Below are 57,671 nucleotides of genomic sequence, written 5' to 3' on the forward strand. Positions count from 1 at the left end.
GCTGCGCCAGTCGCCGCTCGTCGCGGATGCCGTGATGGTCAACGGCGGCGAACAGGTCGCCGATCCGCAGATGATGCTCGGCGAGTGGAACGTGCCGCTGCTGTCGATGGACGAAGCGCTCGAGCGCTGCGACGTGCTGATCGAGATGAGCGCGCAATTCGGCGCGGACTACCTGCGCGCGTTCCGCGAGCGCGGCGGCAAGGTCGTCACGATGCGGGTCGGCAACGACTACGTGATCGACATCGAACGCGCGATGTTCGACAAGCCGTCGGGCTTCCTGTTCTCGGGCGCGCCGTACGACGCGGTGTGGACGATTCCCGAATTCGAGCGCTCGTGCCTGCACTATTACCAGACGGGCTTGCGCGCACCGGTCACGATCGTCCCGCACATCTGGCATCCGATGCTGTTCGACAAGGCGCGCGCGACGCTCGGCGCCGGTTTGTCGTTCGGCTATCAGCCCGGCAAGCCCCGGTGGCGCGTGACGATGTTCGAGCCGAACATCTGCATGGTGAAGACCAGCATCATCCCGATGCTGATCACGGAGGAAGCCTACCGCGCGAATCCGGCGTTCCTCGAATTCGTGCGCGTGTGTAACACGATCCACCTGAAGGAACACCCGACTTTCGTGCACTTCGCGAAGAGCCTCGACATCGTGAACCACGGCATCACGACGTTCGAAAGCCGCTACGCGGTGTACGAGTTCATGGCCGCGTACGGCGACGCGGTGGTGTCGCACACGTGGGAGAACGCGCAGAACTACCTGTATTACGAGCTGCTGTACGGCGACTATCCGCTGATCCACAACTCGCCGTTCCTCGGCAAGGCCGGGTATTTCTATCCGGACTTCGACTGCCAGGCGGGCGGCCGCGCGCTGCTGCAGGCGTTCGCCGAGCACGACGCGAATCTCGACGCGTACCGCGAGCAGTCGAGGCACGTGCTCGACTCGGTCAGCATCTACAACCCCGAGAACGTCGCGGCCTATACGGACGCGATCGCCACGCTCTATCGCGACGCGTGACCCGTCCCCGCCCCACGGAGCCGATCCGATGAAACTCAATGTCGCGATAACGATGAACGTGCAGCGCGACGCGACGCAGTCGATCTGGTACAACGGCGCGAACCAGCACTGCGTGTACCTGTACATGCTGCTGAAGCAGTCGCCGCTGATCGGCGAGGTCTGGCTCGCGCACGACGACGGCATCGCCGAGTATCCGCAGGCGCTGATGATGGACGCGTTCGGCGACGCGCTGCGGCCGCTGTCGGCCGTCGTTCACGAGACCGACCTGCTGATCGAGATGAACGCGTTCGTCGACCCGTCGCACACCGACGTCGTGCGCCGGCGCGGCGGCAAGTGCGTGTCGTACCGCTTCGGCAACGACTACGTGATCGCGGTCGAGACGATCAACTTCGAGAAGAACGACTGGCGACCGAACCCGCACCGCGTGCAGTTCGACGAGATCTGGACCAATCTGCAGCACATGCATACGTGCGCCGCGTATTTCCAGGCCGTGTACCGCGCGCCGGTGATCGAGCTGCCGCATATCTGGTCGCCGTACTTCATCGAACGCAGCCTCGACGCCGATCCTGAACTAAAGGCGCGCTTCGGCTATCGCAACCACGGCCCGGCCAAGCGCATCGCGTTCTTCGAGCCGAACCTGAATGTCGTGAAGAGCGCGATCGTGCCGATGCTCGCCGCGAACGCGTGCTACGTCGACCATCCGGAGCTCGTCGAGCACGTGTACATGACCAACACGTTCGACAAGAAGGAGAACGTCGCCTTCAAGCATCTCGCGCTCGGGCTCGAGATGGTGCGCGACGGCAAGGCCACCGCCGACGTGCGCGCACCGTTCGTCGCGTGGGCCGCGCATCACACCGACATCGTCGTGTCGCACCACTGGGAAAACGGCCTGAACTACCTGCTGTACGACGCGCTGTACGGCAACTACCCGCTCGTGCACAATTCGCCGTTCCTGCGCGACGTCGGCTACTACTATCCGGACTTCGAGATCTTCGATGCGGCGCGCGCGATCGCGACCGCCGCGCAGACGCACGACGCACGGCTCATCGACTACGCGGCCGCCGCCCGACGCTGCCTGCACCGGGTCGACGCGCTCGCCGAGCACAACGTGCGTGCCTATTCCACGCAGATCCAACACCTGTTCGCCGATCGCCCGCTCGGCTGATTGCGATCGCACGCGCCCGTCGCGTTACACGCGTACCCGATCGCCGCTTTGCGCGGCGAACGCGCGGCCGTGCCGCCGTCCGATGCGCGCGAGCACCGCGAAACAACGGGCTGCCGACCGGCCCGCGCGGCCCGATTGCCTGACGAGGCTGTCGCATACGCCGCGCGCGATCGCCGACTCGTCACCGCACGCGCCGGCAATGACGCCCGCGTAATAGTGCCGCGCCGCCAGCTCGCGGCCGCCCGCGTCGAGCGGGTTCATCCGCTGAATGCGGCGCGCGACGGTCGTCAGGCCGTCGAGATAGGGCGCGACATCGATCGGGGCATCGGGCGACTCGGCGCCCAGTTGCCCCAGCATGTCGGCCAGTTCGGCGAGGGCGATCAGGCCGCGCACATCGGTTGCCTGCGTGCCCGTTCCGCCTCCGGCTTTCGTCTCCGCCATCTCCACGCCCCTTTTTGCGATTCGTCCCGCCCCCGACGCGCATCCCGCGCGCCGCCCTGCCCGTTCCCGCGATCACGCGGCGGCCGGCGACCGCCACGAAAAGCGGATGCCCTGCGCCCACGCGACGCCGGCATCCACGATGATCTGCCGGTCCATCTCGCTTTCCACGCCCTCGACGACGACGTGCCGCGCACCTTCATGCGCAAACGCGATCAACCGGCGAAACCGGTATCGCCCGATCGCGTTGCGCTTGATCATCGACAGAATCGAGCGGTCGAGCTTCACGATGTCGGGATTGCCGACCACCAGATTGTTCAATGCACTGAAACCGACACCGAAATCGTCGATCGCGATCCGGCACCCGGCGCGCCGGAGGCGGTCCACGAACGACCGGCCCGCGACAGGGTTCAGCGGCCCCGTCTCCGTGATTTCGACCACCAGCCGCGCCGCCACCGACGGCTCGCACTCGAGCCGCCTGAAGATCGCGAGCCACGCGTCATCCACGACCGCACTGGCCGCCGCGATGTTGCACCCGTACACGGCACCGGGATCGGCGCGCAGCGCGTCGATCATCCGGCCGACCACCAACCGGTCGAACCAGCGCATCAGCCCGAGCGCTTCGAGGCGCGGCAGGAAGGCGAGCGGCGGCAGCGCGTCGCGCTCGCCCCATCGCAGCCGCGCCAGGCATTCCTGGTACAGCACGCCGCCCGACAGGTCGGCGCGGCACACGGGCTCGCGCGCGAATCCGAGCCGGCTTTCGACGAAACTGCGTACCGACGCGAGGTCGGGATGATCGTCGCGCGCGCCGAACACGCGGTCGATTTCGTCGCGATTCGCTTTCCGATTCGCCTCCTGGCGAGCTTCGACCGCATTCATCCGGCGCTCCGGCAAATGGCGAGCCGCCGATCGCGGCTCGACCTCAACACATCAGCGGAACGAGCCGACCTCGACGCGCTCCGCCGCCCTACCCGGCCCATCCTGTCATGTCGATTTTTCCGGGGAGCGGATTGTTCGCTGCGGCGCCGTCAAATTCGATATTTTTTACGATATTCGGTTACCTGAAATACATCACGCACGCGCGATGCCGACAGTGCGACAGGTTACACAACCCGAATTACAAGGAACCCGAAGCTCGAGTCGTTTATCTTTTTCGTCGAAACAGTTTTATCTGAATCGTCTCTTCACGAATTCCCCGTCTCGAGAATCAGGGCACCGTCAATTGATCTGACCAATACCGTGCCGTGAAGTACCGATCACGCGCGACAGGCCGCGGTGAAACACCGTTCCCCATACACGACCCGCCCCGCGAGAAACCCGTTTCCGCCCGCCATTCGATCATCACGGCATTCAATTTTCACGTTTCAAACGATATTATTAAAATTCCATGCGGAATCAATCTTCATTTAATCAATAATACCAACCTCAATTATATGAAGATTATGGATTGAAACATGTTTAACAATCTTTCCAACTTGTTAACCTATAAACTTGTTTTTGACGGACTTCCCTCGGAGCCGTCAATTTCGTGCCTTCGAAAACCGTCGAACCGATCGCGTTCGGCGGTTTCTTTTTTAACGGCATGATTTCGTCAGACATGAGGGCGGGACAAACCCGGCGGTGGCAGACGGCGCGCGGGCCGCAACGAACCGGTACCGCGGAAAATCGGCTTCAGGCAGCCGTCGCGCCGATCAGGTTCGCGAGCAGCGCGTCGTACTCGGCGACGAGCGCCGGATTCGACGACGTGTAACGGCCGAGGATCTCGCGCTGGCGCCGCGTGTACGCCTGCCAGTCGTGGTCGTGCGTATGCAGCGCGCGCAGCAGCGCATCGGCGCCTTGCTGCACGTCGTTGTCCGGATAGTAGTAGCCGAGATCGGGCGCGAGGCTCGCGTTGTGCACCAGCGGATAGCCCTGCCAGCACACGTCGAAATAGAAATAGTTGAGCGGGTTCGACCACTGGTGCGACACGACGATATCGGTCAGGTCGGCCAGGAACAGCGGCGTATCGAAACGCCCGACGAAGCTCGCCTTGCCCGCGCGCACGATGTCGAGATAGTTCATCAGCATCACGAACTCCGGGCTGTCGTGTGCGAGGCGATCGGCGTTCGTCACGTGCGTGAAGCAGATCGCGTCCGGGTCGCGGCGATACGCTTCATCGATGATCAGCATCGGATACACGCAGAACTTCACGACGTTGTGGTTCGGCTCCATCACCGTGAGCCGCTTGCCGGGCTCGCTGCGCGGCCGGTATTCGCCGTGCTCGGGCAGCGATTGCGCGCGTTCGGTCAGGAACATCGGATCCCACACGAACGGCACGACGCGCCCCGGGCAGCGGCGCAGCGACTGCAGGAACGGCAGCGACGACGGCGCGATCTGCGGAATTGCCCATACCTCGTCGTAGCCGCGGTTGATGAACAGCGAATCCCACAGCCGGCGGCCGAACAGCATCGACTCCATCGCGTTGATGTACTCGACGCCGCAGCAATAGCTGACGAGCTTCACGCCGCGCGCTTTCAGGTAGGCCGTCTGCTCGCCGTCGATTTGCCCGCCAAGCTCGATCATCACGTCGAGCGCGTCCTTCATGTCGGCGAACGCGCGCGTGTCGTACATGCCGCGATCCCACGGCAAGGCGTCGGTCAGCGGCACGTCGGTCGTGTTGACCAGCGTCACGCGGTAGCCGTGCGGCGACGCCATCAGCAGCTTCGCGAGGAACAGCGCGTTCTGCTTGATGCCGTTGATCCACAGGCTTTCGTCGGGGGCACGCAATCCGATCGTGATGCCGATGCGCAGGCCGGTCAGGACAGGAGACGTCATCGTCGGCAGGATGGAAAGTTGAACGGGGATGGCATGGCGCAGTGTAGCGCGCGAAGCGCCGCCTGCGTCAAGCGGCGGCAATCCGGCATTCTAGCGGAGCGCCGGCCGCACACTGTCAGGGATGGTCAGCGGCCGGTCCGGAGCGCTTTTCAATGGAAGAAGAGCCCGTTGTGCGCCAGACATGGCCGAGTTAACTCTCACCATCAGGGATTCCGTCGCCGACGATCAAGCTCCCGAAACCGCACCTCGTTCATGGAACCAGCTCCATCCGATTGCCCGTCACGACCAGCTTGACGGGATCGGATTTCTTCCATTGCGATTTCGGGATCAGCAGTTGCCATTCGGCACCGGCTTGGTTACGGAAGAATCCCGCGACACCGACAACTTGCGCATCATCCGCCATGGGCGCCGACAGCTTCACCGTGGCGCCAGGCCCGAGCGTGGTTTCCATACTGCCGAGCAGATCGGCCCTCAGTAACGCTCTATCGTCATCGAGCAACTGGGCGTAACGCGCTTTTTCGAAGACCTTCGCGTCTTTCAGCTGGTAAACGCGCACCACAACCGGTAATGATTGACCCTGCTCATTTTCGTTGAGCGCGGAACGACTTTCGATCACCAGATTCATCTGCTTGACCTTCGCGACGAATACCGCGCGCGTCGTATCGACCGCCGTATCCATCACCGACTGCCACATGCCGCAGCCGGACATCGCCGCGACAGTCAGCGCACCGACCGCTACCAGTCGAATGCTTCGCATCCTCCGATGGGTTCTCGGTATCACAACCAGTCTCCCGTCTTGCTCACGCACGGATAGCGCCGAATCGGCCCCCCGACGCCTTCGTACAGAACGAGTCGCACTGCAAAGTGGCAACACGCGTAGCGGCCTACGAAACGGCTGAGTACGTCGCCGAATAGCGCGACGTCGCCCGGCCCGGCGAAACCCGACGGCTCGATACCTACGTTCACATTCACGATGCGATCGACGCGCATACCGAACCGTTCCGTTTCCTCGTCGAGCCACACGTAATGGATCGCCTCGATACGTCGCCGGTTATCGTCCTGTCGCGTCCAGTCGTACAACGACAGCGCGCCGCGCAGCACGTTCGCGTCCATCATGTTCAGCTCGGTTGTGCCTGCCGCGTTGAAGTGAGAAATCACCCGCCAGTCATAGTCGCGTCCGCGCGGCGGATACAGCGGCATCGTCGTGGCCGTCAGGTTGCATACGCGCTCGACACCGTTAAAGGTCGAAGCAGGCGTGGCAATCGTCGATTCACGCAGGGCCATGCGCGGCAATCGGCCATTGTTTGCCAATACCCGGACCGTCACGTGCGCGTCCGGCAAGCTGCCCGGCTCATCCCATGGATGCCCGCCCAACGTCACGACCATCTCGCGCTGGCCGGTCACGCCTTGCCGAATCGACGCGTGGTAGTAGCGATCCGGCGATTCGTGCCGCATCATCCCGCCGCGGTGACGGAATTCCTTGATCGACCGATACGCGTATTGATTGGCGGTGCGCGGATCGGTCGCCACGACCGACAGCGCATCGTAGGGCTCGACGTGCTCGCCCGCCGACCTGGGAGGGAGCACCGGATAGTCGCGATCGTGTCCGTTGGGCCGGATTGCCTGCGCGTCCAGCTCGAACAGGTTGATCACCGGCGTGCAGAACAACCGGATATTGTCCGCGCCGAACGTGGCGTCACCGGGTATCCGATCCCGGATCACGATTTCGAATTCAAGACGCGTTTCGCCCGGTGGCACACTCGCCGCGTCGAAACCGCACAAGTCGACGAAGTGGAACTTCTCGGGGAACGCGAAATATTCGAGCATCGTCTGCTCGCGATCGAGAGCGGCGTCGCGTGCGTCGTGATCGACCGGCCACAGTCGCTCCCGTGCGCCAAAGCCGGCCGCCTCGAACTTCATCGCCGGACGCGGCTGTAGCTGGCCGTCGAGCAGGCGCGGCATGCGCACGCCGATCGACTCGACCTGGCGCGTGAACACTGCGTACAGCGCGGATGCGGTCGGCCGGTCGCCATGCAGGTAAAGCCGGATACGTGACAGGTCATCCAGCAACCGCTGCTCGCGGTGCAGCAGGTCGAACGCGAGCCGAATCACCGTGTGACCGTCCTCGCGCATACGCGCACCCGCCTCGCGCACGCCGAGCGGCAACAGGCTTACCGCCTGAGTGGTCCGATAAACGCATATCGTCCCGTCCTGGCCGACCGGTGTCGAATGAACCTGTAGCCCCGGCGGCAACGTATCGAGAATCCGCGCCTCGCCGGTGCGGGGCATGCACGCAAGGATCGCCAGCGACGGAATGGTGCGACCCGCATGCGGCCAAAGGTGGTCGATCAGCGGATCGGTGATTTCCGAATAGACGTCGTCGAGCTTCATGCGCAGCCGGCTCGCGAGGAAAGCGAAGCCCGCGTAAGTCTGCTCGACACTGTCGTGGAGTGCGCCGGGCATCATCGTCATTCCCACACGGCGGGCACCTTGCGGCTGTTCCTTCGCAAATTCCCGCGCCGCTTCGCGCAGGTAGCGCATCTCGGCATCGAAGTAGCGCAGGTACGGATCGTCCTCCGCGCCGAAGCCGACGCCTTCGGGCATCACCGGTTTGTTTTTGCCTTCACTCATGGCTGGAGATCCTGTGGCAGCGGCGGCAGGAGCGGCATGGTAGACACGACACCGGCGTTGCCGACGATGAAAATGCGATCGGGCATTCGGAATCCGCGCAGTTTCAGCAGGCCAATCGGCCCGGCGCCGACCTGTGTGCGCAGCACATACGAAAGCGGCTCGCTGCTCCCGGTGTTCCACGTGAGCCGATAGCGCGTGCTATCAAGCTGCTTGACGTCCGCCTTGCTCAGCAGACGCAGGAACGCCCAATCGCCGGTCGAATCAAACGCCTGCCGCAGGCCCGCGTCGAGCGTCTGCCACGTGAGCCCCGCGTGTCCGTTCAGGCCATTGCCTGGCCACGCCAGCGGCGTCCAGCGTTCCTGCTGATTGAAATAGACGATCTGCTTGCCGTCGATCGACAGTTCCGAGCGCGTTACCTCTGGCGTCGGCAGGGCCATCATTTCGAATTTCTGTCCCGCGTCGCCCTGCAAGTAGAGCTGCGCGCCCACCGTCGACAACTGCCGGACGGCGCTCAGGAATTTCGGATCGAACTGCAGCGCCTGCGGCGCAAACTCGTTCGGCACCCAGTGATCGCCCTCCAGCTTCATCACGCCGGCCAGTTGTGTAGTGATGAAACGCGAAATCAATCCGGTGTCGGGCCGCACATAGCGGCCAAGCTCAGCGAAGGATGCATCGGCCTGCGTATCGAAGAACGGATAGCGGCCGCTCATCGCCGCGTTGAAGGGCGCGGCAACGCTGGCTCGCCATGCGTCGTTCAGGCTCGCTGCGGCCGGTTGCAGGATCGTCTGCCATGCGGCCTCGAGCGGCTGCGCAAACACCGCATCGCCAAAACCCGCCCATGCCGCGCCCAGACTTGCGGCCGTCAGCGCCGCGTCATCGCGTGCTTGGGACAGCTCCGACAACTTCCCCTGGAACACCGCCTGCGCGAGCGAACGCGCCATCGCCTGCGCATCCGGACTGCCGGAAATCTGCTGCAACTTCAGCCGCATCGTCGTGACTGCCGTCAGGTAGCGCGACAGGCTCACACCGGTCAGCGCGATACCGGCCGGCAGAGCGCTCTTCGCGTTTGCAGCGGCCGGCGACGCGCCCGTGTCGCTCATCAGCATGAGCAGCGGACCGAACGGCTTGTCGAGCGGGCTGACGACGGCCGCCCCTGCCTGCTCGTCCGTGCCGATCAGGTCTTGCGCCTTGCGCACCAGCGTGTCAACCAGCGCCTGCGACGGGCGGCCCGCCTGGGCCTGATACTGCACGGATTTCATCAGCGCGATCAACGGCGAGGTCTGTGCATCCGCGAGCCGCGAAAGCTGTGCCACCGCACCGCCGAGATTGGATGCCGGCTGCCATTGCACGCTGTTGAGCATGCGCTGCCACGCAGCCGTGTACTCGCCAAAATAACGCGCCGTCAGCCGCTGCTTCAGTTCCTCGGCCGCGCGCTTCTCGTCGACGATCGGCTTGGCTTGGACCATGCCCTGTGCGAGCGTATTGCCAATCGGCTGCGGCGCCTGCGAACCGGTCAACACCCAGTCACCGCTCACCCGGCGTTCGCGGGATGCCTTGTCGATCGCCGCAGCGATCATCCCGTCCCATGCCGCGCGCGTATAGATTCCCGGTACAGTCTGCGACGCCGTGAACATCCCGTAGGCATCGGAACCGTTCAACAGGGTTTCGAGCGACGCGTCGGCGTATTTGTTCGTAACGTCGTCGAGAATACTTTGGTACACCGTGTCGTCGGCCGATGCGAGTCCCATTTGCGTGATCAACATGTTCCGGGTCGCGGTCACAACACCGTCGTCCATCGCGATCCGCCATTCGGGATGCGCTTTGAGGTGATCGGCGTAAAACGCCGCGAGCCGCCGGCCGGTATCGTCGCGCTCGCCTAGCGACATCTCGACGGGTCTCGGCCACAAGGCGACCAGCAGGCGCCTTAGAAACGCCGGATCGGCTCGCGACGGATCGCCAAGCATCAGGTAAGTCTTGAGCGCATTGTAGGTACTGCTGCGTATGTCCTGCGATTGAAGGCTGTCGGCGCGCGCCTGGTCCGCGGCTTTCAGCAGCCCGTCGATCGTTTGCACGACGGGTATCTGCAAGTTACGGGTCGCCGTGATTCGGTATGGTTGCCAGAGGCCGCTCAGGATTTCGTCATTGCGCGACAAGCCCGCGCGCAGGTACCACGGTGCGCCATGCTGCTGCCGGTATTCAAGCTTTTCCATCAACTGCTGTAGCGCGAGTTGCGTGCGCCAGGCAACTGCAGTCTGTGGCCGGGCGCCGATGGCAGCATTCGCCGTCGCCTGCGCCTCGCGCATGAGTTGCTGGTTGCCAATGAACGACGTGGTCATCCATACGCACCATGCAATCGTGGCAAGGGTCACACACATCGCCAGCGCGTTCGACCAGCAGAACCCCACGCGCCGACCATTGCCTCGTCGATTGGCAATTTCCAGCCACGTCGGCAACAACGCGGCGGGTTGCCTCGCGAACTCAACCGTTCCGTTCGGAACAGTTGCAGCGTTTGGCGCCGCGCCCCTGTCCCCACCCTCGGCGACCGGGGCAGGCGTCGGCATGGTCACCGTCGTTGCGAATACGGGTGCGAACATCACGCCCGCCAGCGGCGCTCGCAAACAGTGCGAAGCAAGTAGCGCTTGCCAGCTCGCGACGATGTGTTCGTGCTGTTTACCGATGTATCGCGAGATCTCGGCGAGACAGGTGATGTGCGAGGCTTCCGTACAAAGCCGCACGCCTGCGTCCGCCGTATCACGTTCGATAGCGGCAAGCTGATCGCGCAAGGTGGCCACCGCCGCGGGTGCCCCGTTGTATGCCAGTTGCGAAAATGCGCCAATCGCGTCGAACGTCTCGGGGCTCCCTCCCCGCACGGGCACCGCACGCAGGAAGATAACGGGCGCGGCCCAGCCGAGATCGTTCGCGAGCGCGGCAAGCACACGCGGCAGCTCGGTATCGCGCTCATCCGCGTCCGTAACCTGCACCACGCTATCGACCGGCCGGCGACGACGCAGCATCCGGATTTGGCGGCGCCACTCACCCGCCTCGATACCGTCGGGTTCGGCGTGCACGAGGATCGCGTTGCCGACGGACATCGCACCCGCGCGCTTGAGGCCGGGCGCGACTTTGTCGATCAACACGTTCGTCCCGTTCACCAGCAGCCATGGTGACCGGTATCGCCAGCGCCAGCCTTGCGAGACACGTAGCTCATCGACCATACGTTGCAGACGGGCATCGCGTTTCAGCGGCTTCCGCGCCTTCGTCGTGTCGCCGGTCTCCTTGCGAAACATCTGTCCGGCGACGGCATACGCGCCGATGAAAAACAAGCTGAGGTGAATAGCGATGAAGAGAATCAGGGCGATGACGATGACGATCACGACCTGCATACGCGCCATGCCGGGCGAGAGATCGAACAGATCGCCGCGGCCCCACACGAGGCCAATCGCGCACGCGGCGGCGATCAGCGCAGCAGCGATCACGCCCCAGAGCGCGACGCGTCCAGAAGGCGCAGATTCGACAGTATGGGCCGAGTCAAGCGGTCGCAAGGTCAGTTTCGGATCGATCATGCTGAGTGTGTTCAGGCAACAAAGTTTCCTTCCCATGCGTACCGGGAAGGACGTGAACAATGGCGGACTGCACGCCATCGACGATCAGTTGCGGCGTGCCCGCCGCACCCCATTCGCTTGCGGCTGCGACGGACAGCCAGCCGCTGGCGTTACCGAAATCGCCCACGATGTAGGCGAGGTCGCATTGGGCGTCGCCACTCGCAAGCGCATCCAGGTTCGCGATACGCAGCCCCTGATTGCAACGCTTGACGGCACGCGTGACCCACGCACGCGTCACGGCAGCGAAATCCGCCCTGCCCCATATCACCGCATTCGCGAAGCCGTACTCGATCTCGTCGGCCTTGCCCTCGACGGGTCGATGCAGGGCTGCCACCACGGGCACATCTTCCGGTAGAGCGTAGAAGCCGGCATCGAGCAGTATCGCGACACATCCCTCCGTGCTGCCAGTCGGAGGCTGTTCTTCGTGCCATGCCGTTGCAATCACAAGCAGCGGGCATGCCTCGCGAGCGTCGAGCCATGCGTCGGCCACCAGCAACCCGTGCGAAGCAGGTACGGCCAACACGGTGAGCGATGGCAGGCCCGCCAATTGGAGCGCGTCGCGCACCTCCTGTTCGCGCAAAGCTTCCTCGCCGGGTTCGGCCAGCACACGCACATTTGGCCAGTAAGCCGATTCATACTGCGTGAGCGCGTGCAGGCTCGGGGTGAGCGGTTCAAGCGCTTCGGCGATCTTGAGTGCAAGCTCGGTAACAGGTCGCGTTGGAGCCGCATCGGCCCCGCTTTCCTCCGCCGGATCGGCCACGTCGGGTTCAGCGAATGTTTCCGGAGGATCATCAAAGCGGCAATGCTCGACGACACCTGCGCCAAAACGGGGCTGCTGCTGTCGCGGCAGACGCGCGCCAACATGAATCACCTGGGCAAGCGTCTGATCGTTCAAGGGCAAGCAGTAGCCGATGCCAAGCACCCGTAGCGGCTGCTGCGCGAAACGAATGCGCTCCGCCAGCCATCGGTCGCGATGGAGGTTGCGGTGATACGCGCGATACCACACGGCCTCATAGCGCGCTCGCTCGATCGCAAAGAGAAAGCCGAAAAAACCGTTCGGGATACCGGCGACGCAGAACCAGAACCATGGGCTGCCCGCGCGTTCACCCTTCGGCCATATCAGCAGGACAACGGCCGCTCCGGACACCGCGCAGGTCAGCCAAATGCAGAACCACCACGGCCAGAACCGTGGGCGGCGCGGATAAGCGCTCGGGTGCCCCGCTCGAGAGAGGTCGACGGGCATTATTCGAAGTGGACGTTCGGCAGCGACGAGATCAACCGACAGCCACATGCGCAGCGATGGCCTTCCAGCGCGAATGGCTTGTGGTCGCGATCGGGAAACTTGTCGGCGCCCTCGTCAATGACGGTCCGGCCGTGCAGTTCGCAGATCGCCTCGTCGCCTTTACGAGCAAGCGGGCTGCCCATGAATGTCGTCCAGGGCGAGCCGCTGGCGACTTCGCCGCCGTGCTCGAGTTTGTCGGCTTTGCGGATGGGAGATTTCATAACAGCCTCAAAATCAGTTGTTAATCTTTGCATTTCTGCATTGAAAACTGTGGCTCCGACCCTGGATCAGAAGACTTGATTTTCATATCTTTTATATCTATGACATCAAATCCAAAACGGCTAGAAATTAACATCGACCTCCGATCAGAACCAATCGCAACATCATATATCCCGCCGCCGTATGTTCTTTTTAAAATCATGCCCAACTTAGGTTTTAATATATAAATTGAAAGAAATGTTGCTTGAGGACTGCGAAGATCTATCTTGTTTGGCAACCCATAAACAACGAAGCTCTTTTCATCCAAAGAAAAAACACCCCCATCAATACTGTGATCAATTTTAACTACCCCTATTTCCTTCCCGTCTCGCTTAACGAGCATTTCGGCCTGACCAGTAGCCTGCGCTGAATATCTTCCGTCACAAGATGTAACAACTTGCGCACGCGCATTCGACAGTAAAATTGTCAACAAAAAAATTAGGATAAACTTCTTCATGCCTTGTCTCCCAATATTCGTTGCGCCTTTTGTCCGTCCGTCCGGCGTATTGTCCGCCTCGCAGAACAATCATTTCTTGTCGCGCACGAAATTTTTCCATACATTGACCACAAAAACCGCCAACGCGCATCAATAATCATCTTCGAAAATTGAATAATCTTTCGCACGTTTTGCTGTCAATTTCGACCAATCTTCCCGCTCGTATTTCAATGATTTCAAATTTTGCGTCTATCCCACATTGATGTCGATCCAACGATATATACTTTCCATCAAGTGATATAACAGGATTCATATCTGAAGATGCCTCCTCTTCCAATTTGGAATTACTTACAGTGGTTCGATAGAATCCTGGAATTTCAACCAAACTCCTGTCACTACCGATCCTCCCAACAATCGCCACAAAACCCAAGGGAGAAACAGCTACCGGCACCATTGATGCATAAATTCCCGCTTTGACGTTTACGTCCGACAGGAAGCCCACATGCGGGGCTGCGCACCTCACATGAACCGGCCTGCCGGCCTTGCAATGATTTAATTCATTGACAAGAACGTAGTCAGTACCGGACACGATAACCGCCTCACCGTCGGAACTCAGCGTAGTGTCTATTGGTTCTTTGTCGATTAAGCAGTGAACGTCCCCAGTCATAGTTCGCACGGTCAAATCGAAAGATTTTACTGTGGTCGCAACACTAGTAGTCCGGCAGCAACCTTGAGCCGAGGCAGCCAGCAGACCAATAAGTACGAACATTTTTACTTTCAAAGGAGAACCTCCCTGACCACGCAAATATATTAAATTCTCTTATCAAACCCACTCAATCATCGCTGACAATAATTTGTGCAATTACCCCCCTCACAACAATCATTTATTTTTCGGCAGCGAATTTGAATATTTTTTCTCTAGTACCTTTCGAATCGATTCAGCATCCTTATAACGGGCATGCGTTGAGCGCCCATCGCGGAAACCACATTCACATTGGTTCAAGAAAGGTGCGCTGGCATCACTTTGCAGTCCGGCAAAGACAGCTCCCGCTTGAGGATCGCCAGTCAACTTGTAGACATAGCCATCGTAATACTCCCCACCGTAGTCGTAATGATTCAGTGGCGTTCGCACCAAAACAACGACCTCCTTACTCTTTCGATCATGATCTGCATTCGCAAAAAACACAGTATAAATTTCAGGAACCCCATCATCCTTCACATAACGATCGAATAATACATCGCGCCAAATATGACTCTTATCATAAAATATTAGATGCGCATCAAGCACGTAAGGCCCATCACCTTTAGCATAATCACGAAAACTAGATGTATTCGCGACAAAATAAATATACACCCCTTGTATTGCGGGTGCCGCATCGATGATCGGCGGCTGCAATTTATGAACTTCTCCAATACGGGCCTTTATTTCCGCCTGAATAGTGGCTGGAACATCGGCCGCATAGACTCGATGCACTGAGAACAGACCAAATAACACCAGTGAGACACCGAATACAAATCCGTGTCGACCACCCATAATAGCCAACCCTCAAAAAAATCAACCCTAAAAATTCCCAATCGATAAGTACGCACCGCCCCTCAAAAGCACACGTTATTTATAATTTATCTCGAGTTTTCATCTTTTTTATCGACGATCCATTATTCTCATTGCCGCTAAATTAAGCCATTTATCACCTCTCAACCGACAACCTAGCAATACACCTTTTAGGAACATTTCTACTCCAATAAGTGCTAACCAAATAACGCCTCTTTTCACCCATCCTAAGGTTAGCAAATTCATCCCCGCATGAAGGAAACCTCTCCACAAACTCATTAGACGATGGGGAAGACGTGAAAACCCTATCGACTTCATACGTCCCCATTCCATCGTCCGCATGCGACACCCAAAAGCCGAGCCGCCCGCTAAAATCATAATTACCGATTTTTATACTAAGTGGCTTTTCTGAATCGATAAATATTTCCCCCTGCTTAACCCCGCTCTTTCCAGATAAGCTCCAAAACAAATTTTGCCCCTTAATTCTCACTACGGCCATGATCCCCGGAGATGGAGCAAAGGTCCTTAAAACATCATCAGCCCACGCGAAAAATGATGTCGAGAACATCACTACAGCCAGCAAAGTCCTGATAATCTTCATTGATCACTCCGGCTTAAGCATGTTTACCAACACCGCTTTTTGAGGCGAGGCGGATTAGCTAACACCACCCCATCAACATCAACTCCATCGCCCAAGACGCGCGTTCTAAATACTGAGTACGGCTGCCTCTCGCCGCATCCACTTTCACCACCATTAACAAGCCGATTCATAAAATCTACGTTCTAAGCTGAAACATCTTCAATATCCACTCAAAAAAACTTGCACTCACTTTCGACTCGCACGAGATGTCAAAAAAATCGAAATGATGAGAATAGATAATTGAAAGCGCGCGCCCTCTCCCTACCGACCTTCAACGTCCGGTCTCCGTAGTACAAACGAAAAACAGTCGAACGTGCACCATTACCAGCAATGAAAACCCATTGTTGCTTTTGATATTCAACAATGGCTCCCGTCGGTTTTATTGCCGAGTAGCTTATGATATAGAGGTCACCACCTGACAACTGAACATGTTCCTTCGAGACCGCCCTAAATAGGCCGTTTTGAGCCGCTCCGTCTACCGACTCAACTTGCGCCAGACGATCCCCCACCGGAATCGCCTCGACAGTCAGGGCAAAATCTGTCAAAGCGCGCCAGTCGTCGGGCATGTGCGGCATAGGCCCAGTTCGTTTAAGCCGAAGCTTCCCCGTATATAGAAACGGTATGTAGCACTCATCTTTCCCTAATGCGATGGTGTGCCCAACGTCGACATACTCAAGGCCATTGGGGATCGCAAACGACAAATGACAATCATCCCTCAAGACCCTCTCCGGTTCCTTGCCACTCGCCGAACACACAAAGACCATAAAGCACAAAATACTCACCCCCCGCAAAATGAATCGCCTCATGATTCCTCACATTACCGGCTTGTAGCCTGCATTCGGCACCACCTCCCAACCACCCACCTACCTACCCAAGCAAATTAATTTTTCTCACATTTTTGCATTTCAAATCCTGGAACATACGTCACATCAAACGAATGTGTCCTCTCTTTCTCGACATCCATCACCCCAACTCCAAATCGAATATTAATAACGATAAATTTTCGATCGTCACTAAATTCGGCATCATATACTCCGCCCCCCCATAAATCCCTCCCCTACAGCACGAACACCCCTCCCAATCAAATATATAGAAGGGTATAAAACTTAGGAAATCGACGATCCATCTCAAACGGAAGCCCAAATATAATCAACACGTAATCGTCGAGACTAAATACTCCGCCATCGATAGAGTGATCGATTTTCATCGCCCCAACGTGCCTCCCACCCCTCAAAACAGCCATTTCTTGGGGCCGCTGATTTTCGCCACATAACTTTTCCATCGCAAGACGTTTCTATTCCGGCCTTCGCACCACCATGGAAAATAACCAAAACCAAGTGAAGTGCAATTTTTCTCACAAGCCGCCTCGAAATTCGCATCCATTGTTATTTATCGATTTTTATGGATTTAATGATCTCATTAATCACCCTCACCTTACCCATTGCCTTTTCACTAAGCCTCCCGCCCGGAGCGGGTGGCTTCTCAATGATGACAGAGACGAAAATTACCGGAGGTGTATTGGATTTCTTAGATGAAATCAATGCTGCTTCGTAACAAATCGCGGGACGCTTTTCTGCAGTGTCAGAAATATCGCAGAGCGTGTTGTCAGCCTCATAAACGATAAAATCTCCAATTTCTTCCTTTCTTGTTTCATAGAAACCACCGTAGCTCCCTTCTACATATACAAGAGCATCATCAGGCAATGAGGAAATTCGATTTTTACCTTCCGAAGGAAGTTCTCCGTATTTAATGAATCCATTGTCTTGGAAAATTTTGTCGGACGTTTTGTCGTATAGACATATGGTAGCTATCGTTTCCAGCCGATTAACATCTACGCATACGGAACCGGAACCATCCGGATTGGCTCGCTTGTTTTCGTATGCAGGCAAATGAATTTTTGTTTCGTTATCAAATGTAAAATTTTTCGCATATAAAGGCGACGCGAATCCAAGCAAGCCAGTTGCGATGAGAGACATGACGAAATTTCTCATACCAGATCCATTAATATTCTTGAAATGCGTTGAGTGTGATTGATACGATCTTCCAGCCCGTTTGGCTTGCTCGTCTTTTTGTTTATCCCGTTGATAGCGCGAGACACGACGAAAATCGATTGAGCAGAGACATCCATCTCCTGGATCGATGAATTAATCGTAATGAACTTATTGCTTGCGGCACCTGCCGTCCAATACCACCCGCCTGCATCAATACAGTTAAATGGATCGATGCTAATTTGTTGGGGAGCGGCAATAATTGGCCGGATGCGTGTTTTGTCTACCAACCATTTTATGTCGAAGGACGATGAATCTAGCCAGCCGCGGTACACCCAGTAGCTGGCATAGTTCACTCGCCCGGTAAGTTGCTTCATACCCCGTCCACGGAATTTGATCCCATCACCAGCGTCGATATTTCCAAGATCAGCTCGCCCTTCAAGATAGTCGAAATAGCGATCATCTTTATTTTTGTAAAAATCACTTGCTTCAGGTTGCAGACTCGCCGAAAAATTGGTGCTGGACGCCTCCATCATGCGAGCCAGCATGAACGACTCCACTGCCCCTTGACCAAGAAAATGCGTCATCCTCGTTGGCGTATTTACCAAATACTTTCGCATTCCATGATTGAGCGGTACCCGATACTGTTCTCTCTTAGCGTATGGGTCCGGTGTTTCTCGACGGTTGTAGAGCTTATCTGGGTAGATACATGACAGTTCGTATGACGATAGCCAATGACACCGCCTAAAATGCCGAATAAACGCAAGCGGATGAAAAAACCATAGCTTCTGCCCTGCCGGAAGCCCCGTCTCGTTCCAAAACTGAACTTCCTTCAGATACTTCATGAAATCGTTGTAGCCCTGGTCGTTACCATGGTAGTAGCCGCCTTCGTCGAGCAATCTCGCATAGCGTTCTTCGTTGTTTGTACTATCCCATTCACTCGGCGCGTTGCTGACAAGGCCACGCAACTGCTGCCGTACCCACGCGTTACCTTTTACATAGGCCGAGAGCGCTCTAGTTTTATGAGCTTCCGGCGTTTCCCCTTCCACCATTGGTACTTCGTGCGGGGCAGCATCGTTCAGTACTTTCTTCAGCGCGTCCACATCGCACAGTCCGTCGCTGTCGAACGGCGTATTGCCCTCACTGATTTTCTGCCAGCCCATATAGGACAGGAAATCCGCGTCGGAGAACTTATGGATATTCGAGTTATTGATATCAATGTAGCCCGCCTTGTCTGTCGTCCAGTTGACCGGCATCCACGTCACGCATGCATCGGCAGCCAACGTTTTGTCCGTGGACAGGATGCGGCCAAAGCGAAGCAGCTCGTAACCGTCGCTCGGGCATGACGAATAAAGCGCCGCAGCACGCTTGTACAGATCGTATTCGTAGTCCTTTTCCTCGACGGGCTGCGGCGTAAGCAGCGTGCGGGTGCCGTCTGGCGCAATACTCCACACGTTGGTGTATTTCGAGCCGAGGCTGAAGTACGTCTCGACAAGCAACGGCAAGGTATTCGAGCCGTCGTGACCCGGCTTGAACTCGATGCCATGTAATTTGTTGCGGGCATCGACCTTCGCTGGCAGACGGCGAAACTCGCTGCCTGCCGGAATGACGAAATACGCATGCCCCCACCAGTCCGTTTCGGCAGGAGCGGGAGGAGTAGGCGTGCTGTTACCCAGTTGCGTGCACCCAAAATAGGTGTCGAAGTCCTCAGGCAACATGAAAATCTCAAAGTGCAGATGGGGCATCCCCTCATACTTCCCGCGCCATCCCAATATGTCCTTGCGTTTGACTCTCAGACTCACTTTCGGATCTTCTTTCCCGGATTTCGCCGGCGTCACCTGCCCCTTGCTCACCGGCCCAGTCGGCATGCGCAGGAACTCGGGCATCTTTTTAGCGTTCGCGCTGTGCTGTCCGTATTCCGCCAGCGGCATCAGATGCATGTAGAGCGAATAGAAAGTCAGCGTGCGGCCTTCACCGGTTTCGGTCGTATGCTTGAGCAGCACAAAGCCCGTATGGCTCTTACCGTCGTCAACCGCATGCTGACAGACCCGGTAGGCAACGACTTCGCCGTCTGCAATCGCGTACACCTCGCCCTTGGTATCGGGCTGAAGATGCACGCCGCAATGCCAGCGTCGGTCAAAGGCGATCGGATAAATGCCATGAGCACATTCGAACTTGTCTACCGCATCCATCATCGGATCGGGGTTCGTCCCAGTTGGGGCCGCGAGACCTGCGTCGGGCAAAAACGGCGGGCTGATAATCATGATCGTTACCGTGTGTGGCTGTATTTGGCGCCGGGCTGGTAGTCGCTCACCGGCAGTTGCGGCAGATTGACGGACGTATTGCCGGGCCCCTCGAACGTGAATGAAGCCGCTCTGATGCGGAATTCGCCAGGGCAGTTGAAAACAACGCTGCCGTTCTCGATGGTCATTGACGCGCCGCCGCTGGCCACCATCGCCCTTGTCTTGGCACTCGTGAGCACGTTCGCGCCGGCGCTCGACACATGCAATTGCCGGTCGGAAAAGAGATCCATGGGCGCGCCTTGTGCCTGCAACTCGATTTTCCCTTTCGAGAAGATCTTGATGCCAAACTTGTGCGCGCACAGCGAGATCAGGTCCCCCGCCACCATGCGCAGTCGCTTGACGATGCTCACGTCCATATCCCGGCCTGCGGTGACGATTACGTTCTCGCCCGCCGAGTGCTGCGTCGATTTCGCTGTCACGAACGCCATGCCGCCAGGTGCACTCGCAAGCAGCCCCGCGTCGCGAAGCTGATTCAGGCCGTCGAGCAGCGCCGCCTGCGCCGCACGGTCAGCAGGGTCGGCCTTGGCCTGCGTCGTCGCTGCCGCAAGGTCCGTTACGCGCTGCAATGCTGCCTTCAGCTGCGCAATCGCGGCAGGCATATCGAGATGCGGCGTCTCGGAGCCGGCTGCCGCGTCCGCCGACAAAAACAACCCCTTCGGCGCGCGCACCGCGCCCCAGTGCTGCGTGGTCAGTTCGAAGCCCTCGCCGCGCTTGTGCTTCTCCGTGTCGACCAGATAGCCCATGTTGAGCGACGACTTCCCGAACACCGTCGCCAACCGAACGCCCTCGTGATTTTTCAGGTCTTCGAAGCGCAGCTTGTTGCCAAGCAACGGTGAACGGAACACCGCACGGCTATACCAGCCCTCCTTGCCATGCACCAGATCCCGCCGGGCGTAGTCATGAACCGCCCCGGCAATCAGCAACCGATCGCAATTGCCTTGCGTCGGGACAATGCGCACCTCCGTTCTTGGCAATAAGGGGATGTGCAAGCCACCCTGATACGACGCGGACGCGCGCAGCAGGCGCAACGGCATGCTGTTCGTGCCGCGCTTGCCGCTGTGCCGGGTGAACAGGAGCCTGACGCGATAGCGGCCATATTCGTCCATCCATGCGTACGGTTCGTCATCGACGGACTCGACCACACCGATCAGCATCCCGGTGATCCATCGCCAATGCCTTTCAGGAACGTATTCGGGCCGATAGGTCTGATGCGCCGGGATTGCTTCGAAGGTATTGATCGCCGACTGGCTGCGGCTACCGGTCGTAACGAGCTTCGTGATCACGATCCCGTGCGGCGCCTCGGGCACTACGTCATTGGTGATCCGCACCACCATGCCAGGCGTCATACCGATCACGTTACTCGTGCCCGCGAGCCGCATCTGCCGCGTGCGCAGTTCGTCACGCCGCGCATCAGCCAGCGCCTGCCCCTCTTCGATCGAATGGAAATGCTCGATGCCGCGGTTCACGCTCCCATAGACCGATCGATCGTCGTCGGCCACGACCGATTCGACCTGCAGCGGATCGTCGGGGATGCGATAGTTGTGGTCCCATTCGCGTACCGTCTGTGGCACCAGCGCGCGCGTGGCTTCCAACGTCAGAATCGCCTCGTGCCAACTCGTCAGGCCGGAGTGCGGCAGCAACGGCACTTCGAGCGCCCGCACATAGCCTCGCGCCGTATTGCCGAACACCAACGTGTCGCGTTGGGGGCCGTCCTCTTTCTTCGCCTGTTTGAAGTAGTAGTAGACGCCCGCGCGGCGGCAATGCCGATCGATAAAGTTCGCGACCGTCTCTTCGTACATCACGGTTTGTTCGAACTTCCCGTCAAGCCCTTCCAGCTCGAACTCGACGTCGAAGGACTGGAACAGACTGCGATCGACGATCACGTCGGTGAGCAACTCGCGCAAGGATCGGTCGAGAAACACGGCCGAGTCGTGCACCGATTCGAGCAGCGCGAACCGCGGCTTCAAATGAAGCTGATAGGTTGCCTCGTCACGCGTGGTCTTGATTCGCGTCCACTGCGTGACGACGCCGTGCACTGTGCGAGCGGTGTGGCGCACGGGGTCGATCAATCCCGGCAGGGACGGCACCGATGCATGCTCGTCGATCGTGAAGATCGCCGGCCGCCCGACGGTGGCCGCGCCGTCGATATGCTTGTCTGGAGACGTGACCGTGATGTCGGCCAGAAACGGCGTGTTCATCGCCTCAGTGAGCGTGAATTCGAACACGGAGAGCGCGGAAGCAAGCGTCGCGATCTCGAGATGAAGAGACTGGGTAACGATCGCGCTCGGGTGTTGGAGCACGTCCTGAATGGTTCGCATGGCCACCGTTGCATGACGGGTTGCATACATCGGCACGCCCCATTCGCTACGAACTCAGGGATACGATGCCGTCGAATTTTCCCGAGTTAAGCAAATTTTCATAATGAAATCCATGAGACAAATACGAAATTTCAAAATCAAATCAACGACAAGGAAATTAGGTTTGCGAATCGTTAAAATCTCGCAATTTTCCGTCAAGAATGCAATATCAGAATATTCCGAGAGATATCCATGCGATGATTTTTATTTCAATGGAATTACTGGAAAATTAACGAACACCGAAAGTTGGTGGCTGGTACCTGCTGCAAAGCAACACGACACACATCACGCAGCACCGGTTCGTACAATCCGTCGCCCCTAATCGCTCTGCCGGTATGTCGTCGAGCGGCTGCTCGAAGGATCTGACTGGCTGCTCGCGCAAGATATCGGCCGGCGGGCGTTCAACTCGGGCGTGATCGCGTTCTGGCGCACCGAACGTAACGATGCGATGCCGCGCGACATGATGACCACGATCGCCGCACGGCAGGACAGGTCGAGCGTCTATGCCAGCGATGGCAACCCGCTGCATTCATGCGCGCGATGGAGCGCGACGGGCGGTTGCACGGCGAAGGCGTGGCCGATCTCGTCAGCCTCGACACGCCCAGGCTGTTTCGCCGTGCGGACCGCTACATCGAGCATGACCAACGGATGTGGCCCGCCACGCGCGCGGACGATGGCGCACGACGGCGAACCGCCGCACTGAAGCCGCCGCTTCGGAATCGGAACCGCAAACTCCCGCGCCGGGTGGATTCAACCAGCCGGCGCGCGTCGGTTACCGTCAGATCGCCGCGATCGTCGGCGCCACGGCGGCCGGGTCGGTGATGCTCGGCTTACCGGTCTCGACGTGCCCCGCGATGCGGCGCACCCAGCCGGCATTGCCCGCCACCGCGAACTGCAGATCGTACCAGTGGCTGCTGCACGACAGGTCCCAGTGCGCTTCGACGCGCTGCCCGGCCGGAATCGTCAGCGTGCGCGCCGCGCCGCCGTACGCGACATCGGTCGCCGTGACCGTGAGCGGGCTGGCGCCCGCATTGGCGATCGTCACGTAAACGTCGCCGTTCGCGGTGTCATAGCACGGCGTGATTTCAGGCTTGGCAGCGGCATCCGCGGCAGCCGAACCCGCGAAACGCCGGAAATAGCCGTTCGGCCCCCACACGCTCACCAGGTAGTTGCCGTTCGCATCGAGCGCCCACGTATCGGTCAGCTGCTTGCCCGCTTCGACCGTATAGCGGCGCGGCATCGCGGACAGGTCGCCCGTGTAGACCCAGAAGTGCGCGCCCTGCGTGCCGGTATTCGCGAACGTCAGCGCGTAGCCTTGCGGCTGCAACTGGCCGGTGACATGCAATTCGTACGGCAGCGCGCGCGCCGGCCGCGTGCCCGGTTCCTGCGCGGTCACGACCTGCTGCGCGGTGCTGGCCGGCGCGGTCTGCGACGACGCGCGCGAGCATTGCAGATCCGCCTGCGCGACATACGCCTGCGTGTTCGGCAGGGCCGGCACCGTCGCATCCGATTTCGAGAAGTCGAGCGCCGACGTCAGGTCGCCGCAGATCGCGCGGCGCCACGGCGAGATGTTCGTTTCCATCACGCCGAAGCGCTTCTCGATGAATTGCAGCACCGACGTGTGATCGAACACCTGCGAGCAGACGAAGCCGCCCTTCGACCACGGCGACACGACGAACATCGGCACGCGCGGGCCGAGGCCGTACGGCAGGTTGTCGGCCGTATAGGTGCCGGCTTGCGTGGCGGTCACGACGTCGTGCCGCTCGAGCGACACGTCCACCGTGCTCATGCCCGAGCCCGGCAGCGTCGGCGCAGACGGCGGCACGACATGATCGAAGAAGCCGTCGTTCTCGTCGTACATGACGAGCAGGACCGTCTTGCTCCACACGTCCGGGTTGGACGTCAGCGCATCGAGGATCGTCGACAGATAGTACGCGCCGTACAGCGGCGTGAACTTCGGATGCTCGGAATACGCGGCGGGCGGCAGCAGCCACGACACCTGCGGCAGCGCATTCGCCTGCACGTCGGCCTTCAGTTGCGTGATCGGACGCGTGCTCATCCCGCGCGTCTGCAGCGACGAACCGGCCGGCGCGTTCACGAAGTTGCTGAAGCACGCGAGCATGTTCGTGCCGTAGTTGCCGGTGAAATTGTCGAACCCGGTGCCCTGCTGGTAGATCTGCCACGAGATGCCGGCTTTTTCGAGCCGTTCCGGGTAGGTCGTCCAGTTGAAGGGCGGCAGCTGAACCTTGTCGAACTGATTGTCGATATAGTCGGTGTTGTCGAGCAGCGGGCCGCCGCCCGTGCCGAGCGGATCGACCATGCCCGTCATCAGGTACATGCGGTTCGGGTGCGTGTTGCCGGGAATCGAGCAGAAGTAGTTGTCGCACACCGTGAACGCATCCGCGAGCGCGTAATGGAACGGGATGTCGTCGCGAACGTGATAGCCCATCGTCATGTTCGACTTCTGCACGGCCCACTGGTCCGCGCGGCCGTTGTCGATCGCACCGTGCGTCGTCGCCCACGTATGCGGGAGGCCGCCGATACATTGCGCGTTGACGCCCGGGTTGGTCGTGTCGTAGCGAAACGGCGCGATCACGCTCGACTTGTCTTCCTGACGCGGCTGGAACCACACCGGCTTGCCGTTCGGCAGCGTGACCGGGAAGCGGTCGTTGTAGCCGCGCACGCCGCTCAGGTGACCGAGGTAGTGGTCGAACGAGCGGTTCTCCTGCATGAACACGACGATGTGCTGCACATCCTGGATCGTGCCCGTCACGGTGTTCGGCTCGATCGCCAGCGCCTTGCGGATCGATTCCGGCAGCAGTGCGGTGGCGGCGGTCGCGCCGGCGAGGCCGGCCGAGAACTTCAGAAAGTCGCGTCGTGAATGAGTGGCCATGCTGATTGCTCTTGATGGGATTTCTGGTGGAAACGGCCGGTATCAGGAAGCAGGCGACGAAGCAGGCGCGGTGAAACCCGGCGGGCACCGCATCTGCGCGGTGGCGACCACGGCGCCGCCGCACGCGGCCTTCTGCTGCGCGACGGGCGCGGCGGGTGCGGTCAGGTCGTCGTTGCAGGCGCCGAGGACGGCGGTCAGCGCGATCAGACCGACGACCGCGAAAGGCCGTAGGGCCGACGTTCGCATAACGGTTCTCCGTGGGGATGGTGACGTGACGCGGCGCGAACCCGCGCCGGTCATATCGACGCCGAGATGCTATGTTCGACTTGTTACACGATGGTGTCGAGTGGCGGGAAGATCGAGGTGCGCGCAGCGGACGGCACCCGATGGTGTGGGAGGAGCAGCGAAGGTCGTAAGGCGTTCGAAAGACTGGCGCGAATCACGCGTCCTGCTTCATGTGTCGGCGCTATCGAAGCCGCGCAGTCCAGACGACGGGCGTACGGCGAACCGCAACGCATTTTTTGCGGGCCGGCCGCGACGGCAACCGGCCCGCGCACAAGAGCAAGGTCGGTTCAGCCTTCCGTCATCGTCAGCAACTGCGCGCCGTCGGCGACCTGGTCGCCGACGCCGTACAGCACTTCCGCGACGACGCCTGCGCTCGGCGCGCCGATCGTGTGTTCCATCTTCATCGCTTCCATCACGATCAGCGGCGTGCCGGCTTCGACCTTCTGGCCCGGCTCGACGAGCACCGCGATCACCTTGCCGGGCATCGGCGCGGTCAGGCGGCCGCCGCCGTGCTCCGCGTCGCCCGCATGCGCGAGCAGGTTGCGCCATTCGAACGTCTCGGCCGCGCCCTGCGTGAACACGTGGAACGTGTCGCCGTCCGCATACACGCGGCCGCTGCTGCGCACGCCGCCGAGCGTCACGTCGAAATCGAGCGGCGTGGCGCCGCGCGTCCACGCGAACGGTTGCGCGGCCGCGTCGCCGATCGCGATGCACGTGCCGGCGCCGTCGTCCTCGCAGGTCACCGTCACGTCCGCTTCGCGATCGATCGCATGCCATTCGAGCGTGCGGCGATAGCCGCCGTTCAGCCGCCAGTTCGACAGCGCGCGCCATGGCGACGCACCCTCGTGCGCGGCCGCATCGCGTTCGCGTGCGAGCAACGCCGCGCAAGCCAGCGCGAGCGCCGCACGCGGCGGTTGTTGCGGTGCGAACAGCGCATCGTGGTTGCGCTCGATCAGGCCCGTGTCGAGCTCGGCCGTCGCGAACGGCGCGCACGCGACGATCCGCTGCAGGAACGCGGCGTTCGTATGCAGGCCGACCACTTCGCACGCACGCAGCGCACGCAGCATCAGACCCAGCGCTTCCGTGCGGTCCGCGCCGTGCACGATCAGCTTCGCGATCATCGGATCGTAGAACGGCGTGATCGCATCGCCTTCGCGCACGCCGCTGTCGACGCGCACCGCAGCGCCGATGGCGAACTCGACGCCGGCCGGCAACCGCAGATGCTTCAGCGTGCCCGTCGACGGCAGGAAGCCGCGCGCGGGATTCTCCGCGTACAGGCGCGCCTCGAGTGCATGGCCGTTCACGCGCAATTCTTCCTGCTTCAACGGCAGCGGCTCGCCCGCCGCGACGCGCAGTTGCCATTCGACGAGGTCGAGCCCCGTGACCATCTCGGTCACCGGATGCTCGACCTGCAGGCGCGTATTCATTTCCATGAAGTAGAACGATTCGCCCGTCATGATGAATTCGACGGTACCGGCGCCGACATAGCCGACCGCGCGCGCGGCCGCGACGGCCGCTTCGCCCATCGCCTGGCGCACGTCCGGATGCAGGCCCGGCGCCGGCGCCTCCTCGAGCACCTTCTGGTGGCGGCGCTGCACCGAGCAATCGCGGTCGAACAGGTACACGGTATTGCCGAGCGTGTCGCCGAACACCTGCACCTCGACGTGGCGCGGGCGCGTCAGGTATTTCTCGATCAGCACGCGGTCGTTGCCGAAGCTGCTCGCGGCCTCGCGCTGGCACGACGCAAGCGCCGCCGGGAAATCGTCGGAGCGCTCGACCACGCGCATCCCCTTGCCGCCGCCGCCCGCGCTCGCCTTCAGCAGCACCGGATAGCCGATCGCGTCGGCTTCGCGATGCAGGCTGGCCGCGTCCTGGTCGTCGCCGTGATAGCCGGGCACGAGCGGCACGGCGGCCGCGTGCATCAGTGCCTTCGCGGCGGCCTTCGACCCCATCGCCGCGATCGCGTCGACCGGCGGCCCGATGAACACGATGCCGGCCGCTTCGCATGCGTGCGCGAAATCTTCGTTCTCCGACAGAAAGCCGTAGCCGGGGTGAATCGCCTGCGCGCCGGTCGCGCGCGCGGCTTCGATGATGCGCTCGACGCGCAGGTAGCTGTCTGCCGCGGCCGAGCCGCCGATATGCACGGCCTCGTCGCACGCGGCCACGTGTTTCGCGTTCGCATCCGCGTCGGAATAGACGGCGACGCTCGCGATCCCGAGACGTTTGCACGTCGCGGCGACGCGGCACGCGATTTCGCCGCGGTTGGCGATCAGAATCTTGTCGAACATGGCTTCGATGTCGTCCGGAAGGTTGGGGTCACGCGATCATTCACGCCACGACGGCGCACGCTTGTCGAGGAAGGACGCGATCCCTTCGCGCGCTTCCGCGCCGGCGCGGGTCTTCGCGATCCAGTCCGCGGTCTGCTCGATCAGCGCCGCGTCGAGCGGCCGGCCGGCCACGTCGGCGACGAGCCGCTTGCACGCCTTCACCGCGTCGGGGCCGTTCGCGACGAGCGTCGCGGCCAGCTTCGCGACCGTTTCGTCGAGCGCGTCGGCCGGCACCGCGTCGTGAATGAAGCCGAGCGACGCCGCGCGCGCGCTGTCGAACACTTCAGCCGTCGTGAAGTAGCGGCGCGCCGCGCGCTCGCCCATCGCACGCACGACGTACGGCGCGATCGTCGCCGGAATCAGCCCGAGCCGCGCTTCCGACAGGCAGAACTTCACGCCGTCGGCGGCGATCGCGATGTCGGCCGCCGCGACGAGGCCCACGCCGCCCGCATACGCGTCGCCGTGCACGCGCGCGATCACCGGCTTGCCGCAGCGATAGATCGCTTCGAGCATCCGCGCGAGCTTGCGCGCATCGGCACGGTTCTCGTCGTCCGAGTAACCGGCCATCTTCTTCATCCAGTTCAGGTCCGCGCCCGCGCAGAATGCGGCGCCTTCCGCGGCGAGCACGATCACGCGCACGCCTTCGTGCGCATCGAGCCATTCGAACGCGGTGGTCAGCTCGGCGATCGTCGTCTCGTTGAACGCGTTGCGCACGTCGGGACGCGCGAGCGTGACGGTCGCCACGCGGCCCGCCTCGCTTACCTTGATCGTTTCGTATCGCATCGGTCTGCCTCCCAGGCGTTACATGCGGAACACGCCGAAGCACGTGTCGTCGATCGGCGCGTTCATCGACGCGGCGAGGCCGAGCCCGAGCACGTCGCGCGTCTGCGCGGGATCGATCACGCCGTCGTCCCACAGCCGTGCGCTCGCGTAGTACGGATGCCCCTGGCGCTCGTACTGGTCGCGGATCGGCTGCTTGAATGCCTCCTCTTCTTCCGGCGACCATGCGCCGCCCTTCGCCTCGATGCCGTCGCGGCGCACGGTCGCGAGCACCGACGCCGCCTGTTCGCCGCCCATCACCGAGATGCGCGCGTTCGGCCACATCCACAGGAAACGCGGGCCGAACGCGCGGCCGCACATCCCGTAGTTGCCGGCGCCGAACGAGCCGCCGATGATCACCGTGAATTTCGGCACCTTCGCGTTCGACACGGCCGTCACCATCTTCGCGCCATGCCGCGCGATGCCTTCGTTCTCGTACTTGCGGCCGACCATGAAGCCCGTGATGTTCTGCAGGAACACGAGCGGGATCTTGCGCTGGCAGCACAGCTCGATGAAATGCGCGCCCTTCACGGCCGATTCGGAAAACAGGATGCCGTTGTTCGCGACGATTCCGACCGGATGGCCCCAGATGTGCGCGAAGCCGGTGACGAGCGTCGTGCCGTAGCGCGCCTTGAATTCGTCGAATTCCGAATCGTCGACGATCCGCGCGATCACCTCGCGCACGTCGAACGGCTTGCGCGTATCGGCCGGGATCACGCCGTACAGGCTCTTCGCGTCGTAGCGCGGCGGCTTCGGCTCGCGAAGCTGAACCGGCGACGCGATCTTCGGCGCGAGGTGACCGACGATGGTGCGTGCGATCGACAGCGCATGCGCGTCGTTCTGCGCGAGATGGTCGGCCACGCCCGACAGGCGCGTATGCACGTCGCCGCCGCCGAGATCCTCGGCGCTCACTTCCTCGCCGGTCGCGGCTTTCACGAGCGGCGGCCCGCCGAGAAAGATCGTGCCCTGGTCCTTCACGATGATCGACTCGTCGCTCATCGCCGGCACGTAGGCGCCGCCGGCCGTGCACGAGCCCATCACGACGGCGATCTGCGCGATCCCCGCGGCCGACATCGTCGCCTGGTTGTAGAAGATGCGGCCGAAGTGGTCGCGATCGGGAAACACGTCGTCCTGGTTCGGCAGGTTCGCGCCGCCCGAATCGACGAGGTACACGCACGGCAGCCGGTTTTCCGCGGCGATCTCCTGCGCGCGCACGTGCTTCTTCACGGTGATCGGATAGTAGGTGCCGCCCTTGACCGTCGCGTCGTTGCACACGATCACGCATTCGCGGCCGGCGATGCGGCCAATCCCGGTGATGACGCCCGCGCCCGGCGCGTCGTCGTTGTACATGCCGTTCGCCGCGAGCTGCGAGAACTCGAGGAACGGCGCGCCCGGATCGAGCAGTTGCGCGATGCGATCGCGCGGCAGCAGCTTGCCGCGCGACAGGTGCTTGTCGCGCGCGGCCTGGCCGCCGCCCTGCGCGAGCTGTTCGATCTTCGCGCGCAGGTCGGCGACGAGCGCCTCGAGCGCCGCGGCATTCGCGCGGAAGTCTTCCGAACGCGGGTTCAGTTTCGATTCGATGATCGGCATCGACGGGGCTCCGTTCGCGTGACGTGGGGCGTTACATCGTTTCCGCGAACAGCTCGCGGCCAATCAGCATCCGGCGGATTTCGCTCGTGCCGGCGCCGATCTCGTACAGCTTCGCATCGCGCCACAGGCGGCCCACCGGGTATTCGTTGATGTAGCCGTTGCCGCCGAGAATCTGGATCGCCTCGCCGGCCATCCACGTCGCCTTCTCGGCCGTGTAGAGAATCACGCCCGCGCAGTCCTTGCGCACCTGCCGAATGTGGTCGCTGCCCGCCGAGTCGAGATGGCGGCCGACCGCGTACAGATACGCGCGACACGCCTGGAACGTGGTGTACATGTCGGCGACCTTGCCCTGGATCAGCTGGAATTCGCCGATCGCCTGGCCGAACTGCTTGCGGTCGTGGATGTACGGCACCACGGCGTCGAGGCACGCGGCCATGATGCCCGTCGGGCCGCCCGACAGCACCGCGCGTTCGTAGTCGAGGCCGCTCATCAGCACCTTCACGCCGCCGTTCAGCTGGCCGAGGATGTTCTCTTCCGGCACCTCGACGTCCTGGAACACGAGCTCGCCCGTGTGCGAACCGCGCATGCCGAGCTTGTCGAGCTTCTGCGCGACGGAGAAGCCCTTCATCCCCTTCTCGACGATGAACGCGGTGATGCCGCGCGGGCCGGCTTCGATGTCCGTCTTCGCATACACGACGAGCGTGTCGCAATCGGGGCCGTTGGTGATCCACATCTTCGTGCCGTTCAGCACGTAGCGGTCGCCGCGCTTGTCCGCGCGCAGCTTCATGCTGACGACGTCGGAGCCGGCGTTGGGCTCGCTCATCGCGAGCGCGCCGATGTGTTCGCCCGACACGAGCTTCGGCAGGTACTTCCGCTTTTGCGCGTCGGTGCCGTTGCGGTGGATCTGGTTCACGCACAGGTTCGAGTGCGCGCCGTACGACAGGCCGATCGACGCCGACGCGCGCGAGATCTCCTCCATCGCGACCATGTGCGCGGTGTAGCCCAGGTTCGCACCGCCGTATTCCTCGGAGACGGTCATCCCGAGCACGCCGAGATCGCCGAACTTCTTCCACAGATCCATCGGAAACTGGTCGGTGCGGTCGACCTCCGCCGCGCGCGGCGTGATTTCCTTCGCCGCGAACGTCGCGACGGCGTCGCGCAGCATCTCGATGTCTTCACCGAGCATGAATTGCACGCCGGGCAGGTTGATCATGTCTCCTCCGTCTCCAGAAAGTGTGTCGCACTCACCGATTTCTGAGTTTCGCTCAGATCGAATGAATACGCCGATTCATTGACCAATACAGCGGAAATTTTGCACAGTTTCGCGCCTTGCCCGGTTCGCCGTCAATAGTTTTTTGAGTGATACTCAGATATGATGCGAAGATGACAGCCGCTCCCGCCGACACCATGACCGCCACCGCCAAAGCCGATCGCGCCGACGCGTCGCGCGCGCCCGTCGGGCGCAAATCCCAGCAGCGCGTGCAGGACATCCTGCGCGCCGGCCGTGAAGTGTTCGCCGAAAAAGGTTACGAGCATGCGACGGCCGCCGAGATCGCGCAGCGCGTGGGCGTGTCGGAGGCGACGGTGTTCAGCTATTTCCGCGGCAAGCGCGAGCTGTGCGCGCGTGTGATCGCCGACTGGTACGACGAAATCATCGCCGCGTTCGAACACGGGATGCCGCGGGACGCGTCGGTGCAGCAGCAGTTCGCGTTCATCGTGCGCACGCACCTGCGGCTGATGCTCGTGAACGGCACGGGGCTGTGCGCGCTGGTGCTGTCGGAAGGCCGTGCGAAGCAGCATGCGCTGAGCGACGAGCTCACCGCGCTGCAGCGCCGCTACACGGCGCCGTTGATGGACGTGCTCGCGCGCGGCCAGGCGGCCGGGCAGGTTCGCGCGGATCTGCCGCTGAGCCTGCTGCGCTCGATGGTGTTCGGGCCGATGGAGCACGTGCTGTGGGATGCGATCCTCGGGCACCGCAAGCTCGATACCGAAACGACGGCCACGCAGTTGATCGACATGCTGTGGGCGGCCGTGCAGCCGCCGGCGCCGGAACAGGCGGCGCTCGTGCGCTTCAGAAACGAAGTGGCCGAAGCCGTGCGGCGGCTGGAAGAGCAAGCGTCACGCGGGTGACGGCCGGCGCAGCGCGCGCCGCCGTTCCGCGCCGTCGCCCGGCGCCGCTACGAATCCTCGCTCACCCGCAGCGGCGCGCGGCTCTGCTCGTTGTTCAAATGGACGAACTTGCGCAGCAGGCGCATCAGTTCCTCCGCATCGTCCTCACCCATCCCGTCGAACAGGCCCGCGCGCAGTTCCTTCACCGACGGAATCAGGTGCGTGAGCAGCTCGACGCCCGCCGGCGTCAGCAGCAGCCGCCGCTGACGCCGCGGCAGCACTTCGCGGACGATCAATCCTTTCGCCTCGAGCCGGACCGCGAGATCGGCCGTCGTCGACGTGTCGAGCGCGACCCGCTGCGCGAGCGTCACCTGATCGAGCCCCGGATTCTCGTACAGCATCCGCAGCACCGCGTACTGCACGGGCGTCACGTCCCTGCCGAGCTTCTCGTAGAACATCGCAACCGCGATCTGGTGCGCGCGCCGGATCAGGTGCCCGGGTTCGTCGTACAGGTCGATCGGGAAAGCCGGCAGGTCGGCGGGATTCGTTTTTTCCATGGATGAGTCGATGACATAGGCGGCGCGCACCGGTTGCGCGCGCCGTCGGCATGGCGCTGTCTCGCGCCATTTCCCGGGAAAACCAGTATACCGCTCGCCTTGTCCCGCCCCCTATCAGTGAGTACACTGAATCTCATTCAGTACACGGAATGAAGATCGGGCCGCTTCCCCGGCGGCACCGCCCCGAAGGAGACAAGGAACATGTTTCTCAAGAATGCCTGGTACGTGGCGTGCACGCCCGACGAGATCGACGGCAAGCCGCTGGGCCGCAAGATCTGCAACGAATCGATGGTGCTCTACCGCGCGGCGGACGGCCAGATCGCCGCGCTCGAGGATTTCTGCCCGCACCGCGGCGCGCCGCTGTCGCTGGGGTTCGTGCGCGACGGCGTGCTCGTGTGCGGCTATCACGGGCTCCAAATGGGCTGCAACGGCAAGACGGCCGGCATGCCGGGCCAGCGCGTCGGCGGTTTTCCGTCGATTCGCAGCTTTCCGGCGGTCGAGCGGTACGGCTTCGTGTGGGTGTGGCCGGGCGACGCGTCGGAGGCCGATCCCGCCAAGCTGCCCGCGCTGGCATGGGCCGAGGATCCGGCCTGGGCGCACGGCGGCGGCCTGTATCACATCCGCTGCGACTACCGGCTGATGATCGACAACCTGATGGACCTCACGCACGAGACGTACGTGCATGCGACGAGCATCGGCCAGAAGGAAATCGACGAAGCGCCGCCGAAGACGACCGGCCACGGCGACGAAGTCGTCACGAGCCGCTTCATGGAGAACGTGATGCCGCCGCCGTTCTGGCGGATGGCGCTGCGCGGCAACGGGCTCGCCGACGACGTGCCGGTCGACCGCTGGCAGATCTGCCGCTTCACGCCCCCGAGCCACGTGATGATCGAAGTAGGCGTCGCGCATGCGGGCCACGGCGGCTACGACGCGCCGGCGGACAAGAAGGCGTCGTCGATCGTGGTCGACTTCATCACGCCCGAAACCGACACGTCGATCTGGTATTTCTGGGGGATGGCGCGCAATTTCCGGCCGGACGACGACGCGCTGACCACCGAGATCCGCGAAGGCCAGGGCAAGATCTTCGCGGAGGATCTGGAGATGCTCGAGCGCCAGCAGCGCAATCTCGAGCAGTGGCCCGAGCGCACGCTCCTCAAGCTCAACATCGACGCCGGCGGCGTGCTGTCGCGCAAGGTGATCGACCGGCTGCTCGCCGCCGAAAACGCCGCGAGCCCGCCGCGGCCCGCGATTCCGGTCGCGCACGTCAAGGAGGCGTCATGAGCGACGCGACGTTGACGGTCCGGGTGGCCCGCAAGTGGCGGGAAGCGCGCGACATCTGCGGCTTCGAATTCGTCAGCGACGACGGCTCGCCCTTGCCGCGCTTCGACGCCGGCGCCCATATCGACGTGCATCTGCCGGGCGGGCTCGTCCGCCAGTACTCGCTGTGCAATCACCCCGGGCAACGCGATCGCTATCAGATCGCTGTGCTGCGCGAGGCCGAAGGCCGCGGCGGCTCGCGCGCGATTCACGACGAAGTCCGGCAAGGCGATACCGTGCGGATCGGCATGCCGCGCAATCAATTCCCGCTCGCCTCCGACGCACCGCACCATCTGCTGCTCGCCGGCGGGATCGGTGTCACGCCGATTCTGAGCATGGCGGAACGGCTGTTCTCGACCGGCACGCCGTTCGACATGCACTACTGCGCGCGTTCGGCCGATCGCATGGCCTTCGTCGAGCGGATCAACGCAGCCGGTTTCCGTGATCGCACCCGCTTCCACGTCGACGACGGCGACCCGGCGCAACGTTTCGACCTGGCCGCCGTGCTCGCGGCCGCGCCCGAAGGCACGCATCTGTACGTATGCGGCCCGCGCGGCTTCATGGAGGCGGTGCTGAACGCCGCGCGCGAGCGCCACTGGGACGAAGCGCGGCTGCACTACGAATTCTTCGGCGGCGCGGTCACGCCATCCGGCGCCGATCGCGCATTCCAGATCCGGATCGCAAGCAGCGGCCAGACGATCGACGTGCCGGCCGAATGCACGGTCATCGCGGCGCTGGCGGCGCACGGCGTCGACGTGCTGACCTCGTGCGAGCAAGGCGTGTGCGGCACCTGCCTGACCCGCGTGCTCGAAGGCGAGCCCGATCATCGCGATTCATATCTGACCGACGACGAAAAGGCGGCCGGCGACCAGTTCATGCCCTGCTGCTCGCGGTCGCGCACCGACCTGCTGGTACTCGATCTGTAGAGCGGCAGACGGGCTGCCGGACGCGCGGCGGCCGACCACGATAACGGAAACGATCAATGGCGAATCCTGCCCGCCGTCGGTCAATACGCCTGAATTCCCGACCGATCGATGGTGCTGCAACCCGAATCCGCGTGACCCTCGCACGCCGGCGCCGCCCATCGCTCGGCTCAATCGGCGAGCCGGCAATGCGTCAGCTTCAACCCCGGCAGCACCGGCGCGTCGATATAGCCTTCGTTCACGCAACTGAACCGGAAAGCCGCGGACGTGACGAACGGCTTGATCTCGCCGCCGGGGAATTTCGGCTTCAGCGCGCCCTGGTCGGCCACGTCGAAATGCGTGTCGAACTGCTCGCCGTCGGCCGTCAGCGCGCCGAAGTACGTGCCGCCCGGGTCGCTACCCATCCGGATCACGGCGCCGACGAACGTGAGGCGCTTGCCGTCGTACTTCGTCTTCGCGGCGGCCATGTCCCGCGTATAGGCCTCGATCACGGCGCCGTAATGCGCGTCGATCGCGGGTTCGGCGTTCGACGCCGCACCGGCCGCCTGGTGAACGCCCGCCAGCAGCGTGCAGGCAGCAAGCGCGGCCGCCGCGAATGGTGCGGAAATCTTCTTCATGGGTGGTCTCTCCCGTCCAGCGTGGTGGTTGAAATGATCGAACCCGGCGCGATGCCGGTTGAATTCGCTTCCGTTGATTTAATCGTTCGAATGGCGGTACGCGGCTGCGATCACTTCATCCGCCCGCGTGGTCGCGCGCGGCGCATGGCATCGCGCTGAATGCGACGTGGCAGGAAGATGACATGGTGCGGCCCCCGGTTCTCTCTCGTTGAATTTCACTGCGTCTGATTTTGGCCGCTACGGTAGCAGACGGCCGACAGGCCGGCAACCGAGGGCCGAGCATCGTCCTGCCGCCCCATTACAATTGCAAATGGTTCTCATTACATATATCATGCGCGTCCTGTACGCAACGCAATGTCGCGGCCCGCGCCGCGATCCTTAGCATTCCTCTTCCCGCATCGATTCATGCCATCCCGTCGAATGTCCTGCCGCGCCCGGGCCGCGCGTCCGTGGCGCACGCGCCTGCCTGCCCTGCTCACCCTGTGCGTCGCGAGCGGCGCGCATGCGGCCGGCACCGAACCCGTTGCACCCGCACCTGCGACCGCCGTCGAACACGAACTCCCGGCGATCAGCGTCAATGCATCGGCCGCCGTCGACCCGACGATCGGCTATCAGCCGCGCACGACGAGCATCGCGGGCGGCGACGACCGGGCGCTGAAGGAGATTCCGCAATCGGTCGCGGTGGTCAGCAGCAGCGTGATGCAGGACCAGCAGGCGCGCTCGCTCGACGACGTGCTCGGCAACATCAGCGGCGTCACGCAGACCAACACGCTCGGCGGCACGCGCGACGCGTTCATCAAGCGCGGCTTCGGGTCGAACAACGACGGCTCGGTGCTGGTCGACGGCGTACGCACGCCGGTGCTGCACAGCTATCTCGCGACGATCGACCGCGTCGAAGTGCTGAAGGGCCCCGCTTCGCTGCTGTACGGAATGCAGGACCCGGGCGGCGTGATCAACCTCGTCACGCGCAAGCCGGAAGACACGTTCGGCGGCTCGATCTCCGCGTCGCGCACGAACCACGGCGGCAGCAGCGCACAGTTCGATCTCACGGGCCCGCTCGGCAAGCCTGGCCAGATCGCGGGCGGCACGCTCGCATTCCGGCTGACCGGCGAATACGACATGAGCCGCTACTGGCGCAGCTTCGGCCGCGAGCGCAACGCATTGATCGCGCCCGCGCTGTCGTGGCACGACGCGAACACGTCGATCGACGTCAGCTACCAGTACGTCGATTACACGATGCCGTTCGACCGCGGCACCGTGCTCGTGAACGGCCAGCTCGACGATGCGCTGCGCTATCGCCGCTACGAGGAAGCGTGGTCGCAAAGCAGCGGCATTCAGGAAACGCTGCGTACGCGTATCGAACACCGCTTCTCCGATGCATGGCGCGTGCGCGCAACTTACGGCTGGGGCCGCGATCGCTACGATCAATACCTCACCCGCGCCACCGCGTTCAACAGCAGGACCGGCGCGCTGACGCGCTCGTCCGATGCGAACCTCGGGCGCAACGACTCCGACCAGATCGCGACGCTCGGCCTGCTCGGCAACGTCACGCTCGCGGGCATGCAACACGCGATCTACGTCGGCGGCGAATACGAGCGGCAGCGCAGCTTCCGCGGCGACACGATCCGCGGCAAGGCGACGACGGGCTTCGATCTTTACGATCCCGTGTACGGCCTGCTCGCGCCGGGCGGCATACCCAACGCGAAGCAGAGCGATTCGCGCTCGGTCGTGCATGCGTATTCGACGATCGTGCAGGACTCGGTGAAGATCACCGAACGCCTCACCGCGGTCGGCGGCCTGCGGTGGGAAAACTGGCAGCAGGAGTCGGGGATGGGCCGGCCGTTCGTGTTCGCCGACCGCTCGCGCGGCAGCGTCTGGCTGCCGCAGTTCGGGCTCGCGTATGCGTTGACGCCGGCGCTCACCGCCTACGCGAACGTGAGCCGCTCGTTCAAGCCGAACGTCGCGTCGAACGTTGCCGCGCCGCTCGCGCCGGAATACGGGCGCGTGCTCGAGGCCGGGCTGAAGTTCAGCCTGAAGCCCGCGATCACCGGCACGCTCGCCGTATATCAGATCGACAAGCGCAACGTGGCGGTCACGGTCGGCGACATCACGTCGACGATCGGCACCGCGCGCTCGCGCGGGATCGAGCTCGACGTCGCGGGGCAGATTACGCGCCACCTGAGCGTGATCGGCAGCTACGCGTACACGAACGCGAACGATCGCGACAGCAACACGCCGCTCGTCAACGTCGCGCGCCACACCGGCAGCCTGTTCGCGGTATACGACACGGCCATCGCGAACTTGCCCGGGCGCTGGCGCTTCGGCGGCGGCGCACGTCTCGTCGGCGCCCGCTCCGGCGACACCGCGAACAGCTTCACGCTGCCCGGCTACGTGACCGTCGACGCATTCGCGGCCTACGAGACGACGATCGGCAAGTTTCCGACCCGCTTCCAGCTCAACGTGAAGAACCTGCTCGACAAGACCTACTATCCGTCGAGCAACAGCAACCTGATCGTCGCGGTCGGCGAGCCGCGGCTCGTCACGCTGACGACGACGGTATCGTTCTGACGGGCCCGCGCGATCACGGACGCCAGCGATACACGACGATGCTCGACCCGTTGTAGTTGTCCTTCGTGATCACGTACTCGCCGTTCGAGCGCAGGTACGCGCGCACGCCGTACATCGAGTCGACGTCGTTGCCGACGTCCATCGCCGACGGATTCGAGTTCGTCAGCGTCGTGACGAGCGCACCCGTGTTCAGGTCGAATACGTCGATGTTCGGCACCGTGTGCACATAGCCGACGAACAGATAGTGCCCGGCCGCCGCGATCGATTTCGGGTTCGCGCTCGTCAGGTTGATCACCGGGTTCGGCGCGCTCGTGTTGCCGTTCTTCCAGCCGCGATAGACCTCGATGTGCCCGTTCATCGCCGTCCAGTCCCAGTTGCCCGCGAGGCCCTGCGCGAGGATCATCGTGTCGCTGTCGGCCTGGTAGATGATGCGCGTGACGGGCGCCACGCTGCTCGGCACGGGCGTCGTCACCGGCTTGCCCCATGACGGCTTGCCGGTCGCGTCGAAGCCCGTCATCGGATAGCGCGTGATCACGTTGGAGCCGTTCAGCCCGGCCCACACGTCGCCGTTGCCGTCGATGTCGAAACCGGCCGTCACCTGCAGCGTCGTGTTGAACGGCTTGCCGGGCAGCGAGCCGGCCGGAATCGCGATATAGCCGCTCGCGGTGTTGAAGTAATAGAAGTTGAAGTTGCCCGGGTTCTGGCCCGATGCGACGAGAATCCGGTTGCCGCCGACCGCCACGAGCTGGCCGAAGTGCTGGCCGCGCTGATAGTCGTTCATGTCGAGGCGCGGATCTTTCGGATAGGTGAACGGGTCGATCGTGTTCGCGACGAACGTGCCGCCCGCGGTGCCCGTGTACACGTTGTTGCCGCTGAAGAACAACGCGCCGTCGGTCGCGGGGTCGGGCGCGGCGACGCCCTCGAAGTTCAGCGCCTGCAGCTTCCATTGCAGCGTGCCGACCGGGCTGTACGAATGCAGATCGGTGCTGCCGTTGCGGCCGAGATCCCAGCCGCCGCCCCAAGCGTTGTTCAGCACGTACAGGTTGCCGGCCGCATCCTTGCCGAGCGCCGCGACGCGCGTGAAGCGCTTGTCGCCGACCTGCCCCTTGATGCCCGTCGTCGTGTCGAGATAGCCGCCCTGCACGCCGAACGTGCCGACCTGCACCGGCAACCCGGGCAGCCCGCCGTACACCTTGATGTTCATGTCGGGCCCTTCGTCGCCCACCATCAACCGGCCCATCGGCGCATCGAAGTACAGCGACGCCGGCCGCGCGCCGGCCGCCATCTGGAGCGTGTTCATCGCCGCACCGGTCGGGCTGAACTGCGCGACGACGCCCGCGCTCTTGCGCGCGACCCACAGGTTGCCGGCCGCATCGAGCGCCAGCGCGCCGGGGCCCGTGACGCCGATGTCGCGCTGCCATACGCCGTCGGTCGTGTAGACGCGCACGCGGTTGCCGTAGAAGTCGCTCACGTACAGCAGGTTGCCGGCCGTCGCGAGGCCCGTGATCACGTCCGCATACTGGATGCCCGTCCACGTGCTGACCGGAATGCGGAGGTCGCGCTGGTTCGTGCTTCGGTTGTAGCGGCCCACCGAGCCGCTGCCGAACGTGCGGTTGTAGCCGAGTGCGACGAACAGCGACGTCGAATTGCCGGTGATCGCGCCGCCGTGGAATTCGTCGTGAATGCCGATCGTGCCGAGCGGCTGGCCGTTCTGGTAGATCGCGACGCCGCCCGCGTTCTCGTCCCAGCGCGACGCCGTGTAGATCACGCCTTCGGGCGCGACCCACATCGAGCGCGCGCCGTTGCCGACGTGCGAGGCCAGCGTGCCGTACGTGTTCGCGAGCCAGTCGGTCGAGTATTGCGCCTGCGCGTGGCTCGCCGGCGCCAGCATCGCGATGCACATTCCGAGCAACGCCGCGCGGATTTGTTTCATTGACATGAATAATGCTCCCAGACGAACCATCGTCGACACTGTAAATCGCGGCGCGTGAAATATTGGTGATTCCGGAAAATTCGCATTCGCCGTTCCCCGGAATTATTCACTCCGCGCCTTTTGCCGTCCGGGGCTTTTTCGTCAACGATCGCAAAATCGCCTAACCCGCGCCCATACGGCCTTCCAGCGTGCAGCTCCAGCGCATTTCCCGGCATTTTCTTCCGGATCACGCAATGCAAATACGTCATTTTTTCTGCCACGACCGCATTGCTTTTTCATTCCCCGGAAATCGTTTCTATTATTACAAATCGAAATCGAAATGAAAGAAAAAAATTATTCGGTGCGATCGGAAATGCGTGATCCTGCAACGGACGGGAAAGCGGGAGGAAAAGCAGGAATGCGGAGGGGAAAGTCGCGCGCCGGCCGTACCGGCTCCGCTGCAGATCGCCGGATAATTGCCATCGCAAGCACGCGCACGCAGCCTGTTCGGCACGACGCGCACGCCGAGCCGATCCGTTCCGAACACGATCTCGCCGCGCGGCGCGACGGTCGCCGCGCCGCACCGGCACTGCGGACAGCGTTCGCGTCATGCCGCCGCCTCGAAAAGGGCGGCGGCGGTACAGGAGCATGCGCGCCACGAGGCCCGCATCGTCCGCGAGCCCCGTTGCACGCGCAACGGCCGCCGCGTCAGAACTTCTGGCGCAGCCCGAGGCTCACGATCGCCTGCGACCGCGAATCGGACGAATGGCCGTTCGCCTTGTCCGACACCGACGCGGTCGCGGCGACCGGCCGGCCGAGCGCGTCGAGCGTCGTGCCGGACGCATGCTGGTACGCGCCGAGCAGGTACACGCTGGTGCGCTTCGACAGGTCGTAGACCGCGCCGAGCGTGACGTTGTGATACTGCGCGCGGTTGTCGATGCCGTCGACGTCGCTGCCACGCGTGTAGCTGTAGCCCGCGAACAGCTGCGTCTGCGGCTGCACGTTCCAGCGCGTGAACACGCCAGCGACGTTGAACGTCGCATGGCCGCTGAACAGCGACTGCGCGCCGCCGCGATACTGCACGTTGCTGTAGTTCACGCCGACGACGGCCGGCCCGAAGTTGTACGTCGCGCCCGTCGCGATCACCTGCTGCGACTTCGCGCTCGCATAGCCTTCGTTGATCGACGAATTGAACAGACCGTCGTCGGTGCTCCGCCACTTGCCTGCCGTCGGGTCGGTCGCGCCGGTCTTGCTGTTGTCCGAGCGCTCGTAGCCGACACCCACGCGCAGCGGGCCGGCCGCGTACGCGGCGCCGACGCTCCACGTGTTGCGCTGCTTCATGCTCCCCGGCTGGCCGCCGAAGCCGTACAGCGCGCCGAACGTGAAGCCCGAGTAGTTCGCGCTCGTGTACTTGATCGCACTGTCGACGCGCGCGGTCTGGTCGAGATCGTCGATGTCGCCCGGGTGCGCGCCGAAGCCGCCGATGAACGACGACGGGCCGACCGGGCTCACGAAATCGTCGAGCGACGTGTACTGGCGGCCGAGCGTGATCGTGCCGTAGCGGTCGCTGCCGACGCCGACGAACGCCTGCCGGCCGAACTGGCGGCCGCCCTGGCCCGACGTGCCGTTCGTGATGTCGAAGCCGTTCTCGAGGACGAACAGCGCGCGCATCCCGCCGCCGAGATCCTCGGAGCCCTTGATGCCCCAGCGGCTGCCGGACAGGTTGCCGGTCGTGAGCCCGACGTTCGAATGCCCGGTGTACGCGCCCGCCGAGCCGACCCGTTCGTTGCTGCGATAGGTCACGCCCGCATCGACGATGCCGTACAGCGTGACGGAGCTTTGCGCGGCGGCGATACCCGCGAGCGAGAGCAGCAGCGGGGCTGCGATCAGTTGCTTGTTCATGGTTTCGTGTCTCCGGGCGGTGAACCCGTTGTTCTGGCTGTTTGCGAGTAGCGAGCGGGCGCCGACATCCGCCGGCGGTGCAAGGCCGGCGACGTCCGCGCGCGACGACGCGGCGGGCGTGCCCGCTGCGGCCGGTATGGTAGTTGGAACCGGTTCCGTTCCAAAGCGGAATAATGACAACAGTTTCTTGTCAAAATCGCGATAGTCGGAGACGGCGCCGAGGCGGCGGCGCCTGTACAGCGCGGGGCGGCGCGGACGATAATCGGCTGCGCGCCTTCCACCGGGAGCTTCTTCATGCATGAAACGACCCTGCTGGTCTTCTCCGCCGTCGCGTTCGTCGGCATCGCGACACCCGGCCCGACCGTGCTGCTCGCGCTGACCAACGGCTCGCGCTACGGCGTGCGCCGCGCGGCCTACGGTTTCGCGGGCGCGATGCTGTCCGACTTCGTGCTGATCGTCGCGGTCGCGCTCGGCCTCGGCGCGCTGCTGATGGCGTCGGCGTTCTGGTTCTCGGTCGTGAAGTGGCTCGGCGCCGCCTACCTCGCCTATGTCGGCATCCGGTTGCTGATGTCGAAGGGATCGCTCGACGTCGCGGCCGCGCAAGGCGACACGGCATCCGGACGCACCGGACGCAACGCGTCGATCTTCGCGCAAAGCTTCCTGACCGCGGTGACGAACCCGAAGGGCTATCTGTTCTTCTCCGCGTTCCTGCCGCAGTTCCTCGATCCGGCCGCGCCGCTCGCGCCGCAGTACGTCGCGCTCGCGGTCACGTTCGCGCTGCTCGACGGCGCGGTGATGTTCGGCTACGCGCTGCTCGGCGCCCGTGCGGTGCGGCTGCTGAAGCGCTCGGGCGCGCTGTGGCTCGAGCGCACGTGCGGGGCGATGCTGCTCGCGCTCGCCGGCTCGCTGGCGCTGTACCGGCGCCATGCCGCGTAGGCGCCGGGTACGATGAAAATCGCCGCGCCGCCCTGCTCCGGATTTCCCGGCCTGTCGCTCAGGCAACTCGAACGCGCGGACCTCGACGCGTGGTACGCGTACCTGTCGAACCCGGCCGTTTTCCGCCACACGAGCTGGAACCTGCGCTCGCCCGGCGATCTGCTGCCGCTGTTGGACAGCATCGAATCGGCCGATCCGGATTCGATCCGGCGTCTCGCGATCGTCGATACCGAATCCGGCGCGCTCGCCGGGACGATCGGGCTGCATACGGTGTCCACCGCGAACCGCTCGGCGGAGATCGCGTACGACCTCGCGCCTTCGCACTGGGGGCGCGGCATCGCGAGCGCGGTGTGCGAAGCCGTCACCGCGTGGGCGTTCGCCGAAGGGGGCTTCATCCGCATGCAGGCCGTCGTGCTGACCGGCAACGCGGGCTCCGCGCGCGTGCTGCAGAAGTGCGGCTACCGCTACGAAGGGCTGCTGCGCGCGTACAAGATGGTGCGCGGCACGCCGGGCGATTTCGCGATGTACGCACGGCTCGCGACCGACTGACGCGCCGCCCGCGGCCTCACGTGCCGACGCCGTGACGCGATTGGACGGCTCGCGCCGAATTGGCGACAATCGCCGTTCCCCTCATCGACGCTCCGCCATGAAAATCGCCGCGCTGTCCGATATCCACGGCAACCTCGCCGCGCTCGACGCGGTGCTCGACGACGTCCGGCGCCGCGGCGCCGACGTGATCGTCAATCTCGGCGACATCGTGTCGGGCGCGCTCCATCCGGCCGAAACGGCCGACCGCCTGATCGCGCTCGACCTGCCGACCGTCAAGGGCAATCACGAACGGCAGTTGCTCACCGAGGATCGCGACGCGATGCGGCTGTCGGATCGCTGGGCGCACGACACGCTGCGCGCCGACCACCGCACGTGGATCGCCGCGCTGCCCGAACGCCTGATGCTCGACGGCGACGTGCTGATGGTGCACGGCACGCCGGCCAGCGACCTCGTCTATTTCCTCGAAACGGTCACGCCCGACGGCTGCCGCGCGGCCACGCCCGACGAGGTCGCGCAGCGTGCGGGCAACGAAACGGCCTCGCTGATCCTGTGCGGCCACACGCACGTGCCGCGCGCCGCGAAGCTCGACGACGGCCGGCTGATCGTCAATCCCGGCAGCGTCGGGCTGCAAGCGTATACGGACGATCTGCCGCATCCGCACCGGATCGAGACGGGTTCGCCGCATGCGCGCTACGCGATGGTGTCGCGCACCGCCGCCGGCTGGAACGTCGAATTCCATGCGGTCGAATACGACTGGCACACGGCCGCGGCCATCGCGGCCTCGCGCGGGCGCGACGACTGGCGCGTCGCGCTGCGCACCGGCCGCTGCTGACGCACTCGCGCCGCTCGTCGACGCGCAGCCGAGACGCGTGTGACGTCGCACGCATCCCGCACATCGCACGCTTCGGCACACGCCCGACACCGCGACGCTCGCGCGCCGCGTCGCTTCACCCCGCGTTCCTCAGCGTCAGCCTCGCTTCGAGGCCGCCGCCGTCGGGCCGGTTGTTCAGCGTGAGCGTGCCGCCCATCGCAAGCGCCAGTTGCCGCGCGATTGCGAGGCCGAGCCCCGTGCCGCCCGTATCGCGATTGCGCGACGTCTCCACGCGCCGGAACGGCTCGAACACCGCGTCGAGCTGATCGTCCGGAATGCCGGGACCGCGGTCGAGCACCGCGATCACCGCGCCGCCGTCCGGCGCCGCCTGCACGTCGATCTCGGCCGCGCCCGCGAACTTCAGCGCGTTGTCCACGAGGTTGCCGACGATGCGGCGCAGCGCCTTCGGCCGCGTGACGAGCGCGAGCGGCGCATGGCTGTGCAGCGCGACGTCCTGCCCCGCATCCGTGTAGTCGTACACGATGCTGTCGAGCAGCGCATCGAGATCGATGCGGCGCGCGGCCTCCTCGGTGCCGTGCAGCGTCCGCGCGTACGCGACGCCCTCCTTCACCAGATGCTCCATTTCGAGCAGGTCCTGGCGCAGCTTCGCGCCCTGCGTGTCGTCGTCCATCACGTCGACGCGCAGCCGCATTCGCGTGATCGGCGTCTGCAGATCGTGCGAGATCGACGCGAGGATCTGCATGCGCTCGGCCATGTACTGCGCGATGCGGTCCTGCATCGCGTTGAAGGCCCGCGCGGCGCGCGCGACTTCAGACGGCCCGTCTTCGTTCAGCCGCTCGCCCTTCAGGTCGGGGCCGAGCGCGTCGGCGGCCTGCGCGAGCTGCTTGAGCGGCCGCGTCGCGAGCCGCACCGCGAGCCAGCAGCACGCGGCCAGCACCGCGAGCTGCACCACGAGCACGGCCGGCAGCCAGCCCGACAGCGGCACCGTCGACATCGGATGAATGTCGATCGTCAGCGGCGACCCGTCGGTCAGCCGCAGATGCACCTGCAGATGTTCGCGGTCGCCGGGAATCGAGTTCGCGGTCAGCGGGTAGTCGCCGCCGATGCCGTCCGAGATCGAGCGCTCGACGCGCGCCGACAGCCGCGCTTCCGGCGGCGTGCCGGTTTGGCCGGGCCCGAGGATGAACGCATAGCTGCGCCGCGCGAGACGCGGCAGCCACGCGGCCCGCTCGGCCGGCGGCAGATGGTCGAGCAGCGCAACCGAGCTCGCGACCTCGCGCTCGATGTAGCCCATCATCAGGTTCGTGGTCGCCTGGTCGCGCTCGGTCATGGTGAGCCAGAACGACAGCGTCTGCGCGAGCGCGAGCCCCACGAACAGGATCAGCGCGAGCCGCGCGAACAGCGAACGCGGCCAGTGCCACGGCGTGCGCGCGCTCATGGCGTACCGTCGATGGCGGTCACGGCCGACGAGAACACATAGCCCTCGTTGCGCAGTGTCTTGATGTAGCGCGGTTCGCGCGCGCCGTCGCGCAGGCGCTGGCGCAGCCGGCTCACGAGCAGGTCGATCGAGCGGTCGAACGGGTCGGACTGCCGCCCTTGCGTCAGGTTGAGCAATTGATCGCGCGTCAGCACGCGCTGCGGGTTGTCGAGGAACACGCGCAGCAGCCGGTATTCGGCGCCGCTCAGCGCGACCAGCGTGCCTTCGGCGTCGAGCAGGTGGCGCCCGGTCGTGTCGAGCTGCCATTCGCCGAACGCGAGTATCGCGGCCGTTTCCGTCACCTGCATGCCGGGCGGCAGCATGCGCGCGCGGCGCAGCACCGAACGGATCCGCGCGAGCAGCTCGCGCACCGCGAACGGCTTGGCCAGGTAGTCGTCGGCGCCCATCTCGAGGCCGATGATGCGGTCGGTTTCCTCGCCTCGGGCGGTCAGCATCAGCACCGGCACCGTGCGGAACTTGCCCGCGCGCAGATCGCGGCACAGCGTCAGGCCGTCCTCGCCGGGCAGCATCAGGTCGAGCACGATCAGGTCGGGCGCGCCGTCGTCGAGCACGTGGCGCATCTCGCGGCCGTTCGCGGCCAGCGACACGCGCATGCCGTTCTTCTCCAGGTAGTCCGCGATCAGTTCGCGGATCGCGCGATCGTCGTCGACGATCAGCACGTGGTCGATCTTGTCCATGAGTCGGTGTCGGTATCGGGGTTCGGGCGGGCGATGTCCGCTTTTATACCGCACGGCGGGCACGCGTTTGTATCGCAATGTATCGCGTCGCCGCGACGACACACAACATTGCACACGCGCGGCCGGCCGGACACATCGCAGATACGTCGGCGCCGCCTAATGGGGCCTGTCGAAACCCGCCCGGACGCCGACATCGCGCCGCGGCCCCCAAAGTTCAGGAGAACGCCATGCTGCCCCGACTCAAGACCGCCGCCCTCGTCATCGCCCTCGCCGCCACGGCCGGGCTCGCCGCGTTCGCCGGCACCCGGGACGACGCGGGCATGCAGACGTCGCTGGCGGGCATGGCGGCGCCCGGTTTCACCGGCATCGAGCGCTGGCACAACAGCTCGCCGCTGACGCTCGAGCAGTTGCGCGGCAAGGTCGTGCTCGTCGATTTCTGGACGTACTCGTGCATCAACTGCATTCATACGATCCCGTACGTGAACGACTGGTATCGAAAGTATCGCGACCAGGGGCTCGTCGTGGTCGGCGTGCATACGCCGGAATATCCGTTCGAGCGCGACGCGAAGAACGTCGCCGATGCGATCAAGCGCTTCGACATCCGGTATCCGGTCGCGCAGGACAACCGCTACGACACGTGGCGCGCGTACGGCAACCAGTACTGGCCCGCGCTGTACCTGATCGATGCGAACGGCAAGATCGTCTATACGCGTTATGGCGAAGGCGGGTACGACAAGACGGAGGCCGCGATTCGGGAAGCGCTCGCGCAGGCAAAGGCAGGGATGAAGGACTCGACGCGCACGCAGTGATCAGCGCGGCGCGCGGGCCCGCGGCTCGCCCGCGCGCCGCGGTCCTCGTGTGCTCAAGTGCGCTTCGCGTCCGCCTCCGCCAGCATCGCCTCCCCGATCGCGAGATGGCCGTCCGCGACCAGCGCTTCGCCGGCGCCGCGGATATCGGCTTCGGCCTTGTTCTGCCCGAGCTTGCGCTTGCCGACGAGCCGCGTGATCTCGATCCGCAGCCCGACGATCGATTGCAGCATCGTGTCGATATAGTCCTTCGGCGCATCGCCCATCTTCCACGGCACGGGTTGCGACGCCTCGTGCGTGCGCGTCAGCCGCGCGACCACGCCACGCACAAATTGCTCGTCGTCGCACACCGTGATGCGGCCGTGCGCATGCACGACCCGGTAGTTCCATGTCGGTACCTCCCGGTGCGTCACCTGCTTGCTCGGATACCAGTTCGGCGAGATGTACGCGTCGCCGGCGCGGAAGATCACGAGCACCTGGTCGCCGTTCGCGACGTCCTGGCAGACCGGATTCGCGCGCGCGACGTGCGCGTGCAGTTCGCCGAGCCCGCCGTCGCCGGGCATCAGCTCGAACGGAATGTGGTTCGCGTCGAGCCCGCGCTCGCCGTGCGTGATCAGGCTGCCGAACGGATGCTGCACGATCAGCTCGCGCATCGCGTCGGGGTTGGGTTCGTTGTAGTCGGCGGGGATGTACATGTCGGCTCCACGGTCGTGCGGGGTGGGAAAGGGTGCGGGCGCAGGCCCGTCATGCGTCGATTGTGAGCCGAAACTGGTTTATTCTGTAGAGCCGGTTTGAAACAATTTCAGCAGACCAGAATCATGGCAAGAACGGCCCGGATCGTCGAAATCCCGTCGCTCGGCGCGCTCGACCGCGCGGCCGGCGACCTGAGCCGTCAGCTCGCGCAGGCGCTGCGCGACGCGGTGCGCCGCGGCGACGTCCGGCCGGGCGATATGCTGCCCTCCACGCGGTTGCTGGCGGCGTCGCTGCAGGTGGCGCGCGGCACCGTCGTCGACGCCTATGCCCAGCTCATCGCCGAAGGCTTTCTCGAATCGCGCGGCGGAGCGGGCACGCGGGTCGCGCACGCGCTCGCGGAACCGCCGCCCGGCAACGGCCCGGAATCGCCGGCGCCAGGCCCGGACCCGATGCGCGACGGCCTGCCCGAACCGGCCGCCACCTTCGCGCGGCTCGCCCGCGAATTCAATCCGCTGCCGGCCATGCCGTTCGCGATCTCGGTGCCGCTCGGCCTCACCGCGCCCGACGACATCTGGCGCCGGCTCGGCAATCGCCTGCGCGCCCGCGGCGCCGGCGCGCCGTCCGGCTATGCCGATCCGCAAGGCGCGCTGCCGTTGCGCGAAGCGATTGCCGATTACGTGCGCCGCTCGCGCTCGGTGCGCTGCGATGCCGGCCAGGTCGTGATCACGAGCGGCACGCAGCAGGGGCTGCATCTCGCGAGCCAGGTGCTGCTCGGCGAACACGACCGCGCGTGGGTCGAGAATCCGGCCTACCGCGGCATCACCGCGCTGCTCGAAAGCACCGGGCGACGCGATGCGATGGTGCGCGTGCCGGTCGACGCCGACGGCCTCGACGTCGACGCCGGCGTTCGTCTCGCGGCCGATGCGCGCGCCGCGTTCGTCACGCCGTCGCACCAGTATCCGCTCGGCATGCCGCTGAGCATGGCGCGCCGCAATGCGCTGCTCGCGTGGGCCCGCACGCACCGCGCATGGGTCGTCGAGGACGACTACGACAGCGAGTTGCGCTACGAAGGCTATCCGTTCCCGTCGCTGCAGGGCCTCGCGCCCGATCGCGTGATCTATCTCGGCACCTTCAGCAAGATCCTGTTTCCGTCGCTGCGGCTCGGCTACGTGATCGCGCCCGACGCTCTCGTGCCCGCGTTCTGCGGCGCGCGCGTGCTGATGGATCGTCATGCGCCGACCGCCGATCAGCACGTGCTCGCCGCGTTCATCGCCGAAGGCCATCTCGACCGCCACATCCGCCGCGTGCGCGGCGTCTATGCGGAACAGCGCGCGCTGCTGATCGACACGCTCGGCGCGCGGCTGCCGCGCGAACGCGCATGGGTGCAACCGGGCGACCAGGGGATGCACGTCGTGCTGTGGCTCGCGCAAGGCATCGACGATCTCGACGTGGTCGCGCGCGCCGCCCGGGCCGGTGTCGCGGTGCGCGCGGTGTCGCCGATGTTCGCGCCCGGCACGGCGCGCCCGGGGCTCGTGCTCGGCTTCGGCGGGTTCGGCCGTGCGCAGATCGAAGCGGCCGCGCAGCGGCTCGCGGACGTGGTTTCGTCGGTGGAATCGCGGCCTCGCGCATGGCAAAAGGTTGTCGGCGGGCAACAAACGTAATCGTCTGTAAATCCTGCAAGCAAACGGCCGTTTCGACTGCCGGCGCACAGGTTCCGTTTGCTAGGATCGCGCGTCTTCCCTCCGCGCTCCTGCCGCCGTGAATCGCTTCGTGCCGTTTCTTCGAGACGCGTGGCTCCGTTGCCGCGCCCGCATCGCGCCGCTCGCCGCCGCGTGCCGCACGCGCGTCCGCGCACTGTGCGCCGGCGCGCTGCATCGCCTGCGCCATCCGACGCGTCGCGGCGTGGCGCTGACGCTCGTCGCGATCCCGGTGCTCGGCCTGCTGGTCCTGCTTGCGTTCGTCCCGTTCACGCCGAGCATCGGCGACATCCGCAAGGCGCGCATCGACCGCCCCGCGCGCGTGCTGTCTGCCGACGGCCAGTTGATCGCCGAGTTCCGGCCCGTAAACCGCGAATGGGTGCCGCTCAGGCAGATCTCGCCGCACATGGTCGACGCGCTGATCGCGACCGAGGACCATCGCTTCTACCAGCATCACGGCATCGACTGGCGCCGCACGCTCGCGGCCGGGCTGCGTACGTTCTCCGGTGATCGCCAAGGCGGCTCGACGATCACGCAGCAGCTCGCGCGCAACCTGTATCCCGATGAAGTCGGCCGCGCGCCGACGCTCACGCGCAAAGTGAAGGAGCTGATCACAGCGTTCAAGATCGAAGCGGTGTACAGCAAGGACGAGATTCTCGAAACCTACCTGAATACCGTGCCGTTCCTGTACAACGCGTACGGCGTCGAGATGGCCGCGCGCACCTACTTCGGCAAGTCCGCCGATCAGCTCGACATCGCGGAGAGCGCGACGCTCGTCGGGATGCTGAAGGGCAACAGCTACTACAACCCGGTGCTGAATCCGGAACGCGCGGTCCAGCGGCGCAACGTCGTGCTCGGCCGGATGGCGCAGACGGGCATGCTGGCGCCGCGACAGCTCACGACACTGCAGCGCCAGCCGCTGCGCGTCGACTTCGAACCGCAGACCGCGCAGCCGGGCCTCGCGCCGCATTTCGCGGTGCAATTGCGCAAGTGGCTGATCGCGTGGGCCGACCGCAACAACTACGATCTCTACTCGGACGGCCTCGTCGTGCGCACGACGCTCGATGCACGCCTGCAGGACATGGCCACGCAGGCGCTCGCACGGCAGACCGAACGGCTGCAGGCGATCGCCGACAGCGCATGGCGCGGGCCGTCCGGCTGCGGGCTGCGCAACGACCTGTTTCGCGGCTTCATCCGGCAGACGCCCGAATATCGTCAGGCCCGCGAAACGGGGCTCGCCGATGTGCCGGCGCTGAAGCAGCTCGGCGCGAATCGCGCATTCATGCGCACGCTGTGCGAGCGCAAGACGCAGGTGCAGGCCGGCTTCGTCGCGATCGATCCGCGCAACGGCGCGATCCGCGCGTGGGTCGGCAGCCCCGATTTCGGCAGCGAGCCGTTCGATCACGTGATACAGGCGCGGCGTCAGCCGGGCTCGACGTTCAAGCCGTTCGTCTATGGCGCCGCGTTCGCTGACGGGATGCGGCCGGGCGATACGTTCGTCGACCGTCCCGTCGCGATCCCGATCGACGCGCACACGGTGTGGCGCCCGACCGATGCGGAACCGCCGACCGGCGAGCCGATGACGCTGCGCGACGGGCTGGCGCTGTCGCGCAATCGCATCACCGCGCAGGTGATGCAGCACGAGGGCGCGGCGAAGGTCGCGCAGCTCGCCCGCGCGATGGGTGTGCGCGACAGCCCGCTCGACGCGGTGCCGTCGCTCGCGCTCGGCACGAGCCCCGTCACGCTGAAGGAGATGGTGTCCGCGTACGGCACGATCGCGAACCGCGGCGTGTACGTCGCGCCGCAGACGATCACACGCATCGAGGATCGCGACGGCAAGGTGCTCGCCACGTTCGCCAGTGCGCCGCCGGAGCGCGCACTGCCGGTGGCCGCGGCGCAGACGCTGGTCGACGTGATGCGCGGCGTCGTCGATTACGGCACCGGCGCCGACATCCGCTCGCGCTACGGCATCCGCATCGACGTCGCGGGCAAGACCGGCACGACGCAGGACAACACCGACGGCTGGTTCATCCTGATGCATCCGCAACTGGTGGCCGGCGCATGGGTCGGCTTCGACGACGGCAGCGTGACGCTGCGCAGCGACTACTGGGGCGCGGGCGCGCACAGTGCGCTGCCGATCGTCGGATCGTTCTACGATGCGGCGCTGCGCGCGCGGGCCATCGATCCGCACGTGCAGTTCTCGCCCGACTTCCGGCCGCGTAGCGCGCCGGCGCCGAAGCGGCGCGCGCCGCAGCATTCGGGACTGTTCGACTGGCTGAGGTTGTTTCGCTGAGCGTGATGCGGGCGGGCTTGGTCAGAAAACGCGCTCAGCCCGCCGCGAGCGTCGCAGCCAGCGCGTCGTATTCAGACGCCCATGCCGCACGCCACCCCCCCTTCGTCGCGTCATCGACCCACGCGCCGTCGATTCCGTTCAGCATGAATTGCTTCAACTCGGCCACGGTGAAGCCGAAATGGCTGAACATCAGCTCCCACGCTTCCGAAGGGTTCACCTTGTGCAGCGTCGGATCGTCGGTGTTCGGATGGATCTTCAAGCCGAGGTCCGGCATCTTGCGCATCGGATGCAGCTCGGCCCATTGCTCCGGCGGCAGCGTGCGCAGGTAGTACGAATTCGTCGGCACGACGGTGAATACGATGCCGCGTTCCGCGTAGCGCGCGCACAGTTCGGGGTTGTCGACGATCGTATAGCCGTGATCGACGCGATCGACGTGCAATAGATCGACAGCCGTCTCGACGTTGCGCCACGGCATCCCGAACTCGCCCGCATGCGCGGTCGTGCGAAAGCCCGCCGTGCGTGCGTTTCGGTACGCCTTCCAGAACAGCTCGGGCGGCCGGTCGTTCTCGCGATAGTCGATGCCGAGCCCCGCGACTTCGTCCGCGCGATTCGCCTTCATCCACTCGACGATCGCAACCGCTTCGTCGGGGTCCTGCTCGCGATCGATGCTCGGAATCAGGCGCGCGCCGATCCCGAAATCGGCCGCGGCGTCGCGAATCGCCGTCACGATCGCGGCCTGCGCGTCCGCATACGCGATGCCCGACACGCGCACCGTTCCCGTCGGATTCCAGAAGAATTCCGCATGCCTGACGTTGTGCGCGGCCGCGTCTTCCAGATACTCGTAGGCAATCCGCCGCAGGTCGTCGGGGCGTGTGAGCAAATACTTGTCGAGCGCGCGCAGCACGTGCAGCACGCCCACCGGCTTCTCGCCGCGCGCGTAGAACGCGTCGATCTCCACACGCTCGATCGGCGCGCCGCTGCGTTCGGCCAGCGCGACGAACGTGTCGTGCCGCACCGCGCCGAGCAGATGGCAATGCAGCTCGACCTTCGGCAACGCGCGGAAGAAGGCCCGATGGGCGGGCGTAATCTCGATGCCCGTGCGCGCGGCCGGGACGTTGCCTGGTGTTCCCTTCATGTCAGTCTCTTTTTTGGTAGTGCCGATGCGTCGCGAAGCCGTCTCTCAGTGCGGCTTCACGACGGTCCAGAAGTAATAGCCGAGCGGCAGCGCGAGGACGACGAGCCCCCACGACACGTCGCGCCAGCGGCAGGCCAGCAGCTTGACGAGCACGTAGCACAGCAGCCCGCCGGCAATGCCGGTGCCGAAGCTGTTCGACATCAGCGTGAGCAGCACCATCGACATCACGGGCAGCGCATCGGTGAAGTCGTCGAAATGCGTGTGGCGGATCGTCGCGAACATCGACAGCCCGATCAGGATCAGCGCCGGTGCGGTGGCCTCCTTGGGGATCGCGAGCGCGACCGGCACGAACAGCAGCATCGCGGCGAACAGCATGGCCGCGGCCAGCGACGACAGCCCGCTGCGGCCGCCGGCTTCGACACCCGCCGCCGATTCGATCAGCGCGGTCAGCGCCGGAATGCCGAACACGGGGCCGAGCGTCGCGGCAAGCGAATCGACGAGGAACGGCCGGTTGATGTTCGGCAGGTTGCCCTGTTCGTCGAGCAGGTTCGCCTTCGCGCCGACCGCGAGCGCGGTGCCGAGCGTCGAGAAGAATTCCGCCGCGAAGAACGCGAACAGGTACGGTGCGGCGGCCAGGCTCAACGCGCTGCCGATATCGAGCTTGAACGCGATCGGCGCGATGCTGTGCGGCGGCGACACGAACGACGCGGGCAGGTGCGTGACGCCGAGCGGCACGCCGGCCGCGGCCGCGACGAGGATCGCGATCAGGATCGCGCCGGGCACCTTGCGCGCCTGCAGCACGATCGCGACCGCGAGGCCGATCAGCGCAACGAGCGCGCCCGGCCGCGAGAAGTCGCCGAGCGCGAACGCGTTGGTCTTCGCGTTCGCGACGACCATCCCAGCATTGCGCAGCCCGAGCATCGTGACGAACAGCCCGATCGACGCGCCGAGCCCGAGCTTGATCTGTACCGGAATCAGGCGCACCACGACGCCGCGCGCGCCGAGGATCGTCAGCAGGAAGAACAGCACGCCCGACACGCACGCGATGCCGAGGCCCGTCTGCCAGCCGACGTGCTCCGTCGTCGCGAGCGTCACGCCGATGATCACCGAGCCGCCGATGCCGGGACCGACGAGGAACGGCAGGTTCGCGTAAAGCCCCATCAGCGTGGTGAACAGCACGAACACGACGATCGTCGCGGTCGTCGCCGCGCCGCGGTCCATGCCGCCCGTCGCGAGCAGCGACGGGATCACGACGAGCAGGTACGCGGCCGCGAGAAACGACGTGACGCCCGCGATCGTCTCGGTGCGCACGCTCGTGCCCCGCGCGGCGAGCGCGAAGCGCCGCTCGAGCCAGTTGGCCGGCGCGTGCGCCGGCATCGTGTCAGTCGCTGACATGGTGGTTCTCCCGTGATTCCGAATATTGTCCTGTGTCGGGTCGTGCAGCGCGGTCTTATACTGCCGCGTACCGCATCCCGACCGTTATTGCCCGATGTCCGACCGCTCGTCGCTGCTCCCCGCGCTCACGCTGCGGCAGGTCCAGCACTTCGTCGTGCTCGCCCATGCACGCAGCTTCACGCAGGCCGCGCAGGCGCTGTCGCTCACGCAGCCCGCGCTCACTGCGTCGATCCGCCAGATCGAGTTCCTGCTCGGCGGCCGCCTGTTCGCACGCACCGCGCATCGCCTCACGCTCACCACCGCGGGCGAAGCCGTGCTGCCGCTCGCCGAACGCCTGCTCAACCAGGCGCGCGGCACCTTCGACGACATGACGCGGCTCATCGGCGAACGCATCCAGACCGTGCGCATCGCGTTCATTCCGTCGGTCGCGGGCCGCCTGCTGCCCGCGCTCAATGCCCTGCGCGGCACGCACCCGACGCTGCGCTTCACGCTCACCGATTTGCCGAACAGCGCACTCGTCGAAGCGGTGCGCGACGGCGTCGCGGATCTCGGCATCGGCGTGCGCGAACCCGATAGCGACGACGGCACGCTGCGCTACCAGCAGCTGTTCGAGGACGAGATCGTGATCGTCGTACGGCACGACGATCCGCTCGCCCGCGCGAAGAGCGTCACGTGGGCGAAGCTCGTCGATCGCGAACTCGCGGTATTCGTGCGCGGCAGCGTCAGCGAATCGCTGCATCGCACCGGCGGCGCCGGGAAACTGCGCCTGAACGTCACGTACCGGATGGAATACACGGAGCCGCTCTACGCGCTCGCGCGCAACGGCCTCGCGACCGCCGTGCTGCCGAGCCTCTACACGATGCATCTGCACGATCCCGAACTCGTCGCGCTGCGCGTCGACAAACCGCGCGTCACGCGTGCGATCTCGCTGATCTCGCTCGCCGCCGACGATCGCGGACCGCACGTGCGCGCTTGCCGCGAGTGGATCGAGAAGCACATCTGATTCCGTTCGCCGCGCTTGGGCACCCACGTTCAGGGCAGCTTCGCGATTCGATCGACGAGCGTCGCGTAGAAGCGGTCCGCGTCGACCTCGTTGATCCACGTGGCATTCGGGGCACGGCCGCTGCGCCCGTTCCAGTCGACGATCGTCTCGCCGAGCGTCCATTGCCCGATCGTCTCGACCACCACGTTCACCTTGCGGCCGCCGAACAGCGTCGGATCGACGAGATAGCCGACGGCCGTCGGGTCGTACATCGGCGCGTCTTCAACACCGCGCCGCTTCTTGTTGTAGGCGAGCTCGGCCTCCATGATGTCCGCGACGATCGCGCCGCAGCGGTTGCCGAGCGCGCGGAACGGCGCGACGCGCGCCGGCGTGATCGGCGCCTTCACCGCGACGTCGCGCGGCAGCACGACGATCGGCACGCCGCTGCCGAACACGACGTCGGCAGCCTGCGGATCGACGTAGACGTTGAACTCCGCGGCCGGCGTGATGTTGCCGCGCTCGAAGAACGCGCCGCCCATCAGTACGATATCGCGCAGTGCGGCGCGAATCCGCGGCGCCTCGACCAGCGCGGTCGCGATGTTCGTCAGCGGGCCGAGCGCGCACAGCGTCACGCTGTTCGGCGCCGCGCGGCTCAGCGTATCGACGAGGTACGACACCGCGTGACCGGCGGCGAGCGGCGCGCGCGGCTCGTGCAGTTCGACGCCTTCGAGCCCCGTCTTGCCATGCACGTTCGCGGCCGTCACGAGGTCGCGCACGAGCGGGCGCGGGCAGCCTGCGTACACCGGCAGCGTCTTCGTGCGGCCGGCCCAGTCGCGGACGATCCGCGCATTGCGTTCTGTCAGCTCGAGCGGCACGTTGCCGGCCACGGCCGTCAGCGCGCGCACGTCGAGCCGGTCCGGCGCGCCGAGCGCGAACAGGATCGCGATGGCGTCGTCCTGCCCCGGATCGGTATCGATGATCACCGTGCGGCGCGCGACGTCGCCGCCTGCCGCGAATGCGCCCGTTTCGGGCAGCAGCGCGGTGCCGGCCAGCGCGGCGGACAGTTTCAGGAAGGTGCGGCGGGATGCGATCGGATGGGTCATGGTCGGGCGCTCAAAACACGTGCCGGACGCCGAGCGTCGCCATCATCTGGCGCGTGCTGGTCGAACGCGCATACGCGAAGATCTGCGCGTGATCCGCGTCGCCGGCCGCCTGCTGCGCGATCACCGTCAGCGCGACGTCGGTGCGTTTCGACAGGAAGTAATCGGCCTGCAGGTTCACCTGATGCCATTTCGGACGTTTGTCGATCACGTCGTACTTGCCGTTCGTGAACGCATACGCGGCGCCGAGAAAGAGCTGCGGCGTCATCGTGTAGACGACGTTCACGCCCAGGTTCTGCAGGTGCAGGTGCGAATTGTCGAGGTAATCGTAGCGCACGTCGGTGAACATCGCCGCGAACTGCGCGCGGCCGATCGTGTAGAAGCCGCCCGTGCCCGCGATCCGCTGCCGGCTTGCGTACGCGGCCGGCGACATCGCGCTCTTGCTGAAGATCAGCAGCGGCGACGCATAGTCGTTCGCGATCGCGCCGTCCTGGTTCGTCGCGCTGTACGGATGGTTGTACTGCGCATAGACCGCGCTCCAGCGCAGCGGGCCGCGCTCATAGCCGAGCCCGAGGCTGTACGCGCTGTTGTTCGCGAAACCGGTGGCATTGCTGAAGCCGTACAGTGCGGTGAACTTCAGCCCGTAGTAGACGGGGCTCACGTACTTCACCGAGTTCTGCACGCGAATGTCGTTGTAGCCGTTGTCGTTGTCGCCGATGTTCACGCCGTTGCTCGCGATGATCACAGGCCCGATGTAGTCGTGGATCGCGTCGTA

The 57,671-nt window shown here is 64.2% G+C and carries 46 protein-coding genes (2 of these 46 cut by a window edge); 13 read left to right on the plus strand and 33 right to left on the minus strand.

Translation table 11 applies throughout. The features are described from left to right. Nucleotides 1-1,018, plus strand: partial view of a DUF2827 domain-containing protein gene (locus CFB52_RS26315; RefSeq protein ID WP_099317813.1) — the 3' portion only. 137 nt of this gene lie to the left of the window's left edge; 1,018 of the gene's 1,155 nt are visible here — the last part of the coding sequence; the start codon falls outside the window, past its left edge; its stop codon occupies nucleotides 1,016-1,018. A gap of 28 nt (nucleotides 1,019-1,046) precedes the next feature. Then, the gene (locus CFB52_RS26320) at nucleotides 1,047-2,183 is read left to right on the plus strand and encodes a DUF2827 family protein (RefSeq protein ID WP_059575449.1); all 1,137 of its coding nucleotides are present in this window, start codon (nucleotides 1,047-1,049) and stop codon (nucleotides 2,181-2,183) included. 24 nt (nucleotides 2,184-2,207) lie between these two features. Here CFB52_RS26320 and CFB52_RS26325 read toward each other — a convergent pair whose 3' ends face one another. The 22 genes from CFB52_RS26325 to CFB52_RS26415 form a co-directional block, all read right to left on the minus strand. Continuing rightward, nucleotides 2,208-2,624, minus strand: a complete 417-nt coding sequence (locus CFB52_RS26325; protein WP_059575451.1) for a hypothetical protein — start codon at nucleotides 2,622-2,624, stop codon at nucleotides 2,208-2,210. Nucleotides 2,625-2,696: 72 nt separating this feature from the next. Then, nucleotides 2,697-3,500, minus strand: a complete 804-nt coding sequence (locus CFB52_RS26330; RefSeq protein WP_059575453.1) for an EAL domain-containing protein — start codon at nucleotides 3,498-3,500, stop codon at nucleotides 2,697-2,699. Between the two features lie 792 nt (nucleotides 3,501-4,292). After that, nucleotides 4,293-5,435, minus strand: coding sequence for a DUF2827 domain-containing protein (locus CFB52_RS26340; protein WP_089465749.1), 1,143 nt, complete (start codon nucleotides 5,433-5,435; stop codon nucleotides 4,293-4,295). A gap of 250 nt (nucleotides 5,436-5,685) precedes the next feature. Continuing rightward, nucleotides 5,686-6,192 carry a type VI secretion system lipoprotein TssJ gene (tssJ, locus tag CFB52_RS26345; RefSeq protein ID WP_257220635.1) on the minus strand — a complete coding sequence of 169 codons (507 nt, stop codon included), beginning with the start codon at nucleotides 6,190-6,192 and terminating at the stop codon, nucleotides 5,686-5,688. Between the two features lie 20 nt (nucleotides 6,193-6,212). Further along, on the minus strand, nucleotides 6,213-8,039 hold the full coding sequence (tssF, locus tag CFB52_RS26350) for a type VI secretion system baseplate subunit TssF (RefSeq protein ID WP_099317949.1): 1,827 nt from the start codon (nucleotides 8,037-8,039) through the stop codon (nucleotides 6,213-6,215). Nucleotides 8,040-8,062: 23 nt separating this feature from the next. Beyond that, nucleotides 8,063-11,629 (minus strand): ImcF-related family protein, encoded by a 3,567-nt coding sequence (locus tag CFB52_RS26355; RefSeq protein WP_099317815.1) that lies wholly within the window; start codon nucleotides 11,627-11,629, stop codon nucleotides 8,063-8,065. Further along, the gene (locus tag CFB52_RS26360) at nucleotides 11,595-12,959 is read right to left on the minus strand and encodes a hypothetical protein (protein WP_257220636.1); all 1,365 of its coding nucleotides are present in this window, start codon (nucleotides 12,957-12,959) and stop codon (nucleotides 11,595-11,597) included. The genes CFB52_RS26355 and CFB52_RS26360 overlap by 35 nt, the downstream gene beginning before the upstream one ends. Further along, the gene (locus CFB52_RS26365; RefSeq protein WP_099317817.1) at nucleotides 12,911-13,171 is read right to left on the minus strand and encodes a PAAR domain-containing protein; all 261 of its coding nucleotides are present in this window, start codon (nucleotides 13,169-13,171) and stop codon (nucleotides 12,911-12,913) included. The genes CFB52_RS26360 and CFB52_RS26365 overlap by 49 nt, the downstream gene beginning before the upstream one ends. 20 nt (nucleotides 13,172-13,191) lie before the next feature. Continuing rightward, entirely contained in the window at nucleotides 13,192-13,665 is a 474-nt protein-coding gene (locus CFB52_RS34385; RefSeq protein WP_124658454.1) for a hypothetical protein, read from the minus strand. Between the two features lie 136 nt (nucleotides 13,666-13,801). After that, a complete protein-coding gene (locus CFB52_RS34390; RefSeq protein ID WP_144029762.1) occupies nucleotides 13,802-14,413 on the minus strand; it encodes a hypothetical protein in 612 nt (203 codons plus the stop codon). Between the two features lie 111 nt (nucleotides 14,414-14,524). Then, nucleotides 14,525-15,178, minus strand: coding sequence for a hypothetical protein (locus tag CFB52_RS26370; RefSeq protein ID WP_099317818.1), 654 nt, complete (start codon nucleotides 15,176-15,178; stop codon nucleotides 14,525-14,527). A 154-nt stretch (nucleotides 15,179-15,332) separates the two neighbouring features. Continuing rightward, nucleotides 15,333-15,797 (minus strand): hypothetical protein, encoded by a 465-nt coding sequence (locus CFB52_RS34395; RefSeq protein WP_144029763.1) that lies wholly within the window; start codon nucleotides 15,795-15,797, stop codon nucleotides 15,333-15,335. Nucleotides 15,798-16,045: 248 nt separating this feature from the next. Continuing rightward, nucleotides 16,046-16,411, minus strand: coding sequence for a hypothetical protein (locus tag CFB52_RS34400; RefSeq protein WP_124658450.1), 366 nt, complete (start codon nucleotides 16,409-16,411; stop codon nucleotides 16,046-16,048). Nucleotides 16,412-17,221: 810 nt separating this feature from the next. Beyond that, complete coding sequence (locus CFB52_RS34405) at nucleotides 17,222-17,812, minus strand: hypothetical protein (protein WP_144029764.1); 591 nt, start codon at nucleotides 17,810-17,812, stop codon at nucleotides 17,222-17,224. A gap of 11 nt (nucleotides 17,813-17,823) precedes the next feature. After that, complete coding sequence (locus CFB52_RS26375) at nucleotides 17,824-20,088, minus strand: M23 family metallopeptidase (protein ID WP_144029765.1); 2,265 nt, start codon at nucleotides 20,086-20,088, stop codon at nucleotides 17,824-17,826. 5 nt (nucleotides 20,089-20,093) lie between these two features. Next, the gene (locus tag CFB52_RS26380) at nucleotides 20,094-22,445 is read right to left on the minus strand and encodes a type VI secretion system Vgr family protein (RefSeq protein WP_099317820.1); all 2,352 of its coding nucleotides are present in this window, start codon (nucleotides 22,443-22,445) and stop codon (nucleotides 20,094-20,096) included. 817 nt (nucleotides 22,446-23,262) lie between these two features. After that, complete coding sequence (locus CFB52_RS26390) at nucleotides 23,263-25,377, minus strand: phosphocholine-specific phospholipase C (RefSeq protein ID WP_099317821.1); 2,115 nt, start codon at nucleotides 25,375-25,377, stop codon at nucleotides 23,263-23,265. A gap of 42 nt (nucleotides 25,378-25,419) precedes the next feature. After that, nucleotides 25,420-25,623, minus strand: a complete 204-nt coding sequence (locus tag CFB52_RS26395; RefSeq protein WP_011694854.1) for a hypothetical protein — start codon at nucleotides 25,621-25,623, stop codon at nucleotides 25,420-25,422. Nucleotides 25,624-25,949: 326 nt separating this feature from the next. Beyond that, the gene (locus tag CFB52_RS26400) at nucleotides 25,950-27,950 is read right to left on the minus strand and encodes an acetyl/propionyl/methylcrotonyl-CoA carboxylase subunit alpha (RefSeq protein WP_099317822.1); all 2,001 of its coding nucleotides are present in this window, start codon (nucleotides 27,948-27,950) and stop codon (nucleotides 25,950-25,952) included. A 36-nt stretch (nucleotides 27,951-27,986) separates the two neighbouring features. Further along, nucleotides 27,987-28,772, minus strand: coding sequence for an enoyl-CoA hydratase/isomerase family protein (locus tag CFB52_RS26405; RefSeq protein WP_099317823.1), 786 nt, complete (start codon nucleotides 28,770-28,772; stop codon nucleotides 27,987-27,989). Nucleotides 28,773-28,790: 18 nt separating this feature from the next. Then, nucleotides 28,791-30,398 (minus strand): carboxyl transferase domain-containing protein, encoded by a 1,608-nt coding sequence (locus CFB52_RS26410; protein WP_099317824.1) that lies wholly within the window; start codon nucleotides 30,396-30,398, stop codon nucleotides 28,791-28,793. Nucleotides 30,399-30,429: 31 nt separating this feature from the next. Beyond that, on the minus strand, nucleotides 30,430-31,611 hold the full coding sequence (locus CFB52_RS26415) for an isovaleryl-CoA dehydrogenase (protein WP_059575483.1): 1,182 nt from the start codon (nucleotides 31,609-31,611) through the stop codon (nucleotides 30,430-30,432). Between the two features lie 170 nt (nucleotides 31,612-31,781). On the opposite strand from CFB52_RS26415, the gene CFB52_RS26420 reads away from it, so the two are divergent. Beyond that, entirely contained in the window at nucleotides 31,782-32,528 is a 747-nt protein-coding gene (locus CFB52_RS26420) for a TetR/AcrR family transcriptional regulator (RefSeq protein ID WP_099317825.1), read from the plus strand. A gap of 47 nt (nucleotides 32,529-32,575) precedes the next feature. Here the strand turns inward: CFB52_RS26420 and CFB52_RS26425 are convergent, their stop codons facing one another. After that, nucleotides 32,576-33,064, minus strand: coding sequence for a MarR family winged helix-turn-helix transcriptional regulator (locus tag CFB52_RS26425; RefSeq protein ID WP_099317826.1), 489 nt, complete (start codon nucleotides 33,062-33,064; stop codon nucleotides 32,576-32,578). A gap of 201 nt (nucleotides 33,065-33,265) precedes the next feature. Between CFB52_RS26425 and CFB52_RS26430 the strand changes: the two genes are divergently transcribed. Next, nucleotides 33,266-34,345, plus strand: coding sequence for an aromatic ring-hydroxylating dioxygenase subunit alpha (locus CFB52_RS26430; protein ID WP_099317827.1), 1,080 nt, complete (start codon nucleotides 33,266-33,268; stop codon nucleotides 34,343-34,345). Further along, a complete protein-coding gene (locus CFB52_RS26435; RefSeq protein ID WP_099317828.1) occupies nucleotides 34,342-35,307 on the plus strand; it encodes a PDR/VanB family oxidoreductase in 966 nt (321 codons plus the stop codon). The genes CFB52_RS26430 and CFB52_RS26435 overlap by 4 nt, the downstream gene beginning before the upstream one ends. 167 nt (nucleotides 35,308-35,474) lie before the next feature. Here the strand turns inward: CFB52_RS26435 and CFB52_RS26440 are convergent, their stop codons facing one another. Then, nucleotides 35,475-35,921: a hypothetical protein gene (locus CFB52_RS26440; RefSeq protein ID WP_059575492.1), complete on the minus strand. Its 447-nt coding sequence runs from the start codon at nucleotides 35,919-35,921 to the stop codon at nucleotides 35,475-35,477. Nucleotides 35,922-36,326: 405 nt separating this feature from the next. Between CFB52_RS26440 and CFB52_RS26445 the strand changes: the two genes are divergently transcribed. Then, complete coding sequence (locus CFB52_RS26445) at nucleotides 36,327-38,489, plus strand: TonB-dependent siderophore receptor (RefSeq protein WP_099317829.1); 2,163 nt, start codon at nucleotides 36,327-36,329, stop codon at nucleotides 38,487-38,489. Nucleotides 38,490-38,502: 13 nt separating this feature from the next. On the opposite strand, the gene CFB52_RS26450 is transcribed toward CFB52_RS26445, so the two are convergent. Then, nucleotides 38,503-40,428, minus strand: coding sequence for an SMP-30/gluconolaconase/LRE-like region family protein (locus CFB52_RS26450; protein ID WP_099317830.1), 1,926 nt, complete (start codon nucleotides 40,426-40,428; stop codon nucleotides 38,503-38,505). Between the two features lie 681 nt (nucleotides 40,429-41,109). Continuing rightward, on the minus strand, nucleotides 41,110-42,303 hold the full coding sequence (locus tag CFB52_RS26460; protein ID WP_099317831.1) for a porin: 1,194 nt from the start codon (nucleotides 42,301-42,303) through the stop codon (nucleotides 41,110-41,112). Nucleotides 42,304-42,597: 294 nt separating this feature from the next. On the opposite strand from CFB52_RS26460, the gene CFB52_RS26470 reads away from it, so the two are divergent. From CFB52_RS26470 to CFB52_RS26480, 3 genes are all read left to right on the plus strand, one after another. Beyond that, on the plus strand, nucleotides 42,598-43,239 hold the full coding sequence (locus CFB52_RS26470; protein WP_099317832.1) for a LysE family translocator: 642 nt from the start codon (nucleotides 42,598-42,600) through the stop codon (nucleotides 43,237-43,239). 12 nt (nucleotides 43,240-43,251) lie between these two features. Then, complete coding sequence (locus tag CFB52_RS26475; RefSeq protein ID WP_059575501.1) at nucleotides 43,252-43,788, plus strand: GNAT family N-acetyltransferase; 537 nt, start codon at nucleotides 43,252-43,254, stop codon at nucleotides 43,786-43,788. 97 nt (nucleotides 43,789-43,885) lie between these two features. Next, the gene (locus CFB52_RS26480) at nucleotides 43,886-44,620 is read left to right on the plus strand and encodes a metallophosphoesterase (RefSeq protein WP_059575503.1); all 735 of its coding nucleotides are present in this window, start codon (nucleotides 43,886-43,888) and stop codon (nucleotides 44,618-44,620) included. A 115-nt stretch (nucleotides 44,621-44,735) separates the two neighbouring features. On the opposite strand, the gene CFB52_RS26485 is transcribed toward CFB52_RS26480, so the two are convergent. Together CFB52_RS26485 and CFB52_RS26490 are read right to left on the minus strand one after the other, a co-directional pair. Further along, the gene (locus CFB52_RS26485; protein WP_059575505.1) at nucleotides 44,736-46,058 is read right to left on the minus strand and encodes an ATP-binding protein; all 1,323 of its coding nucleotides are present in this window, start codon (nucleotides 46,056-46,058) and stop codon (nucleotides 44,736-44,738) included. Further along, nucleotides 46,055-46,795, minus strand: coding sequence for a response regulator (locus tag CFB52_RS26490; protein WP_059575507.1), 741 nt, complete (start codon nucleotides 46,793-46,795; stop codon nucleotides 46,055-46,057). Before CFB52_RS26490 ends, CFB52_RS26485 begins: the two co-directional genes overlap by 4 nt. Nucleotides 46,796-47,022: 227 nt before the next feature. Between CFB52_RS26490 and CFB52_RS26495 the strand changes: the two genes are divergently transcribed. Then, nucleotides 47,023-47,604 carry a thioredoxin family protein gene (locus CFB52_RS26495; RefSeq protein WP_099317833.1) on the plus strand — a complete coding sequence of 194 codons (582 nt, stop codon included), beginning with the start codon at nucleotides 47,023-47,025 and terminating at the stop codon, nucleotides 47,602-47,604. A 53-nt stretch (nucleotides 47,605-47,657) separates the two neighbouring features. Here CFB52_RS26495 and CFB52_RS26500 read toward each other — a convergent pair whose 3' ends face one another. After that, the gene (locus CFB52_RS26500; RefSeq protein ID WP_059575511.1) at nucleotides 47,658-48,296 is read right to left on the minus strand and encodes an FMN-binding negative transcriptional regulator; all 639 of its coding nucleotides are present in this window, start codon (nucleotides 48,294-48,296) and stop codon (nucleotides 47,658-47,660) included. A 123-nt stretch (nucleotides 48,297-48,419) separates the two neighbouring features. On the opposite strand from CFB52_RS26500, the gene CFB52_RS26505 reads away from it, so the two are divergent. Then, nucleotides 48,420-49,955 (plus strand): PLP-dependent aminotransferase family protein, encoded by a 1,536-nt coding sequence (locus tag CFB52_RS26505; RefSeq protein ID WP_059575513.1) that lies wholly within the window; start codon nucleotides 48,420-48,422, stop codon nucleotides 49,953-49,955. Nucleotides 49,956-50,052: 97 nt separating this feature from the next. Then, entirely contained in the window at nucleotides 50,053-52,284 is a 2,232-nt protein-coding gene (locus CFB52_RS26510) for a penicillin-binding protein 1A (protein WP_059575515.1), read from the plus strand. 34 nt (nucleotides 52,285-52,318) lie between these two features. Here the strand turns inward: CFB52_RS26510 and add are convergent, their stop codons facing one another. Both add and CFB52_RS26520 read right to left on the minus strand, forming a co-directional pair. Continuing rightward, nucleotides 52,319-53,419, minus strand: a complete 1,101-nt coding sequence (gene add / locus CFB52_RS26515) for an adenosine deaminase (RefSeq protein WP_059575517.1) — start codon at nucleotides 53,417-53,419, stop codon at nucleotides 52,319-52,321. A 45-nt stretch (nucleotides 53,420-53,464) separates the two neighbouring features. Next, complete coding sequence (locus CFB52_RS26520; protein WP_059575520.1) at nucleotides 53,465-54,814, minus strand: NCS2 family permease; 1,350 nt, start codon at nucleotides 54,812-54,814, stop codon at nucleotides 53,465-53,467. Between the two features lie 94 nt (nucleotides 54,815-54,908). Here CFB52_RS26520 and CFB52_RS26525 point away from each other — a divergent pair, with 94 nt between their 5' ends. Then, a complete protein-coding gene (locus tag CFB52_RS26525) occupies nucleotides 54,909-55,817 on the plus strand; it encodes a LysR family transcriptional regulator (protein ID WP_059575522.1) in 909 nt (302 codons plus the stop codon). Between the two features lie 29 nt (nucleotides 55,818-55,846). On the opposite strand, the gene CFB52_RS26530 is transcribed toward CFB52_RS26525, so the two are convergent. Next, the gene (locus tag CFB52_RS26530) at nucleotides 55,847-56,899 is read right to left on the minus strand and encodes a nucleoside hydrolase (RefSeq protein WP_059575524.1); all 1,053 of its coding nucleotides are present in this window, start codon (nucleotides 56,897-56,899) and stop codon (nucleotides 55,847-55,849) included. 10 nt (nucleotides 56,900-56,909) lie between these two features. Beyond that, nucleotides 56,910-57,671: the 3' portion of a porin gene (locus tag CFB52_RS26535; protein WP_059575526.1), read on the minus strand. It continues 351 nt past the right edge of the window; the window shows 762 of its 1,113 coding nt (coding positions 352-1,113); the start codon falls outside the window, past its right edge; the stop codon is at nucleotides 56,910-56,912.

It is taken from the genome of Burkholderia sp. AU18528 (genome assembly GCF_002223215.2).
Lineage (GTDB): Bacteria > Pseudomonadota > Gammaproteobacteria > Burkholderiales > Burkholderiaceae > Burkholderia > Burkholderia semiarida.

Coding starts and splice junctions, on each gene's coding strand:
- add (WP_059575517.1), bottom strand. CDS start 53,419: ATGAAGGGAACACCAGGCAACGTCCCGGCCGCGCGCACGGGCATCGAG.
- CFB52_RS26480 (WP_059575503.1), top strand. CDS start 43,886: ATGAAAATCGCCGCGCTGTCCGATATCCACGGCAACCTCGCCGCGCTC.
- CFB52_RS34400 (WP_124658450.1), bottom strand. CDS start 16,411: ATGCCGCACATGCCCGACGACTGGCGCGCTTTGACAGATTTTGCCCTG.
- CFB52_RS26425 (WP_099317826.1), bottom strand. CDS start 33,064: ATGGAAAAAACGAATCCCGCCGACCTGCCGGCTTTCCCGATCGACCTG.
- CFB52_RS34390 (WP_144029762.1), bottom strand. CDS start 14,413: ATGTTCGTACTTATTGGTCTGCTGGCTGCCTCGGCTCAAGGTTGCTGC.
- CFB52_RS26430 (WP_099317827.1), top strand. CDS start 33,266: ATGTTTCTCAAGAATGCCTGGTACGTGGCGTGCACGCCCGACGAGATC.
- CFB52_RS26420 (WP_099317825.1), top strand. CDS start 31,782: ATGACAGCCGCTCCCGCCGACACCATGACCGCCACCGCCAAAGCCGAT.
- CFB52_RS26495 (WP_099317833.1), top strand. CDS start 47,023: ATGCTGCCCCGACTCAAGACCGCCGCCCTCGTCATCGCCCTCGCCGCC.
- CFB52_RS26485 (WP_059575505.1), bottom strand. CDS start 46,058: ATGAGCGCGCGCACGCCGTGGCACTGGCCGCGTTCGCTGTTCGCGCGG.
- CFB52_RS26530 (WP_059575524.1), bottom strand. CDS start 56,899: ATGACCCATCCGATCGCATCCCGCCGCACCTTCCTGAAACTGTCCGCC.
- CFB52_RS26390 (WP_099317821.1), bottom strand. CDS start 25,377: ATGGCCACTCATTCACGACGCGACTTTCTGAAGTTCTCGGCCGGCCTC.
- CFB52_RS26440 (WP_059575492.1), bottom strand. CDS start 35,921: ATGAAGAAGATTTCCGCACCATTCGCGGCGGCCGCGCTTGCTGCCTGC.
- CFB52_RS26360 (WP_257220636.1), bottom strand. CDS start 12,959: ATGTGGCTGTCGGTTGATCTCGTCGCTGCCGAACGTCCACTTCGAATA.
- CFB52_RS26355 (WP_099317815.1), bottom strand. CDS start 11,629: ATGATCGATCCGAAACTGACCTTGCGACCGCTTGACTCGGCCCATACT.
- CFB52_RS26520 (WP_059575520.1), bottom strand. CDS start 54,814: ATGTCAGCGACTGACACGATGCCGGCGCACGCGCCGGCCAACTGGCTC.
- tssF (WP_099317949.1), bottom strand. CDS start 8,039: ATGCCCGAAGGCGTCGGCTTCGGCGCGGAGGACGATCCGTACCTGCGC.
- CFB52_RS26475 (WP_059575501.1), top strand. CDS start 43,252: ATGAAAATCGCCGCGCCGCCCTGCTCCGGATTTCCCGGCCTGTCGCTC.
- CFB52_RS26500 (WP_059575511.1), bottom strand. CDS start 48,296: ATGTACATCCCCGCCGACTACAACGAACCCAACCCCGACGCGATGCGC.
- CFB52_RS26460 (WP_099317831.1), bottom strand. CDS start 42,303: ATGAACAAGCAACTGATCGCAGCCCCGCTGCTGCTCTCGCTCGCGGGT.
- CFB52_RS26340 (WP_089465749.1), bottom strand. CDS start 5,435: ATGACGTCTCCTGTCCTGACCGGCCTGCGCATCGGCATCACGATCGGA.
- CFB52_RS26450 (WP_099317830.1), bottom strand. CDS start 40,428: ATGTCAATGAAACAAATCCGCGCGGCGTTGCTCGGAATGTGCATCGCG.
- CFB52_RS26325 (WP_059575451.1), bottom strand. CDS start 2,624: ATGGCGGAGACGAAAGCCGGAGGCGGAACGGGCACGCAGGCAACCGAT.
- CFB52_RS26370 (WP_099317818.1), bottom strand. CDS start 15,178: ATGGGTGGTCGACACGGATTTGTATTCGGTGTCTCACTGGTGTTATTT.
- CFB52_RS34385 (WP_124658454.1), bottom strand. CDS start 13,665: ATGAAGAAGTTTATCCTAATTTTTTTGTTGACAATTTTACTGTCGAAT.
- CFB52_RS26320 (WP_059575449.1), top strand. CDS start 1,047: ATGAAACTCAATGTCGCGATAACGATGAACGTGCAGCGCGACGCGACG.
- CFB52_RS34405 (WP_144029764.1), bottom strand. CDS start 17,812: ATGTCTCTCATCGCAACTGGCTTGCTTGGATTCGCGTCGCCTTTATAT.
- tssJ (WP_257220635.1), bottom strand. CDS start 6,192: ATGCGAAGCATTCGACTGGTAGCGGTCGGTGCGCTGACTGTCGCGGCG.
- CFB52_RS26330 (WP_059575453.1), bottom strand. CDS start 3,500: ATGAATGCGGTCGAAGCTCGCCAGGAGGCGAATCGGAAAGCGAATCGC.
- CFB52_RS26415 (WP_059575483.1), bottom strand. CDS start 31,611: ATGATCAACCTGCCCGGCGTGCAATTCATGCTCGGTGAAGACATCGAG.
- CFB52_RS26445 (WP_099317829.1), top strand. CDS start 36,327: ATGCCATCCCGTCGAATGTCCTGCCGCGCCCGGGCCGCGCGTCCGTGG.
- CFB52_RS26410 (WP_099317824.1), bottom strand. CDS start 30,398: ATGCCGATCATCGAATCGAAACTGAACCCGCGTTCGGAAGACTTCCGC.
- CFB52_RS26435 (WP_099317828.1), top strand. CDS start 34,342: ATGAGCGACGCGACGTTGACGGTCCGGGTGGCCCGCAAGTGGCGGGAA.
- CFB52_RS26375 (WP_144029765.1), bottom strand. CDS start 20,088: ATGATTATCAGCCCGCCGTTTTTGCCCGACGCAGGTCTCGCGGCCCCA.
- CFB52_RS34395 (WP_144029763.1), bottom strand. CDS start 15,797: ATGAAGATTATCAGGACTTTGCTGGCTGTAGTGATGTTCTCGACATCA.
- CFB52_RS26490 (WP_059575507.1), bottom strand. CDS start 46,795: ATGGACAAGATCGACCACGTGCTGATCGTCGACGACGATCGCGCGATC.
- CFB52_RS26405 (WP_099317823.1), bottom strand. CDS start 28,772: ATGCGATACGAAACGATCAAGGTAAGCGAGGCGGGCCGCGTGGCGACC.
- CFB52_RS26505 (WP_059575513.1), top strand. CDS start 48,420: ATGGCAAGAACGGCCCGGATCGTCGAAATCCCGTCGCTCGGCGCGCTC.
- CFB52_RS26395 (WP_011694854.1), bottom strand. CDS start 25,623: ATGCGAACGTCGGCCCTACGGCCTTTCGCGGTCGTCGGTCTGATCGCG.
- CFB52_RS26365 (WP_099317817.1), bottom strand. CDS start 13,171: ATGAAATCTCCCATCCGCAAAGCCGACAAACTCGAGCACGGCGGCGAA.
- CFB52_RS26380 (WP_099317820.1), bottom strand. CDS start 22,445: ATGCGAACCATTCAGGACGTGCTCCAACACCCGAGCGCGATCGTTACC.
- CFB52_RS26525 (WP_059575522.1), top strand. CDS start 54,909: ATGTCCGACCGCTCGTCGCTGCTCCCCGCGCTCACGCTGCGGCAGGTC.
- CFB52_RS26470 (WP_099317832.1), top strand. CDS start 42,598: ATGCATGAAACGACCCTGCTGGTCTTCTCCGCCGTCGCGTTCGTCGGC.
- CFB52_RS26400 (WP_099317822.1), bottom strand. CDS start 27,950: ATGTTCGACAAGATTCTGATCGCCAACCGCGGCGAAATCGCGTGCCGC.